Annotated in this window: 59 protein-coding genes and 1 pseudogene (2 of these 60 cut by a window edge); 18 read left to right on the top strand and 42 right to left on the bottom strand. The window is 38.2% G+C overall.

The genetic code is table 11. From position 1 onward, the window contains the following. The 6 genes from N784_RS05990 to N784_RS06015 form a co-directional block, all read right to left on the bottom strand. On the bottom strand, positions 1-288 hold the 5' end (the start) of the coding sequence (locus tag N784_RS05990) for a hydroxymethylglutaryl-CoA lyase (RefSeq protein WP_036833292.1). The gene continues 621 nt to the left of window position 1, outside the view; 288 of the gene's 909 nt are visible here — the first part of the coding sequence; it begins with the start codon at positions 286-288; its stop codon lies off the left edge, out of view. A gap of 9 nt (positions 289-297) precedes the next feature. Beyond that, on the bottom strand, positions 298-516 hold the full coding sequence (locus N784_RS05995) for an acetyl-CoA carboxylase biotin carboxyl carrier protein subunit (RefSeq protein ID WP_036833294.1): 219 nt from the start codon (positions 514-516) through the stop codon (positions 298-300). Next, entirely contained in the window at positions 513-1,865 is a 1,353-nt protein-coding gene (locus N784_RS06000) for an acetyl-CoA carboxylase biotin carboxylase subunit (protein WP_036833295.1), read from the bottom strand. Before N784_RS06000 ends, N784_RS05995 begins: the two co-directional genes overlap by 4 nt. A gap of 12 nt (positions 1,866-1,877) precedes the next feature. Then, positions 1,878-3,515, bottom strand: coding sequence for an AMP-binding protein (locus tag N784_RS06005; protein ID WP_036833297.1), 1,638 nt, complete (start codon positions 3,513-3,515; stop codon positions 1,878-1,880). Positions 3,516-3,538: 23 nt separating this feature from the next. After that, positions 3,539-4,681, bottom strand: coding sequence for an acyl-CoA dehydrogenase family protein (locus N784_RS06010; protein ID WP_036833299.1), 1,143 nt, complete (start codon positions 4,679-4,681; stop codon positions 3,539-3,541). 62 nt (positions 4,682-4,743) lie between these two features. Further along, positions 4,744-5,379, bottom strand: coding sequence for a TetR/AcrR family transcriptional regulator (locus tag N784_RS06015; RefSeq protein WP_036833301.1), 636 nt, complete (start codon positions 5,377-5,379; stop codon positions 4,744-4,746). A gap of 265 nt (positions 5,380-5,644) precedes the next feature. On the opposite strand from N784_RS06015, the gene N784_RS06020 reads away from it, so the two are divergent. Continuing rightward, positions 5,645-6,370: a 3-ketoacyl-ACP reductase gene (locus N784_RS06020; protein ID WP_036833302.1), complete on the top strand. Its 726-nt coding sequence runs from the start codon at positions 5,645-5,647 to the stop codon at positions 6,368-6,370. A 150-nt stretch (positions 6,371-6,520) separates the two neighbouring features. On the opposite strand, the gene N784_RS06025 is transcribed toward N784_RS06020, so the two are convergent. The 3 genes from N784_RS06025 to N784_RS06035 all read right to left on the bottom strand — a co-directional run bounded on the left by N784_RS06025 (position 6,521) and on the right by N784_RS06035 (position 9,888). Beyond that, positions 6,521-7,345 carry a phosphoenolpyruvate hydrolase family protein gene (locus N784_RS06025; RefSeq protein ID WP_408633506.1) on the bottom strand — a complete coding sequence of 275 codons (825 nt, stop codon included), beginning with the start codon at positions 7,343-7,345 and terminating at the stop codon, positions 6,521-6,523. Next, positions 7,335-8,573: a Tm-1-like ATP-binding domain-containing protein gene (locus N784_RS06030; protein ID WP_036833306.1), complete on the bottom strand. Its 1,239-nt coding sequence runs from the start codon at positions 8,571-8,573 to the stop codon at positions 7,335-7,337. Before N784_RS06030 ends, N784_RS06025 begins: the two co-directional genes overlap by 11 nt. 106 nt (positions 8,574-8,679) lie before the next feature. After that, positions 8,680-9,888, bottom strand: coding sequence for a phosphoenolpyruvate hydrolase family protein (locus tag N784_RS06035; RefSeq protein ID WP_036833307.1), 1,209 nt, complete (start codon positions 9,886-9,888; stop codon positions 8,680-8,682). A gap of 218 nt (positions 9,889-10,106) precedes the next feature. Here N784_RS06035 and N784_RS06040 point away from each other — a divergent pair, with 218 nt between their 5' ends. Next, positions 10,107-10,538: a Thoeris anti-defense Tad2 family protein gene (locus N784_RS06040; RefSeq protein WP_036833308.1), complete on the top strand. Its 432-nt coding sequence runs from the start codon at positions 10,107-10,109 to the stop codon at positions 10,536-10,538. 133 nt (positions 10,539-10,671) lie between these two features. Here N784_RS06040 and parC read toward each other — a convergent pair whose 3' ends face one another. The 5 genes from parC to N784_RS06065 all read right to left on the bottom strand — a co-directional run bounded on the left by parC (position 10,672) and on the right by N784_RS06065 (position 18,317). Then, complete coding sequence (gene parC, locus N784_RS06045) at positions 10,672-13,110, bottom strand: DNA topoisomerase IV subunit A (protein ID WP_036833309.1); 2,439 nt, start codon at positions 13,108-13,110, stop codon at positions 10,672-10,674. Positions 13,111-13,124: 14 nt separating this feature from the next. Beyond that, positions 13,125-15,077, bottom strand: a complete 1,953-nt coding sequence (gene parE / locus N784_RS06050; RefSeq protein ID WP_036833310.1) for a DNA topoisomerase IV subunit B — start codon at positions 15,075-15,077, stop codon at positions 13,125-13,127. 234 nt (positions 15,078-15,311) lie between these two features. Then, entirely contained in the window at positions 15,312-15,725 is a 414-nt protein-coding gene (locus tag N784_RS06055) for a CoA-binding protein (RefSeq protein WP_232305981.1), read from the bottom strand. 19 nt (positions 15,726-15,744) lie between these two features. Beyond that, on the bottom strand, positions 15,745-17,265 hold the full coding sequence (locus N784_RS06060) for an ABC transporter permease/substrate-binding protein (protein ID WP_036833313.1): 1,521 nt from the start codon (positions 17,263-17,265) through the stop codon (positions 15,745-15,747). Continuing rightward, positions 17,262-18,317 (bottom strand): ABC transporter ATP-binding protein, encoded by a 1,056-nt coding sequence (locus N784_RS06065; protein ID WP_036833314.1) that lies wholly within the window; start codon positions 18,315-18,317, stop codon positions 17,262-17,264. The genes N784_RS06060 and N784_RS06065 overlap by 4 nt, the downstream gene beginning before the upstream one ends. A gap of 250 nt (positions 18,318-18,567) precedes the next feature. Between N784_RS06065 and plsY the strand changes: the two genes are divergently transcribed. The 4 genes from plsY (at position 18,568) to N784_RS06085 (ending at position 21,107) form a co-directional block, all read left to right on the top strand. Next, entirely contained in the window at positions 18,568-19,149 is a 582-nt protein-coding gene (gene plsY / locus N784_RS06070) for a glycerol-3-phosphate 1-O-acyltransferase PlsY (protein ID WP_036833316.1), read from the top strand. 390 nt (positions 19,150-19,539) lie between these two features. Then, complete coding sequence (folE2, locus tag N784_RS06075; protein ID WP_036833318.1) at positions 19,540-20,466, top strand: GTP cyclohydrolase FolE2; 927 nt, start codon at positions 19,540-19,542, stop codon at positions 20,464-20,466. 8 nt (positions 20,467-20,474) lie between these two features. Beyond that, complete coding sequence (gene yidD, locus N784_RS06080; protein WP_036833320.1) at positions 20,475-20,708, top strand: membrane protein insertion efficiency factor YidD; 234 nt, start codon at positions 20,475-20,477, stop codon at positions 20,706-20,708. Between the two features lie 99 nt (positions 20,709-20,807). After that, positions 20,808-21,107 carry a HesB/YadR/YfhF family protein gene (locus tag N784_RS06085; RefSeq protein WP_036833411.1) on the top strand — a complete coding sequence of 100 codons (300 nt, stop codon included), beginning with the start codon at positions 20,808-20,810 and terminating at the stop codon, positions 21,105-21,107. 146 nt (positions 21,108-21,253) lie between these two features. Here the strand turns inward: N784_RS06085 and N784_RS06090 are convergent, their stop codons facing one another. The 8 genes from N784_RS06090 to acnA all read right to left on the bottom strand — a co-directional run bounded on the left by N784_RS06090 (position 21,254) and on the right by acnA (position 28,597). After that, a complete protein-coding gene (locus tag N784_RS06090; protein WP_036833323.1) occupies positions 21,254-21,556 on the bottom strand; it encodes a hypothetical protein in 303 nt (100 codons plus the stop codon). A 4-nt stretch (positions 21,557-21,560) separates the two neighbouring features. After that, positions 21,561-21,980 (bottom strand): acyl-CoA thioesterase, encoded by a 420-nt coding sequence (locus N784_RS06095; protein WP_036833325.1) that lies wholly within the window; start codon positions 21,978-21,980, stop codon positions 21,561-21,563. Continuing rightward, positions 21,977-24,271 (bottom strand): AAA family ATPase, encoded by a 2,295-nt coding sequence (locus N784_RS06100; RefSeq protein WP_156965188.1) that lies wholly within the window; start codon positions 24,269-24,271, stop codon positions 21,977-21,979. The genes N784_RS06095 and N784_RS06100 overlap by 4 nt, the downstream gene beginning before the upstream one ends. Positions 24,272-24,418: 147 nt before the next feature. Beyond that, positions 24,419-24,652, bottom strand: a complete 234-nt coding sequence (gene tlp / locus N784_RS06105) for a small acid-soluble spore protein Tlp (protein ID WP_036833412.1) — start codon at positions 24,650-24,652, stop codon at positions 24,419-24,421. 20 nt (positions 24,653-24,672) lie between these two features. Further along, a complete protein-coding gene (locus N784_RS06110; RefSeq protein ID WP_036833327.1) occupies positions 24,673-24,819 on the bottom strand; it encodes an acid-soluble spore protein N in 147 nt (48 codons plus the stop codon). A 95-nt stretch (positions 24,820-24,914) separates the two neighbouring features. Then, the gene (locus tag N784_RS16235) at positions 24,915-25,049 is read right to left on the bottom strand and encodes an FbpB family small basic protein (protein WP_156965189.1); all 135 of its coding nucleotides are present in this window, start codon (positions 25,047-25,049) and stop codon (positions 24,915-24,917) included. A gap of 65 nt (positions 25,050-25,114) precedes the next feature. Continuing rightward, complete coding sequence (locus N784_RS06115) at positions 25,115-25,684, bottom strand: TlpA disulfide reductase family protein (RefSeq protein ID WP_036833328.1); 570 nt, start codon at positions 25,682-25,684, stop codon at positions 25,115-25,117. A 198-nt stretch (positions 25,685-25,882) separates the two neighbouring features. Then, a complete protein-coding gene (acnA, locus tag N784_RS06120) occupies positions 25,883-28,597 on the bottom strand; it encodes an aconitate hydratase AcnA (protein ID WP_036833329.1) in 2,715 nt (904 codons plus the stop codon). A gap of 181 nt (positions 28,598-28,778) precedes the next feature. Between acnA and sspO the strand changes: the two genes are divergently transcribed. Then, positions 28,779-28,931, top strand: a complete 153-nt coding sequence (sspO, locus tag N784_RS06125; protein ID WP_036833330.1) for a small acid-soluble spore protein O — start codon at positions 28,779-28,781, stop codon at positions 28,929-28,931. Positions 28,932-28,969: 38 nt separating this feature from the next. Here sspO and N784_RS06130 read toward each other — a convergent pair whose 3' ends face one another. Further along, positions 28,970-29,233, bottom strand: coding sequence for a hypothetical protein (locus N784_RS06130; RefSeq protein WP_269745323.1), 264 nt, complete (start codon positions 29,231-29,233; stop codon positions 28,970-28,972). Positions 29,234-29,351: 118 nt separating this feature from the next. On the opposite strand from N784_RS06130, the gene N784_RS06135 reads away from it, so the two are divergent. Together N784_RS06135 and N784_RS06140 are read left to right on the top strand one after the other, a co-directional pair. Beyond that, positions 29,352-29,504, top strand: coding sequence for a small acid-soluble spore protein P (locus N784_RS06135; protein ID WP_036833332.1), 153 nt, complete (start codon positions 29,352-29,354; stop codon positions 29,502-29,504). 305 nt (positions 29,505-29,809) lie between these two features. Continuing rightward, positions 29,810-30,238, top strand: a complete 429-nt coding sequence (locus tag N784_RS06140) for a DUF2621 family protein (protein WP_036833333.1) — start codon at positions 29,810-29,812, stop codon at positions 30,236-30,238. 36 nt (positions 30,239-30,274) lie between these two features. Here the strand turns inward: N784_RS06140 and N784_RS06145 are convergent, their stop codons facing one another. The 8 genes and pseudogenes from N784_RS06145 to N784_RS06175 form a co-directional block, all read right to left on the bottom strand. Further along, entirely contained in the window at positions 30,275-30,748 is a 474-nt protein-coding gene (locus N784_RS06145) for a CcdC family protein (RefSeq protein ID WP_036833335.1), read from the bottom strand. Between the two features lie 30 nt (positions 30,749-30,778). Then, positions 30,779-31,135: pseudogene (locus N784_RS16240) on the bottom strand (response regulator). A 26-nt stretch (positions 31,136-31,161) separates the two neighbouring features. After that, on the bottom strand, positions 31,162-31,587 hold the full coding sequence (locus N784_RS06150; protein ID WP_036833337.1) for a Na(+)/H(+) antiporter subunit B: 426 nt from the start codon (positions 31,585-31,587) through the stop codon (positions 31,162-31,164). A 267-nt stretch (positions 31,588-31,854) separates the two neighbouring features. Beyond that, a complete protein-coding gene (locus N784_RS06155; RefSeq protein ID WP_036833339.1) occupies positions 31,855-32,076 on the bottom strand; it encodes a YneF family protein in 222 nt (73 codons plus the stop codon). A 71-nt stretch (positions 32,077-32,147) separates the two neighbouring features. After that, positions 32,148-32,585: a sporulation inhibitor of replication protein SirA gene (gene sirA / locus N784_RS06160; RefSeq protein ID WP_036833341.1), complete on the bottom strand. Its 438-nt coding sequence runs from the start codon at positions 32,583-32,585 to the stop codon at positions 32,148-32,150. Positions 32,586-32,748: 163 nt separating this feature from the next. After that, on the bottom strand, positions 32,749-34,743 hold the full coding sequence (gene tkt, locus N784_RS06165) for a transketolase (RefSeq protein WP_036833343.1): 1,995 nt from the start codon (positions 34,741-34,743) through the stop codon (positions 32,749-32,751). 250 nt (positions 34,744-34,993) lie between these two features. Beyond that, positions 34,994-35,227 carry a DUF896 domain-containing protein gene (locus N784_RS06170; protein WP_036833345.1) on the bottom strand — a complete coding sequence of 78 codons (234 nt, stop codon included), beginning with the start codon at positions 35,225-35,227 and terminating at the stop codon, positions 34,994-34,996. Positions 35,228-35,322: 95 nt separating this feature from the next. Beyond that, positions 35,323-35,982: a YneB family resolvase-like protein gene (locus N784_RS06175; protein ID WP_036833347.1), complete on the bottom strand. Its 660-nt coding sequence runs from the start codon at positions 35,980-35,982 to the stop codon at positions 35,323-35,325. 282 nt (positions 35,983-36,264) lie between these two features. On the opposite strand from N784_RS06175, the gene lexA reads away from it, so the two are divergent. Continuing rightward, on the top strand, positions 36,265-36,894 hold the full coding sequence (gene lexA, locus N784_RS06180) for a transcriptional repressor LexA (protein ID WP_036833349.1): 630 nt from the start codon (positions 36,265-36,267) through the stop codon (positions 36,892-36,894). Positions 36,895-37,014: 120 nt separating this feature from the next. On the opposite strand, the gene N784_RS06185 is transcribed toward lexA, so the two are convergent. Continuing rightward, entirely contained in the window at positions 37,015-38,787 is a 1,773-nt protein-coding gene (locus N784_RS06185; RefSeq protein ID WP_198134401.1) for a methyl-accepting chemotaxis protein, read from the bottom strand. 208 nt (positions 38,788-38,995) lie between these two features. Continuing rightward, positions 38,996-41,275 carry a YhgE/Pip domain-containing protein gene (locus tag N784_RS06190; protein ID WP_036833352.1) on the bottom strand — a complete coding sequence of 760 codons (2,280 nt, stop codon included), beginning with the start codon at positions 41,273-41,275 and terminating at the stop codon, positions 38,996-38,998. A gap of 370 nt (positions 41,276-41,645) precedes the next feature. Here N784_RS06190 and N784_RS06195 point away from each other — a divergent pair, with 370 nt between their 5' ends. Beyond that, positions 41,646-41,993, top strand: a complete 348-nt coding sequence (locus N784_RS06195) for a DUF4870 domain-containing protein (RefSeq protein ID WP_036833355.1) — start codon at positions 41,646-41,648, stop codon at positions 41,991-41,993. Positions 41,994-42,059: 66 nt separating this feature from the next. Here the strand turns inward: N784_RS06195 and N784_RS06200 are convergent, their stop codons facing one another. Next, a complete protein-coding gene (locus N784_RS06200) occupies positions 42,060-44,087 on the bottom strand; it encodes a LuxR C-terminal-related transcriptional regulator (protein ID WP_036833357.1) in 2,028 nt (675 codons plus the stop codon). A gap of 225 nt (positions 44,088-44,312) precedes the next feature. On the opposite strand from N784_RS06200, the gene N784_RS06205 reads away from it, so the two are divergent. From N784_RS06205 to N784_RS06215, 3 genes are all read left to right on the top strand, one after another. Beyond that, positions 44,313-45,662 (top strand): MATE family efflux transporter, encoded by a 1,350-nt coding sequence (locus N784_RS06205; RefSeq protein ID WP_036833358.1) that lies wholly within the window; start codon positions 44,313-44,315, stop codon positions 45,660-45,662. Between the two features lie 75 nt (positions 45,663-45,737). After that, the gene (locus N784_RS06210; protein ID WP_036833361.1) at positions 45,738-47,294 is read left to right on the top strand and encodes an ABC-F family ATP-binding cassette domain-containing protein; all 1,557 of its coding nucleotides are present in this window, start codon (positions 45,738-45,740) and stop codon (positions 47,292-47,294) included. A gap of 145 nt (positions 47,295-47,439) precedes the next feature. After that, positions 47,440-47,823 (top strand): SET domain-containing protein, encoded by a 384-nt coding sequence (locus tag N784_RS06215; RefSeq protein ID WP_036833363.1) that lies wholly within the window; start codon positions 47,440-47,442, stop codon positions 47,821-47,823. Positions 47,824-47,994: 171 nt separating this feature from the next. Here N784_RS06215 and dhaM read toward each other — a convergent pair whose 3' ends face one another. Genes dhaM through dhaK form a run of 3 tightly spaced genes read right to left on the bottom strand, consistent with a single transcriptional unit; the run spans position 47,995 to position 50,005 of the window. Beyond that, complete coding sequence (gene dhaM / locus N784_RS06220; protein WP_036833365.1) at positions 47,995-48,366, bottom strand: dihydroxyacetone kinase phosphoryl donor subunit DhaM; 372 nt, start codon at positions 48,364-48,366, stop codon at positions 47,995-47,997. Between the two features lie 22 nt (positions 48,367-48,388). Next, the gene (dhaL, locus tag N784_RS06225) at positions 48,389-49,003 is read right to left on the bottom strand and encodes a dihydroxyacetone kinase subunit DhaL (protein ID WP_036833367.1); all 615 of its coding nucleotides are present in this window, start codon (positions 49,001-49,003) and stop codon (positions 48,389-48,391) included. A gap of 15 nt (positions 49,004-49,018) precedes the next feature. Next, a complete protein-coding gene (dhaK, locus tag N784_RS06230) occupies positions 49,019-50,005 on the bottom strand; it encodes a dihydroxyacetone kinase subunit DhaK (RefSeq protein WP_036833368.1) in 987 nt (328 codons plus the stop codon). 249 nt (positions 50,006-50,254) lie between these two features. On the opposite strand from dhaK, the gene N784_RS06235 reads away from it, so the two are divergent. After that, positions 50,255-51,304 carry an NAD(P)/FAD-dependent oxidoreductase gene (locus N784_RS06235; protein WP_036833369.1) on the top strand — a complete coding sequence of 350 codons (1,050 nt, stop codon included), beginning with the start codon at positions 50,255-50,257 and terminating at the stop codon, positions 51,302-51,304. A gap of 114 nt (positions 51,305-51,418) precedes the next feature. Here N784_RS06235 and N784_RS06240 read toward each other — a convergent pair whose 3' ends face one another. Next, the gene (locus N784_RS06240; RefSeq protein WP_036833370.1) at positions 51,419-52,264 is read right to left on the bottom strand and encodes an ABC transporter ATP-binding protein; all 846 of its coding nucleotides are present in this window, start codon (positions 52,262-52,264) and stop codon (positions 51,419-51,421) included. 254 nt (positions 52,265-52,518) lie between these two features. On the opposite strand from N784_RS06240, the gene N784_RS06245 reads away from it, so the two are divergent. Beyond that, complete coding sequence (locus N784_RS06245; RefSeq protein ID WP_036833372.1) at positions 52,519-53,136, top strand: hypothetical protein; 618 nt, start codon at positions 52,519-52,521, stop codon at positions 53,134-53,136. Positions 53,137-53,161: 25 nt separating this feature from the next. Here N784_RS06245 and N784_RS06250 read toward each other — a convergent pair whose 3' ends face one another. Next, complete coding sequence (locus tag N784_RS06250; protein WP_084600158.1) at positions 53,162-53,356, bottom strand: hypothetical protein; 195 nt, start codon at positions 53,354-53,356, stop codon at positions 53,162-53,164. A 57-nt stretch (positions 53,357-53,413) separates the two neighbouring features. Between N784_RS06250 and N784_RS06255 the strand changes: the two genes are divergently transcribed. Further along, entirely contained in the window at positions 53,414-53,644 is a 231-nt protein-coding gene (locus tag N784_RS06255) for a hypothetical protein (protein WP_036833378.1), read from the top strand. A 10-nt stretch (positions 53,645-53,654) separates the two neighbouring features. Here N784_RS06255 and N784_RS06260 read toward each other — a convergent pair whose 3' ends face one another. The 3 genes from N784_RS06260 to N784_RS06270 are packed head-to-tail and all read right to left on the bottom strand — an operon-like array spanning position 53,655 to position 56,485. Then, positions 53,655-54,140 carry a DUF456 domain-containing protein gene (locus N784_RS06260; RefSeq protein WP_036833380.1) on the bottom strand — a complete coding sequence of 162 codons (486 nt, stop codon included), beginning with the start codon at positions 54,138-54,140 and terminating at the stop codon, positions 53,655-53,657. A 12-nt stretch (positions 54,141-54,152) separates the two neighbouring features. Then, positions 54,153-55,886: an aminodeoxychorismate synthase component I gene (gene pabB / locus N784_RS06265; protein ID WP_036833382.1), complete on the bottom strand. Its 1,734-nt coding sequence runs from the start codon at positions 55,884-55,886 to the stop codon at positions 54,153-54,155. Next, positions 55,883-56,485, bottom strand: coding sequence for an anthranilate synthase component II (locus N784_RS06270; RefSeq protein ID WP_052127157.1), 603 nt, complete (start codon positions 56,483-56,485; stop codon positions 55,883-55,885). Before N784_RS06270 ends, pabB begins: the two co-directional genes overlap by 4 nt. A gap of 197 nt (positions 56,486-56,682) precedes the next feature. On the opposite strand from N784_RS06270, the gene namA reads away from it, so the two are divergent. After that, on the top strand, positions 56,683-57,671 hold the 5' portion of the coding sequence (gene namA, locus N784_RS06275; protein WP_036833384.1) for an NADPH dehydrogenase NamA. 28 nt of this gene lie beyond the right edge of the window; 989 of the gene's 1,017 nt are visible here — the first part of the coding sequence; it begins with the start codon at positions 56,683-56,685; its stop codon lies beyond the right edge, outside the window.

The raw sequence follows: 57,671 nt of genomic DNA on the forward strand, positions 1-57,671 counted from the left end.
GTCCATATCCGCTTCTAATGCACGTTCTAACCCTTTTTGATTTGGTACTAACGCTGCATACGTTATACCAGGCTTGCGCTTAATTTGTTTAGCCACTTGCAGCGAGTCACTCAATTGCGGTATCCATTTCGGGTGCACAAAGGACGTAATTTCAATATACGTTAGCCCTGTTTCTGACAGATGGTTAATCCATTCGACTTTGTCATCTGTTGAAATCGTCGTAGACTCATTTTGTAACCCATCACGTGGACCTACCTCTTTCAATATCGCTTGTTGTGGTATGTGCACACTATCACCTCAAGATTCTTTAATAGTTGCTAACACGTCGCCTTCATTGACAAAATCACCTTCTTGCACTTTAATATCAACTACAGTGCCATCTTCATCTGTTTGTATCGGGATTTCCATTTTCATCGACTCTAGAATGACAAGGTCTTGTCCGTCTGTCACTTCATCGCCCTGTGCAACTACGATTTTCCACACACTACCTGCCATATTTGCTTTAACCTCAATCATTTTGCTTCCTCCTTCACGTAGTGAACGTCTATAAAACTAGTGTCCGTATTACCTGATTGGAATGCTTCAGTGTTTACGATTTGCTTTAGCATTGGAATATTCGTTTTGATGCCTTCTATTGAGTAATCTTGTAATGCCTGGCACATCACGTGAATTGCTTCGCTTCTTGTAGCAGCGCTTGTAATACATTTAGCAATCATAGGGTCATAAAATGGCGATACAAAGGAATGACCGTTTACTGCTAATTCATGACGGACACTCTCACCTTGTGGAAGGCTCAGCGCTGTAATTTGTCCTGGCGCAGGGTAAAAGGTATGCGGATCTTCTGCATAAATGCGCACTTCGATAGCGTGTCCGTCTATACAAATATCTTCCTGCTTATATCGAATCGCTTCTCCAGCTGCAATTCGAAGTTGCTCTTCCACGAGGTCCACACCAGTAATTTGTTCTGTGATTGGATGTTCTACTTGAAGTCTTGTGTTCATCTCCAGAAAATAAAATTGCTGCTGATCATCAACGAGAAATTCAACCGTACCTGCATTGTAATAACTAATCGCTTTCGCTGCTTTCATCGCCGCTTCTCCCATCTGTTGCCTTGTTGCTTCTGAAATAAACGGAGAAGGAGCTTCTTCAATTACTTTTTGATGCCTCCGTTGAATAGAGCATTCGCGTTCAAATAAATGTATGGTCGTTCCAAATTTGTCGGCTAGCACTTGCATTTCAACATGATGAGGACGGACAATCCTTTTCTCTAAAAACATCGTTCCATTTCCAAAAAACATTTGGGCACGCCTTGAATTACTTTCGAAAGCTTTCTTCAACTCTTCATCAGAATGAACGACTTGCATCCCAATACCGCCACCACCTGCTGCTGCTTTTAACATGACCGGATAACCGATAGAATGAGCAGCTTCTATGGCATCTTCAACTGTTGCTACAGCATCTTTTGTACCAGGAATAACGGGAACACCTGCTGCTTGCATCGTTTTCCGCGCTTGCACCTTATCCCCCATTTTCGCCATCGCCTCAGGGGAAGGTCCGATAAACGTAACGCCTTTTTGTTCCATCGTTTTGGCAAAGTCTCCATTTTCACTTAATAAGCCATAGCCCGGATGAACAGCATCAGCACCAGATTTCGCAACTATTTCTAACACCTTTTCTACATCAAGATAGCTTTCATGAACCTTTGCACCACCTAATGGATAACTTTCATCCGCTTCTTGTACAAATGGTTTATCTTCGTCTGGCTCCGCATAAATCGCAACCGTTTGAATGTTCATCTTCTTGCATGTGCGAATAATCCGAGAAGCGATTTCCCCTCTATTGGCAATAAGAACTTTCTGAAACATGTGATCCCTCCTTTATTGATAATGGATTAGTGCTTGTGCATTTTCCCTCAATTTAAATTTTTGAATTTTTCCACTTGCTGTCATTGGGTATTCATCAACAAATGCTACATGCCTTGGGATTTTGTGACGGGAAATTCGACCATTACAAAAATGGTGAATATCTTCCTTTGTTGCATGCGCACCATCTTTCAATATGATAAAGGCCATTAATTGCTCCCCATACTTCTCATCTGGAACCCCTACTACTTGAACGTCTAATATAGCTGGATGCTGATAAAGGAATTCCTCTACTTCACGTGGATAAATATTCTCTCCACCCCGAATGACCATATCTTTCATGCGTCCAGTTATTTCTACATAGCCTTGTTCATCCATAACTGCAATATCCCCTGTATGAAGCCAGCCCGCTTCATCAATGGCCATGTAAGTTGCTTCTTCATTTTTATAATAGCCCTCCATCACTAAATATCCTCGCGTACACAATTCTCCCGGTATACCAGCTTCTGCTTCTTCCCCTGTTGCAGGATCAATAATTTTCACCTCAACGTCTGGATGAGCTTTGCCAACACTACTTACACGTAATTTAATCGGATCATCCGTTTTCGTTTGAGTAATGACAGGCGAAGCTTCCGTTTGACCATAAGCAATCGTAATTTCTTCTGCTCCCATTTTTTCAATTACGCTTTTCATTACTTCCATAGGGCATGGCGAACCTGACATAATGCCAGTCCTTAAATGATTAATAGTAAACTCTTCAAAACGCGGGTGGTTTAGTTCAGCAATAAACATGGTTGGTACACCGTGTAGAGCGGTACAATTCTCTTGTTCTAATGCTCGCAAAACTTGCTCTGCATCAAATTGTTCCATTAACACCATTGTCGTTCCTTTGGATACAGCTGCTAATATTCCTAGCACACAACCGAAACAATGAAAGAACGGTACAGGGATACATAGACGGTCTTGTTTCGTAAGCTTCATGCAATCTGCCACTTTGTTACCGTTGTTTACAATATTATAGTGGGAAAGCATAACACCCTTTGGGAAACCTGTTGTACCAGATGTGTATTGCATGTTGATCACGTCTTGATAATGTAACATCGCTTTCCGTTGGTTCAAGGCATCATCAGGTACTTGTTCACTTAATTGCAATAACTCCTCCCACGTGTAAAGGCTTTCATCACTTTGATCACTTAACATAATGATATTGTTTAGGTTTGGTAAGTTAGGTGCGTGTAGTTCACCTTTAGTTGAGGTTTCTAGATGTGGACATATTTGCTTTAAAATGTTGAAATAAGAAGTCCCTTTATAGTGTTCTGCAAGGATTAACGTAGTGGAGTCGGATTGTTTTAGTAGATATTCTAATTCACTAGCTTGATAATTTGTATTAACGGTAACAAGCACGGCACCTATTTTGGCAGTAGCAAATTGACTAATAAGCCACTCTGGTTTATTGTCCGACCAAATCGCAACATGATCTCCTTTTTGTATACCTAGTGCTATCATGCCTTTGGCTGCTTCGTTGACTAGCTCGTTAAATTCATGATACGTCTTGCGCATTTGATGCTCTGGATAAACAAAAGCCTCATGATCAGGGTGGTTCTTCACTTTTTCCTCTAGTAGTTCTCCAACTGTCGATTGTAATAAAGACATCGTATTCCTCCCATGAAATTAAATTAACAACCTAGTTCTCTACTTATAACAAGGCGCTGTATTTCCGAGGTGCCTTCCCCAATTTCCAGTAATTTCGCATCACGTAAATAGCGCTCCACTTCATATTCTCTCATGTAGCCGTAACCACCATGAATTTGTATAGCTTCATTAGCTGAACGAGAAGCGGTTTCAGATGCATATAATTTCGCATAGGCTGACTCTTTTTTAAACGGTTTACCTTGATCCTTTAACCATGCTGCTTTCATTACCATCGTCCGGGCTAGTTCCACTTCCATCGCCATATCCGCTAGTTTAAATTGAATGGCTTGGAATTTACTGATTGGCTTTCCGAATTGTTTTCGTTCTTTCGCATAGGATAGTGCCTTATCTAAAGATGCTTGCGCAATTCCTACCGCTAGCGCCGCAATAGAAATTCGTCCACCATCTAGCGTATACAAAAACTGATTAAAGCCTTTGTCAGGATCACCTAAAATATTTTCTTTCGGAATGCGAACATCTTCTAACACAATCTCTGAAGTATTGGAGGCACGGACACCCATCTTATCGTAATTACTTTGAATCGTCATTCCCTTCGAACCTTGAGGGATGAGAAAAGCCGATATAATACTTTTTCCACGGTCATCTTTACCTGTAACAGCAGTAGCGGTAATCGTGCGAGCATATTGTGCATTTGTAATCCACGATTTCTCTCCATTAAGTACATATTCGTTCCCATCAAGTAACGCCTTCGTCTGTGTACCACCAGCATCAGAGCCAGCATTAGGTTCCGTTAAGCCAAATGATGCTAATGCTTCACCTTTCGCTAGTGGAACAAGGAATTCCTGCTTCTGTTTTTCTGTACCGAAATAATAAATCGGACTAGCTCCTAAGGAAACCGCAGCAGCGTAGCTTAATCCTGTCCCGCCACAAACGCGTCCTATCTCTTCTACAGCCAAAGCATATGTTACGGTATCTCCACCTACACCGCCATATTCCTCTGGAAAAGGTATACCGAGAATCCCCAATTCGCCCATTTGATCGAAGATATCTTTAGGGAACGTAGCGTTTTTATCTAACTCAACAGCACGCGGCGCAATCACTTCTTGGGCAAATTCCCGCACCATCTTTTTGGTCATTTCTTGTTCCTTCGTTAATAAAAAATCCATTTGCTCACTCCTTTTATATAGTGAACCGACCAACTAGTCGGTCGGTTGCAAACATATACGTGCTACCCATTATGATGCACTTCATTCTTTATCAAAAAAGACTTATTACAATCACATTTTTTTGCATCAGGAGTAAGTAAAGAATGAAGAATGAAATCAACAAATACAGAGGCAATGTCATCAATCGACTGCGCACCATCTTTGCGATACCATTTATATGTCCAGTTCACCATGCCTAAAATCGCCATACCTGCAATGTTAGGTGGTAATTCGGAGCGGAATTCTCCAGCTTGTTGGCCTTCCTCAACAACGTGAAAAATATTTCGTTTAAACTGATCCCTTTTCTTCTTAATTAGTTCTTCATATTCCGGCTTTAAGTACGTGCTTTCTTGATAAAAGACAGAGATATGTGCTTTGTAAATATCGAAAACTCGTACAAAAGAATATACGATGGCTTGAAGCTGCTTGGTAGGGGTATCATACTGTTTTTTCGCTTGATTGGCTTTCTTTAATACATATGTAATAAACGTATCGTGTATCACATACAACAGTTCATCTTTTGATTGAAAGTAATGATAGAATCCCCCTTTAGAAGCCCCGCAACGCTCCACAATTTGATTGACAGAAACACCGTGATAACCATGCTTTTCAAAAAGGTCTAAGGAAGATTCTATAATTCGTTCTTTTAATGTAGCCATCCGTCCACCTCTTCCTATTTAGGCATTGCTATTTTATTTTATCACATTTTTCTGAAAATAAAAATTATTTATAAGCAATTAAGGAATTACTTTAACTTAACAGCCAACGCATCAGATTCGTCTATGGTTTCACAATTGTCTCTCGTAATTAATGACAATCCGCTCTCGATTATTTGAATGCGTTCGCACAATCAAATACTTTGATTCACACATCATTAAGCTTTACACTTATGTAAGCTTAAGTTAACAGAAGGGATGAATACGTATGGCTCAAAACATACAAGGTAAAATTGCATATATAACAGGGGCAGGAAGTGGTATTGGACGTGCTACAGCAATACAATTAGCAAAAGAAGGCGTACATATCGGTTTAATGGCTCGTACCGAAAGCAAGTTATTACGTGTTGCAAATGAAGTAAAGCAATATGGCGTCAAGGTTCATATTGCACCTTGTGATATTGCCGAGATGGACCAGGTAGAAGAAGGAGTAGATTACCTTAGAAATGGATTAGGACCTGCTGATATTCTAATTAACAATGCTGCCATTGGCGGCCACGGTTCATTTCTTGAAATGGATCCAATCGATTGGAAACGGACATTTGAAGTCAATGTGTTTGGTACCTATCACGTAACGCGTGCCGTATTGCCTCATTTAATCGAAAAAAATAAAGGTGACATCATTACCATTTCATCTAGCAATGGATTAAAAGCAACCGCTGAGTCTACTGCCTATAGCGGATCTAAGTTCGCTATTCAAGGGATGACAGAGGCTCTAATGCAAGAAGTGCGTCGTAACAATATTCGCGTCTTTACTTTGAATCCAAGTTTAGTAGCTACGGAGCTTGCTTTTGGTGATAAATTAACAGAACATAATAACAAGGAAAAGTATATGCAACCTGAGGATTTGGCAGAATACATGGTTTCACAATTGAAACTGAATCAACGAATGTTTATTAAATCTTCCCTACAATGGGCAACTAATCCGTTTTAACTTAGCAAAAGATGCTCGGAAAGAAGTTGAAATACCGTTGAAAAATATGAATAATTAAAAGTGAAAAGCGCATGAAATCAAGGTTTGTAAACTTAATTTCATGCGCTTTTTTAATTTTTACTAGGTTATGTCCTAGCCTCTTTTCACCATTTATTGTTTAATCTGCTTAAATGCTTGGGACTGTTCTTTAATTCCTCTTTCAGCAGCAAATCGTTCAATGCTTGATGCACCGAAGAAACCAACAATGCCATCCACACGTTCAATAACGTAGGCTGCATCGTCTGGTTCTGCAATCGGTCCACCGTGGCAAATGACCATAATTTCTGGATTAACAGAGCGACCAGCATCAACGATTTTTTGAATGCGCTTCACACAATCATCTAATGTTAATGCTGTTTGCGCTCCAATGGTTCCTTTTGTCGTTAAGCCCATATGTGCTACAAGAATATCAGCACCGGCTTCTGCCATCTTCTTCGCTTGTTCTTCGTCAAATACATACGGCGTTGTAAGCATATCCAATTCATGAGCTTTCTTTATCATATCTACTTCTAAATCATAGCCCATACCTGTTTCCTCTAAATTGGCGCGGAAGTTTCCGTCTATTAACCCGACTGTTGGGAAGTTCTGCACGCCGTGAAAACCTTGTTCTTTAAGTTGTTTCAAGAATACATCCATTACTCGAAATGGATCCGTGCCACACACTCCAGCGAGTACTGGTGTATGTTGTACAACTGGGAGCACTTCTTTTCCCATTTCCATTACGATTTCGTTCGCATCCCCATAAGATAATAAACCAGCTAAAGAACCTCGACCTGCCATACGGTATCGACCTGAATTATAAATGATAAGCATATCTGCGCCGCCCGCTTCACTACTCTTCGCCGTTATACCTGTCCCTGCACCGACACCTAATAGGATGTTACCTTGTTCGACTTCCTCTTTAAAGCGTTTTAGAATGTCTTGTCTAGTTAGCATACCCATACGCTCCTTTTTTTTGTTGAATAAATTGATGTAATTTTACAGCGGAAGCTACCGCAAAGGATTCATCATTAATGTGAGCATCCATCTCGATTACCTCCGCTATATTCTCATCTAAATGATCTTTCAGCGTTGTAAATAACACTTTATCTTCTTCATCACCGTAAAATGCTTGTCCTTCTTCATCAAGCGCTGATACACCTAACAAAGGGAGCATTAGTGCGGTATATTTGTTCGCCATATTTATTTTCTCTGCTAATTTCTTAGCAATCATCTTATTCTCTTCGACATTCGTTCTCATAAGGGTAATGTTCGGGTTGTGTTTATAGAGATTGCGATGAGCAAATTGTGTCGGTACGGTTTCATATGGCCCAAAGTTAACCATATCTAATGCCCCAACAGAAATAACTTGCGGAATGTGATGCTTCGCTGCTGCTTCTAAACGATGTTCACCAGCTGCTAATACGCCCCCAACTAATTGGTCTGCCCATTCTGTTGTCGTTAAGTCAAGCACTCCATCGATAAATCCTGCTTCAATTAACTGTTCCATCGTTCTCCCACCAACACCTGTTGCATGAAAAATAAGCACTTCATAGCCGAGATTTTCTAATGATATTTTCGCTTTTTCCACACAAGGAGTTGTAACACCAAACATCGTTGCGGCTATTAACGGCTTTTTCTTTTCTTCTTTCTTATGTTCAAATGTTAACATGCCTGCCATTGAATGAACCGCATTTGAAAAAATCTTCTTTGATATAACGTTAAGACCTGCTACATCAACAATCGAAGGCATAAACATAATATCACTTGTACCGATATACGATTCTGTGTTACCAGATGCAACCGTTGATACCATCAGTTTTGGAACACCGATTGGTAAAGCTCTCATTCCTGCAGTAGCAATTGATGTCCCACCACTACCACCAAAGGATAAAATGCCATCAAACTTCCCTTGCTCATATAACGTAGGCAGAAGTGTTTCTAAGCCTTGCGCTAATACGGCCGTTGCTTTTCCGCGATCTTTTTTTGCTGCTAAATCCTTCATATTTTCCCCAACAGCAGCAGCAATTTCACTACTTGAAACATCTGGTTTAAACAAGGGATCGAATACACCAGTATGTATCACAAATGCACGAAATCCTAAAGACTCGATCATTTCTTTTACATATAGAAACTCTTCACCTTTTGAATCTAACGTCCCAGCTAACGCAATCGTTTTTGGCATTTCTATCACTCCTCATTAAGTCATTATTCCTTAAAGAAAAACAAGAAAACAAAATCCAATACCGCTAATTAAAATGATACCGTTTTCGAATCTTACCGTTAATATGCTATTGTTCTGTCATTTTGTGCTTATGTTTGTTTTTGTATTGGGTAGGTGATACCCCGAATCGTTTTTTGAACATTTTACTAAATTGAGCATAATTGGTGTATCCCACCATTTCTGCAATAGTAGCTAATGGCATTTCCACTTCTCTCATCATTTCTCCTGCTCGATTAAGCCGGAAATCTATTAAATATTCAGAAAAGGTAACACCCACTTCTTTCTTAAATAATGTGCTTAAATAAGACCTAGATAGATTTAAAGTTTTCGCCATCTCATTTAAAGTGATATCTATAGGGTAATTCTCAGCAATGTATTGTTTCACATAAGATATATAGTCATATTGAAATTTCAATCCTTCAATCGTTTGTTGCATGGATTGATTAAATTTCACATTGGATGTTTCTTTAAATGATTGGGTTACCTGAAGTAAGATTCGTTCTGCTGGAATACGTTCAAACGCGGAACCTCCAATATATCCATGAATATCAGTGCCATCATAAATAAATTGCAGATCAATAGGATTATTAACGGGACCTCCATAAATCATTTTTAACACTTCTGAATTATACTCTTTACACACATTATCTATAGCAATCACTGTACGCTTGGCAGTTTGTAAAGAATGAAGTCTCTTAGCACCGAGCATTCCTCCTGTAGTTAATCCGAGGTGAATACATATAATATCTGCACCTGCTTGCAACATTTGAATTGCTTCCTGTTCATTAAAGACGAATGCTACCGTTAGTAAGTCCATCTCACTTGCAATCTTTATTGCTTCTACTTCCTTTTCATAAGTAAAACCATTTTCCTCTAGTGCAATTCTGAACGCACCGTCTATTAACCCGACCGTAGGATAATTATTAATACCTGCAAAACCTTTTTCTTTAATTAATCGAATGTATTGTTCTAAATGGATGGTTGGATCTGTTGCCGCTATACCGAACAGTAATGGTTTATCCTGCATTAAAGGTAGCAACTCCTTACTTGCAAAATCCATTACGAAATCATTATTATTCGAAAAGGGCAAAAATGCCGCTAAAGAACTAACCCCCATCTGACGGTAACGCCCAGAACTTAATGCTAAAATGAAGTCTGCCCCGCCTTTGATAGCATACTTAGCTGTTAAGCCTGACCCAGAAGCAACTCCAACTAATTGACGCTGTAGCGATAGTTGCTTTTTGAGACTATTTATCATCTCTTCTTTTCGATCCATAACGTTCCTCCACTACTATATAATTGTGTCACCTGTCCTTAGTTTATATCTGAACAATATAGTTGTACATTCCAAATTAATAACAGAAAAATCTTTGTAGTTAAATATTTCTTTCTATTGTCACAAAAATTACATTTCTCACACGGTTCCAAAGGCATTAGAAACGTGGTAGTATTATCTACTGTTAGAACTCTAGAATAAAAAAGGTAGGTATAAATATGAATTTCATAGATGCTGCTACAGGAATAGAAGCAGGGAAAGCGTATAAACGAGCGGACTGGGAAGATAACCAGTATATAGTGAAAGATGTAAACAATCGTATTCGTTTATTTAATGGCCATCGTCCAACATTTTATGAAGCATCTGTACAAGACGTAACAGCTAATGATTGGGTAGAATGTAATAAAGCAGAATGGATTATCTTCTCTGTGTGGAACGATCATGAATTAATGAACAGTCAATCATATACAACGTATCAATTGTGCCCTAAAGAACCTCAAGCCGCTAGTTGCATTCAAATAGACGCGGAAGAACTGCACGTTTGGTCTTCCTATATAACATTGAACATCAATGCCGATTCAAAGTATTTGGATGAGATAGAAATAAATAAAATTCAAGAAATTTTGCAGCGTAAAAGCTTGATTTCTTAAATAGAAGCCGCTATTTTTAGCGGTTTTATTTTTTATTAATCATTCGGAGTTGCTACTAAGTATTAATAAGATTTATACATACTAAAAAAACCACCTGAAATTTCAGGTGGCACTCCTATCAAGTTTCTGTCGGTTATTCAAACACTTTCTCATATTTCGCTTCTTTCCATGCTTGTGTTACATCCCCTGTTTTATCCACATCCACTATAAACGAGCCATTACTATAACGATCACTAAGTTTGTTTTCAAATGGAATAACGTTTTGGATTTCGCCATTTGCTGTTTGTATCGACATAACTTCTCGTCCATAAACGATTTCCAATGCAACAATGCGATGCGGGCTTCGTTTCAACTCTCTTAGCATTACAACGCCTCGTTTTGCACGATTGGATAACTCAAATTCTTTTAGCTTCATCCGCTTAACCGCTCCTCTTTGCGTGAATAGCACGATAGAAGGATCATCGTCTGGATGAAATACCTTACCCTTCACAATAAATTCTTCCTCTTTTAATTGCATGGCTTTCACGCCAGCCGCGCGTTGACCAATCACTTTCACTTCTGATTCGTGGAACCAAAGTCCATAGCCTTTGTTCGATGCAAGGAAAATGTGGTGATTACCATCTGTGACATGCACATCGACTACTTCGTCATCGTCTTTCACGTTTATCGCAACGAGAGCTTTCGTATATCGTTGCGCTTGATAAAGAGATAAATTACTTCGCTTGATCATACCATTTTTCGTTATAAACAATACGTACGTTTCGTCATGAAAGTCCCGAACAGGCAACGCTTTAATAATATGCTCATCCTTCTCCATGGAAATAATATTGGCAATATGTTGACCAAGGTCTTTCCAACGGATGTCTGGTAACTCATGTACCGGCAAATACAAATAATTTCCTTTGTTCGTGAATAACAGCAATTTATCGGTCGTATTTATTTCAAACAATCCGAGAAGGTAATCACCGTCTTTTATAGCAAATCCTTCTCCATTCGACGCAGCATATGAACGTAAGCTCGTTCGCTTAATATAACCAGCTTTCGTAATGGATACTAATATTTCCTCACTAGGTACCATTACTTCTAGGTTAATTTGTAAATCTTCTACTTCCGCTTGAATGGACGTCATCCGAGCTGTATGGTACTTCTTCTTCATTGCTTTTAAATCTTGCTTTATGACGCGGAACAGTTTCTTTTCATCTGCTAAAATGGCTTCTAATTCCGTTATAAGCTTCGTTAATTTTTCTGCTTCTTCTTGTAATGAAGTAATATCGGTATTCGTTAATCGGTATAATTGTAAATTCACAATTGCCTCTGCTTGCGGTTCTGTAAAATCATAGGCTTCCATAATACGATTCTTGGCATCTTGCTTATCTTTAGAAGAACGAATAGTCGCAATGACTTGATCTAATATGGAAATGGCTTTCATTAACCCTTCTAAAATATGGGCACGATCCTTTGCTTTACGTAAATCATATTGGGATTGTCTAGTAACGACTTCTTTCTGGTGCTCAATATAAGCATCAAGAATAGAAGGTAGATTTAACAACCGAGGCGTTTTTTCATGGATAGCTACCATATTAAAATGGTAACTAATTTGTAAATCAGTATTTTTATACAAATAATGTAATATACCAGTACTGTCTGCTTCTTTCTTCAATTCCACGACAATTCGTAAACCAGTACGATCCGTTTCATCACGAACTTCCGCAATACCTTCTACTTTTTTATCAAGTCGAAGCTCATCCATTTTCTTTACAAGGTTCGCTTTATTTACCTCATAAGGAATCTCATCTATGACGATTTGCTCACGGTTCCCACGTATTGGTTCTATTCGGGCACGGCCTCTTAATACGACTTTCCCTTTCCCTGTTTCATATGCTTTCTTAATACCATCGACACCTTGAATGATACCACCAGTTGGGAAATCTGGACCTTTTAAAACAGTCATTAAATCGTCGACCGTAACATTTGGCCGGTCTATCTTCATCATGACCGCATCAATTACTTCACTTATGTTGTGAGGCGGAATTTCTGTTGCATATCCAGCCGAGATTCCTGTTGAGCCATTCACAAGCAAGTTTGGAAACTTAGCTGGTAAAACAACTGGTTCAGAAAGGGTATCGTCAAAGTTCGGAATAAAATCTACCGTTTCCTTCTCTATATCGCGTAACAATTCAGAAGCTATACTAGATAGTCGAGCCTCTGTATAACGCATCGCAGCTGGTGGATCCCCATCGACACTACCATTATTTCCATGCATTTCAACCAGCACGTTGCGTAATTTCCAGTGTTGACTTAAACGTACCATTGCTTCATACACAGAGGAGTCGCCATGCGGATGGTAGTTCCCGATTACAGTACCAACCGTTTTTGCGGATTTACGATACGGCTTATCATGTGTGTTCCGCTCCTGTTGCATGGCATATAGTATTCTACGTTGTACAGGTTTTAGCCCATCACGTGCATCAGGTAAGGCTCTATCCTGTATAATATATTTACTGTATCGTCCGAAACGATCGCCAATTACTTCTTCAAATGGCAAATCCATAAATTTCTCTGTTTGCGCCAAAACGTAATCCTCCTCTATGACTGCAATTTATCGTTTTCTAATATGTTCGACTGCTCTTCTAAACCAAATGCTACATGGGATTCGATCCATTTCCGACGTGGTTCTACCTTATCTCCCATTAGCGTCGTTACCCTGCGTTCGGCTTGAGCAAGGTCATCGATTGTAACTCGAATGAGCGTCCGTGTTTCAGGATTCATCGTCGTTTCCCACAGTTGGTCTGCGTTCATTTCCCCTAATCCTTTATATCGTTGAATCGTATATCCATTTTTCAACTCTTTCAAAACCACTTGAAGTTCTTCTTCTTCCCATGCATAGTGTACTTGTTCTTTCTTTCCCTTTCCTTTCGATATTTTATACAAAGGAGGCAAGGCAATGTACACTTTACCAGCGCGTATCAATTCTTGCATGTAACGGTAAAAGAATGTAAGCAACAATACTTGAATATGTGCACCGTCCGTATCCGCATCTGTCATAATGATTACTTTATCATATTGACAGTCTTCTAAAATGAAGTCAGCACCAACACCAGCACCAATTGTATGAATGATCGTACCAACTTCTTCATTTTTCATGATGTCTTGTAATTTCGCTTTTTCCGTATTAATTACTTTTCCTCGTAACGGTAAGACTGCTTGGAAGCGCCGGTCTCTACCTTGCTTCGCTGAACCACCTGCTGAATCTCCCTCTACTAAGTAAAGCTCGTTCTTTTGAGGGTTTTTCGATTGTGCGGGGGTTAGCTTACCACTAAGCATCGTATCTTTTCGTTTCCGTTTCTTCCCTGTTCGTGCATCTTCACGCGCTTTACGAGCCGCTTCACGTGCTTCTTTCGCTTTAATGGCTTTTCGAATTAGCATGGACGCCACATCAGGGTTTTCTTCTAGAAAGTAAGATAATTTTTCAGAAACAATGGAATCGACAATAGAACGAGCTTCCGATGTCCCTAATTTCCCTTTCGTTTGTCCTTCAAATTGCAGCTTCTCTTCAGGAATACGAACAGAAACGACTGCAGTAAACCCTTCACGTATATCTGTACCTTCTAAATTCTTATCTTTCTCCTTTAGTAATCCATTTTTACGAGCATAATCATTAAAACTACGTGTAATCGCGGAACGTGCACCAGATTCATGCGTGCCCCCATCTTTCGTCCGAACATTGTTTACGAAAGACAACATACTCTCGGAGTACCCATCGTTAAATTGAAAAGCAAAATCTGCATGAATATCTTCTTGCTCTCCTTCAAAGGAAACGACCGAATGTAAGGAATCTTTTTCCTCATTCAAATACTTAACAAACGATTCAAGTCCATCTGGATATTGATAGCTTTCTTGTTGATCACTACGTTTATCTAGTAATACAATTTCTAATCCTTTTAATAAAAAAGCCGCCTCACGAAGCCGCTCCGATAACGTTTCAAAGTGATACGTTGTCGTAGAGAACATCGTCGTATCTGGTTTAAAATGAATACATGTTCCACTTTTGCGCGTTGCTCCTTTATGTTCTAAAGAAGTTACCGGCTTACCTCCAGCTTCAAAACGCTGATAATACGTTTCACCTTCGCGATAAATCGTAACCTCTAACCATTCAGACAAAGCATTGACAACCGATGCTCCAACACCATGTAAACCACCGCTTGTTTTGTATCCTCCTTGCCCAAACTTACCACCTGCGTGAAGTACTGTTAAAATGACTTCCGGCGTTGGCTTTCCAAGACGATGCATCCCCGTTGGCATACCACGACCTTCATCACGAACAGAAATACTATCATCTTTATGAATCGTAACTGTAATCGTATCACCATATCCAGCTAACGCTTCATCTACCGCGTTATCGACTATTTCATAAACAAGGTGATGCAATCCCCGATGGTCTGTACTACCTATATACATACCAGGCCGTTTACGTACCGCCTCTAGCCCTTCTAATACTTGGATAGAATCATCATTATATTGTGTGTTCAATTTAGCCAATCTAACGTACTCCTTTCGTTACTCTCTCACTATATTAGAACAGATGTTCGTTTTTGTAAATAAGAGCTTACGAGCTGGGCGTATATTCCCGATCTCTTTTTTTCTTATTGTAGCTTGTTTCCTTCATTTAGCAAACTACCATTTTCAATCATTGTTATAATTTCACTTACTTGCAAGCCATTCAGTAGAAGTGAAAAATAGCAAAATCCCTGCATGAACAGGGATTTTGCTCCTTTACTTACCTATTGTAACAGAATGTGCTACTTTAATACATACATCCATAATAACGGTGACGCCATGTTCCCGCAAATAATCATTCGCCTCATCTGATTGTATACCTTGCTGCGCCCAAAAAACAGGCGCATTCGTTTGCACCGCTTCACGAGCTACATCCGGCAAATATTCCGAACGACGAAATACATTGATAATATCGACTGGCTCTTCCAATTCGGCTAATGAGGCAATCGCTCGTTCCCCTAAAGCTTCGTCAATCGTTGGATTTACCGGAATAATTTTATACCCTGCATCTTGCATCGCTTTGGAAACTTGATAAGAAGTTCGTTCTGGATTATTCGATAAGCCGACAACAGCGATTGTGCTCGCATTGGTCAAAATCTCTTTCAATTGTTCATTCGTTGGGTTTTGTATAGTCATTGAACACACTCCTTTATTCCATAATATCCTTTTCTTTTAAGTATTCTCTTGCTACAGAAATGGGCTCCTGTTCTTCAAAATCAACTTTATAGTTCATTTGCTGCATTTCTTCTTTTGTAATTTGCCCGCTTAGTTGATTTAAAATTGTTTCAAGTTCTGGATATTCCTCTATTGTTTCCTCTCTCATTACTGGAGCACCTTGATAAGGCGGGAACAAATGCTTCGGATCGTCTAACACCTTCAAATTGTACTTTACCATATATCCATCGGTTGCATAAGCGTCAATTAATTGAACATCTCCTGTTTGTATCGCTTGCTGACGAACACCAGGCTCCATCGTGTTCACATCTAACTGAAGGCCATATACTTCCTTCATCCCTTGATAACCGTCGTAACGATCATGAAATTCTAACGTAAAGCCTGCGATCAGTTTATCTTGTACAGACTTAACATCACTTATCGTTTCTAACCCATATGTATTAGCAACTTCTTGAGTGGTCGCAACAGCATACGTATTATTGTAATTCATAGGAGGTAGCATTACCATATCATATTGTTGTTGTAATCCAACTCTAGCTTGCTCATATACTTCTTCTGCTTGATTACTACTTGCTTCCGCCCCCAATAAAACGTTAATTGCTGTACCAGTAAACTCTGGATAAATATCAATATCCCCTTTTTTTAAGGCTTCAAACACAAAATCTGTTTTCCCTAGATTAGGTTCTGTATCCACCGTTAAATCTGTTTCTTCCTCAATTAGCAATTTATACATATTCATTAAAATAGCCGGTTCTGCACCTAATTTACCACCGACAACTAAATCTGCCTCTTGATCCTCGTTAATAAAGAACGGAACGGTTACGGTGAACAATGCAATGATTAACATCGCTTGTAAAGAACGAAATCCAGACTTTGCACTCGTTCGTTCGAATAACCGCAATATCCCATCTAATACAATTGCCATTATAGCTGCTGGAATAGCACCTAACAAAATAAGTGGAACATTCCCACCTTTATCTATACCTAACAATATGAGTTCACCTAATCCTCCTGCACCAATAAGAGCAGCAATTGTAGTTGTACCGACGATTAATACCATAGACGTACGAATACCGCCCATAATGACAGGCATCGCTAACGGCAATTCTACAGTAGACAAGCGTTTAAAAGAACTCATCCCCATTCCCGTTGCTGCTTCCTTTAGAGAAGAATCTACTTCTTTTATTCCGATGTAAGTATTGCGCAGAATCGGTAAAAGCGCATAAGCCACCAATGCGACAATAGCAGGCTTCGTTCCAATACCTAAAAACGGAATTAGAAAAGCTAATATCGCCAAACTCGGAATTGTTTGAAGAACAGCAGTTATCCCAATGATACTTTCTGCTAGTTTCGTAAACCGTGTTAACACTAGTCCTAATGGAACAGCAATGATGATGGCAATAAGTAATGCGACAACGGACAGTTGCAAATGCTCCCATATCGCTTGATACAGCATATCCTGTCTCTGTTGATACACTTCTATTAAGGAACTCATTGTTGAATCACCCCATTTTCTAGCGTCGTTTGCTGTTGTAAATAGTGCACAATATCCCGATAAGACAGCGTACCAATCAACTGATCACCATTAACAACTGGTAATATTTGCACATCATACCAATCAAAGACGCTAGTCGCATGTCGAAGATGCATATCATGTCGTAAAGTAGGATATTGTATATATTCTCCATTTAAAATAGCACCTTTGTAAAAGCCCTCCTCTTCCTGTACGAAATACAATCCTTCTTGTGGAAAAGGTGAATGATTGACTAATACGTGCTCAACAGAGACATCAACCATTACATCGACCGCTGTTTGCCACGGGGATTTACGTTCACCAACGAAGTTTTTCACAAACGCATTTTCAGGCTGTAATATAATTTCCTGAGGAGTAGAGATCTGAACAATTTCTCCCTCGTTCATTAAACAAACACGATCTCCTAACGCTAACGCTTCCTCTATATCATGAGTAACGAAGACAATCGTTTTCTTTATTTCTTTTTGTAAATGTTGAATATCTATTTGCAGTTGTTCCCGACTTATTGGATCCAAAGCGCTAAAAGGTTCATCCATCAATATAATGTCAGGGTCAGCAGCTAAAGCGCGAATTACGCCCACACGTTGTTGTTGCCCACCTGAAAGTTCACTAGGCTTACGTTTTCGATACGTTACAGGATCAAGCCCTACCATATTCATCAACTCGTCAATACGTGCTCGTATCTTTGATTTACTCCAACTCTTCATTTCTGGCACAATCGCAATATTTTCTTCAATTGTCATGTGTGGAAACAAAGCAATTTGTTGCAAAACATAGCCGATATTCCATCGTAGTTCATTCATTTTATACTTCGAAATATCCCTGTTCCGTATATAAATATGACCTTCTGTTGGTTCAATTAAACGATTAATCATTTTAAGTGTCGTCGTTTTCCCACAACCACTCGGTCCGATTAATGTAAGTAATTCCCCTTCTTCAACCGTAAAGGAAATATGTTTAACAGCTTTCGCACCATCTTTGTACGACTTACTTACATTCTTAAATTCAATCATACTTGTCCTCCCTATAATTACAAATCTTATGTCATATAATAAAGGAAATGATCAAGGAATGCATACATCTTGCATATTACATCAACCTACTTGAATCGTTTTTTTAGATTGCAGGATTATGATAAAGGAATAACGAAATATATGTACATAGACTAGACATTTCAATTGGAAATAAAAGAATAGTGTTCTTTATTGGCTCTCTTTTTGATAGAATCAAAATAGTAAAATGATTGCACAAAGGAGTTATCTTATGGACTATATTATTTATGGACTTATCGCTTATATTATTGGTTCTATTCCATTTGGGCTTATTGTTGGAAAGATTGGTTATCAAACAGACATTCGTGAACACGGAAGCGGGAACCTAGGTGGCACGAATACGTTTCGTGTATTAGGTATTAAGGCTGGATTGATTGTCACCATTGCAGATATTCTCAAAGGAACATTCGCTACTTTAATTCCATTCTTTATGAATAGTGAGGTTATGCTACTCATCATTGGTGTGTTTGCAGTTCTCGGGCATACGTATCCATTGTTCGCTAAGTTTAAAGGCGGAAAAGCGGTCGCAACATCTAGTGGCGTCATCTTAGCTGTTCAACCCATTTTGTTCCTTGTCATGCTTACGACATTTTTCATCATACTGTATGTAAGCAAATATGTATCCTTATCCTCCATGGTGACAGGAATTATTACAGTCATTGTTTCAATCGTACTTGGAAACGTGGGATTAATTATCGTATCCACTTCCTTGACAGCGTTTGTCATTTATCGTCATCGTGCAAACATAAAGCGAATACTAAATAAAACAGAACCTAAAATTAAATGGATGTAATAACGACCCACTTGTTATTCGATGCAAGTGGGTTTGTTATACTAGAAAACGGGGAAATGATGTATGATATTCATTGAATCCATTTTAAAATGCTAGCACCTTGTTGAAATCCTAACAAATCTAATAACCTCCTCATTCGCTCGTATCTTTGTTGTCTTATGACTCAAGTTTTCCCGATGACGTTGCGTTTCAATTAGGCGGCATAAGTGAATTTAATGGGATATTATTTAAAGTAAACAATTTGGAAATTAACTCAAGTATAAACAATGACTACACGTCACGCACTTTAAGCCTAGAAGCATTCTCATAAGTTCAAAAAATTGATTACGCTCCTTCTTTTCCTTTATACTTTGAGTAGCGTAATATTAGAGTTCGAAAGGAGTCATCGTTATGAATAAAACAAACCTTAATCCAATGAAACAATTACCTTCTAAAGAAGAACGTCATAAATTATTCGGGTCTGTAGAACCTGGTCCACGCACAAAGCCAGTAGAAAAGAATAAAATGGCTGATTTACAAAACTCGAAGAAAGATTTTCTGTTTGATATAGACGTCGTTGGTATATCGAACGTGAAGCATCCAATCCGCATTCATAGTTCACTAAAACCAGAAATCCAAACAACAATAGGTACATTCCGCTTCTCTTCTAGTATCAAGAAGGGCAGCAAAGGAACGAATATGAGCCGCTTTACAGAACAGCTAGATAAATACCACAATGAAGGATTCGCCATTGATTTATACACATTGAAGGCATTCACCAAAGAATTAGCGGAGCGACTCAAACAAGAGGATGCATATGTGGAAGTGACATTTCCTTGGTTCTTTGAACGAAAAGGTCCTTTCTCGCAATTAACTGGACTAAACCATGCTAATGCTACATTAAAAGTGAATTACGACATCCATACTGGTTACGATATCGAAGTGGCTTTGCAAGGAACGATTACGACACTTTGTCCTTGCTCCAAAGAAATTAGTGAGTATTCTGCTCATAATCAACGCGGACAAGTAACGATGTCCGTTAAATTAACAGATGACTTTAACGAGCAAGAAGTGGATTGGAAGGCGGCATTATTAGAAGCAGCTGAATCAAATGCAAGTGCCCGTATCCATCCTGTGTTAAAGCGCCCAGACGAAAAAGCGGTAACAGAACAAGCCTATGAGAACCCTCGCTTTGTTGAAGATATTGTACGATTAGTCGCCGCTGATCTATATGAAATGCCTTTTGTTCAATCATTCTATGTCGCATGTCGCAATGAAGAATCCATTCATTTGCATGACGCCATTGCTGAATTACACTATGACAAAACAAGTGAGTGACCCATAAAATGATTAAAAAAGCACTATTATCTGTTTTCCGCTTTTACCAAAAGGGGATTTCCCCCTTTACACCACCTTCCTGCCGGTTCTATCCTACATGTTCTCATTATGGCATTGAGGCAATAGAACGATTTGGGGCGTTGAAAGGTACGTATTTAACGGCGAAGCGCATTGTTAAGTGCCATCCTTTCCACCCCGGTGGATTTGATCCTGTACCAGAAACAAGAGAGAAGAATAAATAAGTAAGCTATTCCGTCAGTTCATCACCATTACATTTGGTGAAAGGGATATCATGTTATTAACATTATAAAAGGAAACTCAACATGTTTGGAGTGGAACGAATGAAATTAACTGTACAAGAAGAAGCAGCCAATTGGTATCAAGAGGAATTAGAATTATCACCAAATACGTCCATTCGATTTTTCGTTCGATATGGAGGAACTTGCGGCCTTCAACCTGGTTTTTCCTTAGCTATTCGCCCTGGGGAGCCACGTGATTCAATTGCTACCACAACGGTAAATGCTATTCATTTCTATATTGAAGAAGAAGATGAATGGTATTTTGACCAGCATAACGTGCACGTATATTGGGACGAAGGTTTACAAGAACCTGCTTTTCACTATTTTAAAGAAGATGAATAAGAAACAAGAGGCTGGGACATAACCTAGTGAAAATCAAAAAAGCGCATGAAATCAAATTTAAAAACCTTGATTTCATGCGCTTTCTATTTTGGGAAAATCAGAAATTTTATTGATCTCTTAACTTCTTTCCCAGCCTCTCGTTATATTCATTCCTGTAAATGAAAACGCTCAATTTGTTCATATTGCTTTTCGGCGAGTAAAATTTCTAATTGTTTGTTTCCGAATAAATCGAAATGAGGATAAGAACTATAATGAATCCATTCCTTTTTCAATCCATACTTCTTCCCCCAATTCATTAACAAATCAATGTTACCGCACCCTACTTTCGTAACTGTGTTATCATCTGGGAAGCGGTCATCTAACCAATAGTGAGTAAGGAATGCAATCTTCCCTACTTGTACTTCTTTTTTCCATTGATTCAATTCAAATCGCTTCACTCCAAAAGCCATCGTCTTACTCTCCTTTAGCTCGTTCGTAGGCTTCATGCCATTCTGGAAACACTTTACGAATAGAGACAGGCTTGAAATTTTCTTTTTTGACACAAACGTGTTTCGTATGACCTGTAACAGCTGTTTGACCATCAGGGGTTTGCACTTCATAGCCATACGTAACACGTAACCCATCATATGCTTCAAGCCATGTTTTTACGAGTGCTGTTTGGCCGTAACGTAAAGGTTGCTTAAACTGCATATCTGCATCAATTAATGGCGACATATAACCACTTAACTCCATTTCATGATATTGAAAACCTAGCTCCTCAATAAAATCTGTACGTCCAATTTCAAACCAAACGAGGTAATTAGCATGATACACTACTCCCATTTGATCGGTTTCCTGATATCTGACTTTCACTTTTGATTCACTTACCATCATATTTCCCTCTCCCTTACTGCTTTCCATGCATTTTCCACATCAACTTGTAGGAGTAGTAAGACGTCCTTACCTTCCAAATCATCTATGCGTAAAGCTTGGAATTGTACTGCTTCATCGACAAGATTTTTTACGAACCGTCCATTACCGTTTGTATGGAACTTCTCAAATTGTTGTTGTAAATAGGAAATCGCTTGTTCACTAAACGTATATTGATAAGATTCAGCAATCAATTTAACCATTTCTACTAATTCATCCGGAGTATAGTCAGGAAAATGGAAAAACTTTTTAAATCGAGAAGAAAGTCCTGGATTACTATTAATTAACTGACGCATTTCTTGTTTATAACCTGCTAAAATGACAACAAGATTTTCGTTATGTTTCGTCATCTCATCAACAAGCGTATCTACTGCTTCTTTGCCAAAATCGTTACTAGAGGATTGGAATAACGCATACGCTTCATCAATAAATAATACGCCGCCTAACGCTTCACGTATCTTCTTCTTCGTCTTCATTGCTGTTTGACCAACATACCCTGCAACAAGATCGCTGCGAGACGTTACCACAACATGACCACGCTTCAAAAGCCCACACTCTTTTAAGATATTTGCATAAATATGAGCAACTGTCGTTTTTCCTGTACCAGGATTTCCAGAAAATACAGCATGTAATTGAATCGGAATTGTAGGTAGCCCTTCTTGTTCACGTTGCTTTTGCATCCTGACGAAAGAGGATAATTTCTTCACTTCTTCTTTGACAGGTTGAAGGCCTATTAAACGATTCAATTGTTCAATTGGTGATTGCTGCTCTTCTCGTGCAGGTAAAAATCCAACAAAATCCTGTTCTTCTAAACGCATATAATCTAACCATGATTCATTTTCTTGCCCTGCATTTTGAGCCCCTTTTTGAAAGATAGCTTGCAGCACAATATTTTTTACTGTTCTTGCATTCCCGAACGTATCATCTACCTTTTGTTTATCAATCGCTGACTGTAATCGAGCAACTGCTTTCTCTGTTAAATAGTAATCATTATCTAACGCTGTTTGTTCGCCAATATATAATAATTCATCGATTTCATAATCTGGTAGCATGATTTGATTCTGCTCTGGAAAACGACTTCTTAACCCAGGATTACTCCATAGGAATTGTCTCATTTCTTCTGGATATCCAGCTAAAATAACGGCAAATTTATCCCCATATTCTTTGCTCGTCATAGCAGAAACGAGCGTATCAATCACTGCTTGTCCATAGTCGTTTCCTGTTTGTCCTTCGCGCTTTAGACTATACGCTTCATCAATAAATAAAACGCCGCCTATTGCTTGCTTTACGTAATTCATTGTATTTTCTTCTGATTGACCAACATAGGACCCAACTAAATGAGAGCGATTCACTTCAATGACTTCTTTTGTATCTAATAAGCCGAGTTCGTAATATATATTAGCGAGTAAGCGTGCTAGCGTCGTTTTACCTGTACCGGGGTTTCCGCTAATAATCATATGTAGTTCCGGCTCATCTCGCATATGAAATCCCATTTGTTTTCTTCTTTGTTGATATTTCAAGAAGTGGTAATAACGGTGCATATATGTTTTCACTTCATGTAATCCAACCATACTCTCAAGTTGGGATAAAGCATCCTGCTCTCGCTCGTTCGTCACCATTTTCGGCACAAACGCCTGCAAGTCTTCCTTTACGCGCTGCAAGTTGCGCAATAACTCGTTAATTGTAGGAATGGAAACGTGATTCACACCATTCATTTCATTCATTTGAAACGTTTCTAATTCGTTTAACAGCTGGTCTAGAATATCTTGGCCATTTATAAGTACTTTAGTTGATTCAGACGGGTTTGCACTCGGATACAAACTTAAATGACTGGACCATTCTTCTTCTAGTTTCTCCATTCTTTCGAGGATGACGTGTAATTTTTTTCTTTTCACAGATGTATGGTCTGTTTCATGTACCATTAAATTATGGAATTGTTCTTTCTCCATACGTTGTAAATGAGACAAAATAACGAGCCATTCCTCTAGCTGAAGGATAATCGGATTGTCGTTTTCGTATCGCTTTGCCTTGTCTACCCATTCTTTTGCTACATCGTCTTGATGAGACTCATGTTGGCGCATACGATAAAAAGCAATCAATGTATATAAACGACTAACGGTTACATCTTCTAAATCTTCTTTCTGGTGTTCAAAAGCATCCATTACCCGTAAAGCATCCATTTGTGATAGAGGCGGTGGTGTCTGTATATTGTTCCATTCATTTAATGCTTGGAGCTGTTCTTCATTTACTTTCATCGAATCCATCCTTATTCACTAGTTCAAACTCTATTTCATTCTATCATAGCATACGGGTGTTGTAAGGATTGACGACCGACATTTCCACACACATCAAAAAGACAAAATCAAAGCACCTAGTACTTGTGATTTTGTCTTTCCTTTTATTTATTCCGATTGACGTTCTTGAAATGCCGCTTCATCGCGTATTTCTTGCCGCATCGCTTCTAACGATTGTTCGCGCCGTTCATTTTTCGCCTGAATGTTAACCTTTTCTTCTTCGGAGGCAAAACGCATGGAATCGTGAGCTGCTTCCATATTATCAATTGTATTTTGCACCGCTTCTGTTAACTTGCTAACATTATCGCTACGATCATCAGGATTTGCTTGTTGTTGGTTCATTTTCACAGCTACACCCCCCTTTATTTTTTCCCTTTTGTTTGTATCACATCTGGCTGATCATTTTGCTTCATTTCCATTTGCTTTCCCTTATTCGAATGAGGTTGTCTTGGTTGCGTTCCAAGATGACTTGGTACAAATGGTTCAGGATGTTTCTTCGGATTACTCATTGTTTGAACGTATCTCCTTTCCTAGAAAAGAATACACCTTTATTATTTGTTTCCTTATGTAGAATATACAAAAAAACAGACACCTTGTTAACAGGTTATCTGCTTAATGTGTCATTCATTCTTTTTTCAATTTTCTTCTCAATTTGGTCCATTAATTTCTGATCAGCTATGATATGTTTACGATTAACAGCAATCAATTCTTCAAATGAAAGTTTCTTTTTTCTGCTCATGTAACGGATACTCCTTTTCATTATTTAGTCAAGTCATACCCATTGCTGTTAGAGAATATACACTCTTATTGTAATTTATCTTTCATTTCCACCATAAATTCATAACTCATAGCACCGAATTTCGCAGGCTGTTGGATGACCCCATCTGAACCGATAAAATATGTCGTAGGTAACGCTTGTGCGCGAAATATCGTGTTTGCATCCATCGAAACATCTAATGCAATTGGAAACGTATAACCGCCTTCTTCAACAAACTCCTTTACTATCGCCTCACTCTTTTCTGTACCTGTAGCATTCACAGCTAATATAGTAACATCATCACCAAATTCTTCATGAAATTGTTGCATTTCTGGCATTTCTTTTAAACAAGGCGCACACCAAGATGCCCAAAAATTCAAAAATACTTTCTCTCCCTTAAAGTCCGATAAACGGATCGTTTCCCCGTCTAATGTTTGTAATGATACATTTGGAGCAATATCACCTTTTTGTACTCCTTCTGGTGCATCTGCAGGTACGATAGCCGTTCCTTTAGAGGCAGAATCATCGGAAGCTGTATTCTTTCCTTCTAAAAAGGTGTACACTGTCATTCCTACTAACAGGAACAGTACGAGAGCTGCTACTATTCTTTTTGTCATATAAATTCCCTTCCTTTTCGCAAACCAAAACTAGACCCTTACTTATATGAAGTTTGGAAGTCGCTTCTCATGCTATACACAAATGATGATTATGTAAAGGTAAATACATCTTCGTAATAAAATCTCAGAATATTTAAGCGCAAATGGATTACTCTCTAAAAAAAGGAACTGCCCGAATGGACAGCCCCTTATGTTGTATTAATTGCTTTGTAGCTTATCGCGTAATACTTTTTGCAAAATGCCACCATGTCGATAATAATCGATTTCCACACCACTATCAAAACGGGCAATTACTTGGAATTCTGTCTTATTACCTGCTTCATCTATTGCAATTACATCAACTAAATCACGAGGTTTAACCGTTTCATCGATTTTAATATCAAATGTCTCCTTACCAGATAAACCTAATGAATCAGCACTATCGCCATCTTTAAATTGGAGCGGAAGTACGCCCATCATAACTAGATTGGAGCGGTGTATACGCTCAAAGCTTTCTGCAATAACTGTTTTAATGCCTAATAGGTTCGTACCTTTCGCAGCCCAGTCACGGGAGCTACCCATACCGTAATCATTTCCTGCAATAACTAGTAGCCCTGTACCTTGCTCCTGATATTTCATTGCCGCATCATAAATTGGCATCACTTCATCAGTTGGCCAGAAAGTCGTGTAACCACCTTCTGTACCTGGAGCAATTTTGTTACGGATACGAATATTTGCAAACGTACCTCTCATCATGACTTCATGGTTACCACGACGAGACCCATATGAGTTAAAGTGACGAGGAGATACACCTTTATCTTGCAAGTATTTACCTGCTGGCATATCTTTTGCAATGGCACCTGCTGGCGAAATGTGGTCTGTTGTTACAGAATCACCAAATTTCCCAATTACACGTAAGCCATCTAGATCCTTCACTTCGCTAGGGTCCTCCGATAAACCAACAAAGAATGGTGGGTTCTGAATATAGGTAGATTCATCATCCCAGTTGTATAATGGCTCATCTGTTGTTTGGATTTGATTCCACTTTTCATTTGAGTCAAAAACATCTTCATACTCTTTACGGAAAATTTCAGGATTAACGTGCTTGTCAACTTCTGCTTTAATCTCATCCATACTTGGCCAAATGTCATCGAAATGTACATCTTTTCCATCATGGTCTTTACCTAGAGATTCTTTACGTAAATCGATATCCACTGTACCTGCAAGTGCGTACGCAACTACTAATGGTGGAGATGCTAAGTAATTCGCCTTTACAAGTGGATGAATACGTCCTTCAAAGTTACGGTTGCCCGAAAGTACAGAGGAAACAGTTAAATCATTATCAGCGATAGCTTGTTCCACTTCAGGTGAAAGTGGACCAGAGTTACCAATACAAGTTGTACAGCCGTAACCTACTGTATTAAAGCCCAATTTCTCTAAGTAAGTCATTAAACCGGAATCTTCTAAGTAGCGCGTTACTACTTTTGAACCTGGTGCTAAAGACGTTTTAACATACTCAGGTACTTCTAACCCTTTTTCAACTGCTTTCTTCGCTAATAAGCCTGCACCTAGCATTACATATGGATTAGATGTATTGGTACAAGATGTAATAGCCGCAATTGCAACTGCACCTGTTTTCATTGTAGACGATTTACCACTTGGGTGCTGCACGCTTACTTTTTTGTCCTTTTCTTTCTCATCCAAACCAAATCCTTGATTTCCTTCAGGTGCTGTTAAAGCCTTATTAAAGGATTCTTTCATTTCTGTAAGAGGAATTAAGTCTTGTGGACGCTTAGGACCAGATAAATTCGGTTCTAACTCGTCTAGCTTAATCTCAACTAAATCGGTGAAAGTTGGATCCTCTTGATCAGGCGTATAAAATAAATCATTTTCTTTACAATATGCTTCTACTAACTGAATTTGCTCTTCTGAACGACCAGTTAGACGTAAGTATTCAAGTGATTCTTGATCAACCGGGAAAAAGCCACAAGTTGCGCCGTACTCAGGTGCCATATTAGAAATCGTCGCCCGATCTGCAAGTGGCATTTCTGTTAACCCAGGTCCGAAAAACTCAACAAATTTACCTACTACATTTTTCTCACGCAATTTCTGCGTTACTTTAAGAGCTAAATCTGTCGCAGTTGTTCCTTTCGGTAATGTACCAGTTAATTTCACACCAATTACTTCTGGTGCAGGGAAATAAGAAGGTTGTCCAAGCATTCCAGCCTCTGCTTCAATACCTCCAACACCCCAACCAAGTACCCCTAAACCGTTGATCATTGTCGTATGTGAATCTGTTCCTACTAACGTATCAGGATAAGCATCATATTCTCCCTTTTCATTTTCAATAGCATGAACAACGTTAGCTAAATATTCTAAGTTTACTTGGTGCACAATACCTGTTGCAGGTGGAACAGCTTGATAATTGTCAAAAGCTTTCTTCGCCCAATTTAAAAATTCATAGCGTTCTTTATTACGTTCAAATTCTAATTCCATATTGGCATCTAATGCTTTCGCTGTACCGTACTCATCAACCTGAACAGAGTGGTCAATAACTAAATCAACCGGTACTTCTGGATTGATTTTATCAGGGCTACCACCCATATCCACCATTGCTTTTCTTAAAGAAGCAAGATCAACAACTGCCGGTACTCCAGTGAAATCTTGTAGTATAACGCGGGAAGGTTTGAAAGGTACATCCACACTTTCTGCCTCTTTACTTCCCCATTTTGCTAATTTTTCGATATGTTCTTTCTGAATCACTTCTCCATCATGTTGACGTAGAACAGATTCAAGTAACACACGAATCGAATATGGAAGACGGGAAATCTTACCTAATCCTGCTTCCTCAAGCGTTTTCAATTTGTAATAGTTATACTTTTTGCCATTCAACTCAAATTGCTTGTGAGCTTGAAACGTATCCTTTACTGCCATAAACTTTTACCCCCTCAATCAAGTTTAAATTGAAAAGCTTTAATCGCTTCTCCTACCCCATTATTGAACTATCAGATTATTTGTAAGATAATCTGCCAACTAATATTTTATATGAAAACGATTTATAAGTAAAATAATTCGTTACATATATTCTCATAATAAGCAATAGGAGGTGATACAAGTGAGTAGTAAGCGGAAAGCAAATCATGCACGGGTTGGGATGAATGCCGCTAAAGCACAAGGGCAAGGAGCTGGTTATAATGAGGAAATTCCTCAGCAACCACTATCCCCAGAAGAAAGACAAAATAACAAAAAAAGAAAAAATAATCAATAAGAAAACCGGCTAGCTCACTCCCAGCTAGCCGGCTTTTCTTATTGGTCCATTTCATTTTGAATCGTCATTAAGTCTTGTTCGTATTGCTTAAGCTGATTATATTGATGTTCACTAGCAACTTCAAGCGCTTTATTTATTTGTACAAACGCTTCGTTCATCTCTTGCGTCAAATGGGCTAGTTCCTTTCCATACTCTGCTTTTCCAATTGTTTTAACGCGATTATCATTCGCATCTAAAGCTTGTTGAAACCCTTGCTGAGCAGCTTGAAACGCTTGCTGTTTATTTTTATGATAAGGCACCATTCCACACTCCTTTCCTTTGTTCCATTAGTATGCGTTAGGAAAAATAAAGCGATACGTGGATAATTTGATTCGAGTTTTCAAACAATACAATTAACGATCTAAAGGAGGTTGAATAACTGTGCCAAGTAAACCGAAAGGCCCTAAACAACAAGAGCGAAACCAACTACCAAAAAGTCCACAACAACCATACGGGGAGGCTTTAAGTGGTTCTCATAAAACCAAAAACCAAAACCACTCTAAACAAAAAAATCACGCCTCTCACGATATGTAACAAGCAAAATGGACGAAGCATATTCAATAATAAAACGGTCAGTGGGGCTAATTTTTATTCCCCTCTAACCGTTTTAATTAAATAACGCGCCTTGCATTATATAAAATGCACATCTTTTGTTATTTTTTCACAAAATGGTCATTATCATGAGTCGAACAAAGCATCTTGTATAGCCATATTGGATACACGACTTTACGTATTAAAACGAAATGTAGCACCTTTTTCTCTTCTAGGTTGAATAATAGACCTAATGTATTTTCTATGATATTCTATCAAGGAAAGATTGTTATAGAAAAGGTGATGGAATGAGTACCATTGTTTCCGTACTAATCGTTGGATGGACGTTCACCATGGTTATCTTATTAGCTATTGGTGGTTACTTTATGTTTCGTAAATTTCTAAAACGCTTACCTAAAGAAGATGGGAAGTCCATAATTGATTGGGAAGAACATTATATTAATAAAACATTACATATGTGGGGAGAAGATCAAAGAGGTTTCTTAGAAGAACTAGTAGAACCTGTACCAGAACTATTTCGTGACGTTGCCAAACAAAAGATAGCGGGACGAATTAGTCAGTTAGCACTGGAACGAAACAAATCTACTATCTCAGAGGACGTCATCATTGAAGGATACATTCTCGCTACACCAAAAAGAGATCATAAATTTCTTAAAAAGACCCTACACGATAAAAACATCGACATTCAACCATATTTACCTTTATTTGAAAAATAACCCTCCGCTTCTCCAAGCAGAGGGTTATTCATTACATTAATGATTCGAGTGTGCTAGTTGCTTTTCCAACCGTTTATATTGTAGAAGCATAGCAATACGCCAAGATAATATCATCCCGAAAGCAAGCAAAAAGAACATGCCGCTCGTTTCTCCTAACGAAATACCATTACCGATAATAAGTTTCAAAACGATACGTACAATTAATAGTCCAAACAAAATAAATACAAATGCTTTGGAGGGAATTAAATAAATATCTTGATCCTTTATTTCAAACTTAGAAGTCTTTATGAGAAATATGGAAAAAAATACACCCAATGTAAAAGCTTCCACAACTTGTAGCCATTCTACTCGAAACGGTTGAAATAAAAACATTAGCGCACCAGTACTCATAAATACTGGAGGCAGAATTATTTTCTTTACAGAAGCAGGTTTCTTTGCAGCACGCATACGAACGAAAATCATCGTAACCGCCATTAAAGCTGCTACAATCGTACTACCTACGACCAACATAAAATCAACTCTTTCTAGAATCCATTCCAGTTATGTAAGGGCACGCTCGACCGCATCTAATACACGATTTTCATCAAATGGTTTCATTATAAATTCTTTTGCCCCTATCTCAATTGCACTAAAGACTAACCTTTGTTGCCCGACTGATAAACACTGAATCACTTTCTCATCAAAGTGTTCAGTAAAATTTGTTTCCGCACATTTATCCCATCTAACTTTGGCATCGAAATGTCCATCGTTACGAAGTCAGGCTTTAACAAGCGATACATTTCCACAGCTTCGTAGCCATTTTTCGCTTCCCTCACTATGGTGTGTCTATCTTTTTGCAAAATGTTCGATAATGTCACACATAAACTTGGCGTCAGCTACGATTAACACGTTTGCCATTTCATTTTCTCCTCACTTGGTAACGACTATTGATCATTTGCAATAGTTAATATAATGGTCAATGTTACTCCAACAACCGTTAAATAAACCCCTAGATCAAATAACATCGCCGTAGCAAGCTCCACATCACCAAGGATCGGTATTTCAGAGAAATGACCGAACGTTTGGCTTAGAAAAGGAGCACCAAACAGAAAGGAACCAATTCCTGTTAACACAGCAATAAGCAAACCAACAGGAATAAGAAAACGGAAATTAATCGGGATTATCTTGCTAACAGACTCAAACCCGTAAGTCATGTACATGAGCACAATGGCAGCGGCAGTCATTAATCCTCCAATGAACCCACCACCAGGAGCATTGTGTCCAGCCAAAAACAAATAAACAGAAAATGCCAACAAAATGAAAGCAATTAGATTCGTTGTTGTGCGTAATATTAAGTCATTAGTTCTCATTGACAATTCTCCTTTTTTAACAGCATAACACTATCATAAAACAAATTAAATGATAATACCATATCAATTTAATTTGTTTCTTATGTAGTAACGTAACCTGAAATGTCATCAGAGGATAACTAATGTTTATTCATGACATCTCGATAGGAAGTACATAAAAAACCACCTTTCACTATGAAAAGTGGTTCTGTAATTAATGAACGATATGGAAATAAGAGATACAATAAAAATTAATCCAACTTTATTTAAACGCTATAATGGCAACCACTATTTTTGCTGTTGATTGTTCATTGCACGCATCATTTGGTTAATTTTCTTCTGGGATGGCTTTTGGCCCATTTGCATCATTAAAGTTCTTAGCATTTGTTCGTTAATTGGTGGGTTTTTCTTCAAATAATTCATCATGTACTTTCTGGCGATAAAGAATCCTAAGGCTGCGCCAGCTAGTAGGGCAATAAGAGCAATTAATATAACCCAAATAGTACTCATAGCACAATTTTCCTCCTTCAAGTTGTCTCTCACACATTATATTAGAACAATGGCAAGAATACAATAGCGTGCTAGAGAATTGCTCTATTTTTAATTGGGGCAATCCAACCATAATGACTATATGTTGTATCGATGATGAAAAATGCGGGATGAAAGGTCCTTAATGCGTGAAAAAGCATCTCTTCTGCTTGAAGTAAATTTTCCGCATATAATCGTATTTCCCGATCATCCTTCTGTGTTAATTGAACCACTTTCCCATTGTGGTGAATAAGGAAAGAGGCTTCATTCTCATCAAAGCACAACTCTACTGGTTGGCGTAGTTTTCTCGTTATAGATTGTATAAGTGTATCGATTGGTAACGCATTCGTTATTTCGTAAAATTGTTTATGATAAATTGAATGATGCTTATCGTCTCTCCATTCTTTCAAAAATTGAAACAAAATATTAGTTTTATAAAAGTAATGAACAGAGTATTCGTCCTTAATCCAATACATCACATATTCACGCATAGCCTGTCCCTCCTATGAGAGCCATTGTACACATGTAATGGTAAAAATGGTGTCACTTTTAGCAAGGGCTCGGCTACAAGTTTTGTCGAATCAAGAAGAATAATTAGCTATTCCGAAAAATAAAACGTCTAGCCCCATAAACAAGGCTAGACGTTGCACTTTATTATTTTAGTAAATCTTCTACTTTTGCTACAACATTTTCTACAGTGAATCCATATTGTTCCATCACTGTATTTCCTGGAGCTGAAGCACCAAATCCATCAATGCCTAGAACAGCACCTTCATCTCCTACATAACGTTCCCAGCCGAATGGAGTTGCCATTTCAATTGCTAAACGTTTTTTAACGTTACGTGGAAGAACTTGTTCTTTATACGCCTGATCTTGTTCGTTGAAACGATCCCATGACGGCATGCTAACAACACTAACGTCAATTCCTTTTTCACGTAGAGTTTCTTGTGCTCGTACTGCTAATTGCACTTCAGAGCCTGTTGCAAGTAATAATGCATCTGCTTGTTCTTTTTGCGCAGGGCTTATAGTATAGGCACCTTTTTTCACACCTTCATAGCTTGTACCTTCTAGTGTAGGTAGACCTTGGCGCGTTAGCACAAGTGCAGTTGGTTGGTTCTTACTTTCAAGCGCTAATCGCCATGCAGCATTCGTTTCGTTTCCATCAGCTGGACGCATTACGGATAAGTTCGGCATTGCACGTAGAGACGGTAAATGCTCAATAGGCTCATGTGTTGGTCCATCTTCTCCTACTGCAATAGAATCATGTGTAAATACATAGGTTACCGGTGTTTGCATAAGAGCAGATAGACGAACTGCTGGACGTAAATAGTCACTGAATACAAAGAATGTTCCTCCGTACACGTTTAAACCACCGTGTAGGGCCATACCGTTCATCGCACAAGCCATGGCAAATTCACGAACTCCAAACCAAATATTCCGACCTGAATAGTCTTTACGTGAGAAGTCTTCTTCCCCTTTTACAGCTGTTTTATTCGAACCAGCAAGGTCTGCACTTCCACCAAAAAAGCTTGGGACTGCTTTAGACAATGCGTTGATCATATCTCCAGAAGCAGCACGTGTTGCAGGCTTGTCTTCGCCAACTGTATACGTAGGAAGCTTTTCTTCCCAACCTTGAGGTAGTTCATTATTCATGGCTAACTCTAATTCTTCACCTAACTGTGGATACGCCTCTTTATATGAAGAAAACAATTTGTTCCATTGTTGTTCTTGTTCAGCACCACGCTTTTGTACTTTCTCTTCGAAATCTTGATAAACTTCATTCGGTACGCAGAATGCCTCGTGTTCCCAACTGTAATGTGATTTCGTAAGTTTCGTCTCATCTTCTCCTAGTGGTGCACCGTGAGAAGCTGATTTACCTGATTTATTCGGAGAACCGTAACCAATTACCGTTTTTACTTCAATTAATGTAGGTTGATCCCCATTTGCTTTCGCTTCAACTAGTGCTTCACGAATAGTAGAGATGTCTGTACCATCTTCTACACGGATTACTTGCCAGCCGTATGCTTTAAAGCGATCTTCAACTGACTCTGTAAAGGATCGATCTAAGTCCCCATCTAAAGAAATATCGTTAGAATCATAAAGTACGACTAATTTACCTAAGCCTAAATGACCTGCTAACGAAGCTGCCTCTTGAGAAACCCCTTCCATTAAATCCCCATCACCACAAATCGCATAAGTGTAATGATCGACTACCGGAAACTGTTCTTTATTATACTTAGCTGCAAGGTGTGCTTCTGCCATCGCCATTCCAACCGACATTGCAATTCCTTGGCCAAGAGGTCCAGTTGTCGCTTCCACACCATCTGTATGACCGTATTCAGGGTGTCCTGGAGTTTTAGAACCCCATTGACGGAAGGATTTTAAATCGTCCATCGTAACGTTATACCCGGATAAATGTAATAAGCTATATAACAACATAGAACCATGACCAGCTGAAAGCACGAATCGGTCGCGGTTAAACCACTTCGAATGTTTCGGATTATGATTCATGACGTCCGCCCATAAAGTATACGCCATAGGTGCTGCTCCCATTGGCATACCTGGGTGACCTGAGTTCGCTTTTTCAATCGCATCAATAGATAATGTGCGAATTGCGTTAATGGATTGTTGTTCTATTGTTTGTACCATGATTAAATACTCCTTTCATCCTTCACAAGTGTGAACTATGTAACACTTTAATCCTATAATGAAATCGCGTTAGTGACAAGCACTCTTCATAAATAAATATGAAATTCCTTTGTCAGCTATTTTTTTAAGTTACATCATTTATACGACATAACCTGCTTTCTTCTTCTTACTATTTCCTACTAAAGGTAAAATCATGCTCCACAAAAAACCTGCTACAACAATTGTCGTAACAGGTCGGACTGTACTCCCTTTAATGCTTCTGATTGCGCGCCTTCGCTTGCTTTAGTTTCTCTGGAGTAACGTCATTTCCTTCAGGGTCGACAACGGTAACAGATTGTAGTTGGTTCTTAAAGGATTGACGTACATTCTTTAAATATTCTTGACGTAACTGCTGCTGCTCCTCTTTTTCTTTTGAGGTTAATCCTTCTGATTTCGATTTATTTGCTAACGTATTAATACGAGCTAATTTTTCTTGAGAAAGCATAAACGTTATTCCCCTTTTCAACAATATAAAACGTATAACATTCACTTTGGAAAGAGCAAGTTCTTCGATAAACCTTATCTTTCTTCTTGAACATATTACCGTTTATCTTCTTGCATTTCAAGTGATTGATATTGTTGATAACGACGATGTACGGTGGCTTTTGAAACATCATACCCCATCCCGCGCATCGTGGCAGCTATTTCATGAAATGTTAAACCATTTTGACGCAATCGAACAACTTCTTCAACTGGAAACTCTTTCTTTTCTCGTCCCCTTGCTAAATGTTGATTTGATAAATTATTAAGTGGATTATAACCATTGTCTACTGCACGTTTCATGCCTCGCTTAATCTTTAGATTATGAATCTTTCGTTGATACTCTTCTACAATTCCAACAATTTGCAATACCATAGAATCAGATTCGGATAATTGTAATGCCCCATTATGCGTCATACTATACACAGGAATATGGAGCTTGTTTAACTGATGAAATAAAGCAATCTTGGTATTGCCTCTCCCCAATCTTGTTTCATCCTGAATGAGAAGCACATCTGCCTCTTCGTTTGTGAAAAAATGTAACATTTGAAAAATCCCATCTCGTTCTACATCGTAGCCGCTCGCTTGCTCTTCGATGACTTGGACCACTTCAAATTCATTTTCTTCTGCTAATTGCGTCAGTTCTATTCGTTGCCTTTTCAAAGATGACACTTGAGCTTCTTTTTCTGTACTAACACGACAATAAATAATTGCTTTCATACGTTCTCCTATCTTTCTAAAACTAGATTACCATTAACTTGTTACTAAAGCATAATACATAAATGATAAGCTCGCTATGAATAATAATAAATAAATGATATCAAGTTTCGACATATTTTCAAACATATGATTCCCTCCGCATAAGAACTTTTGTTCGGTTATATTTTTTATTATATACGAACATTCGTTCTTGTCAACGTTTTTTACGAACGAATGTTTGTATCCCTTAACAAGACGTGATATAATACTTGTAACAAATCATATGTTCGAGGTGTATGAATCATGACAAAACTATCAAAAAGGCAGGAAGCCATACTAGATTTCATTAAAGAACGCGTGCTTGATAAAGGGTATCCGCCATCCGTTCGAGAAATAGGAGAAGCTGTTGGGCTTGCATCTAGTTCTACCGTGCATGGACATTTAGCGCGTTTAGAGAAGAAAGGATTCATTCGTCGTGATCCTACGAAGCCACGTGCAATAGAAATACTAGATTTAGAGGCTGAAGCGACAAGTCATATTCCCAAAAGTGAGGCAACATATGCTCCTGTAATTGGGAAGGTAACAGCTGGAATACCGATTACTGCCATTGAGAATATTGAAGAATATGTACCATTACCTGATACGTTAGCTACTGCTGATGACGAAGTGTTTGTCCTTGTTGTTCAAGGGGAGAGCATGATTGAAGCCGGAATATTGGACGGTGATATGGTAATCGTTCGTAAACAGCAAACCGCACAAAACGGCGACATTGTTGTAGCAATGACAGAAGAGGAAGAAGCGACTGTTAAGCGATTTTTCAAAGAAAAAAATCACATACGTTTGCAACCAGAAAATGCAACAATGGATCCGATTCTAGTACAAAACATTATGATATTAGGTCAAGTTATAGGACTATATCGAAATATACATTAATCATGAAGGCTAGACATGAAAAAGAGCAACACGACATACGTCGTAGTTGCTCCTTTTTACATAAAACAATAAGGAGAAAACAGACACTCATTTATCAAGATTCCGTTTTCTCCTACCACTTTACATTTGAAACTTTCCGACTTGCTTTTTCAACTTCTCAGCCACATTTGCTAATTCAACACAATTGTTCGTTACTTCTTCCATGGAAATACTAGATTGTTGGGACGATGCCGCAACTTCTTGTACTCCTGCAGCTGCTTCCTCAGATGTGGAGGCGATATCTTGAATAGAATCATTCATATTCTTGCTGTTTTCCGTTACAGTTTGTATATGACTAGAAATCCCCTGAATGTGATCGACAACATTCGATACGGATTCATTGATTTTCTCGAATGTCTGCTTCGTCTGTTCCATTTGCTTCGTACCTTCATCTACTTCCACATAGCCAGATGTTAACGTGGTTACTACTACTTCCGTTTCAGATTGTATGCTGTTCACTATTTCCGTAATATCGCTTAATGAAGTTGATACTTGTTCCGCTAGTTTTCGCACTTCATCCGCTACGACCGCAAACCCTTTGCCGTGTTCACCAGCACGAGCTGCTTCAATAGCTGCATTTAACGATAACAGATTCGTTTGTTCTGATATATCTTTAATAACTAGAACGATTTTAGATATTTCTTGTGCTTGATGTTCTAATCCCTTTACTTTTTCTACTGACTGTTTCACCATGTCATCAATCGATTTCATTTGCTCAACGGAATGCTCAAGCTTATGCTGTCCATCTTGCGTCATCGAAAGCACTTGTGTCGACTTCTCCGCTACTGCATTGCTACCGTCACGTGCTTCATACATACGTTCAACGTAATCGCTCATTAATGCGGATAAATGAGTAACAGTTGTCGCTTGTTTTTCTGTTCCTACTGCCAACTCCTCCATCGTAGTAGCAATTTGTGCACTTCCCTCTTTCACTTCATTCGCCGCCTGGGAAAGTTCTTCACTTTGTTGGTCTAATTGGCTTGAAGAAGCGTATACATTTGTAATGATTCCCTTTAAATTATCGACCATTGTATTAATGGCTTCACTTAAATCATTGAATTCATCATTTGTATCCATCACTAATGGGCTTGAAGGCAATTCTTGTTTCGCTACTTGATTGACATGTTCTCTCATTCTCGTAACACGGCGAGATATACGGTTACTAAAAATATAAGCAATGATACTTGAGATAATTAACAATAAAGCAAGAATGCCAAATTGAATGTACATATCACGCTTTAAAACTTCCATCATTTCTGATTCTTTCTCCGTTACCATAGCATCTATATCATCAATATAATTACCTGTACTAACTATATAGCCCCATGGTTCAAATAATTGTGAATACGTTCTTTTCGGTACAAGTCCTTCCGCGTTCGGTTTTTCAAACATGAAATTAGTGTAGCCATTATTCTTCTGCTCCGTTGCAGCTGCAATAATTTCTTTAAATATATAAGTACCTTCTGGATCTTGAATGTCCATACGATTCGTTCCTTCCGCTTCAGCTAACATCGGATGCGCGATTAAATTCCCATCAACATCATCTATCCAGAAGTATCCCGATTCATCGTATTCTAGCGACTTTATTAAACGAGCAGCATAAGCTTTTGCTTCCTTCTCTGTTTGTGATCCACTTTGTTGTTGGTCATGAGCATAATGCAATAACGAAACAGCTGTCTCGACCTCGTTTTTTATTTTCGTATCATAATTCGCCATTAACGTCTCTCTATATTCATTGATTTCTTGTTTGTGATTCATGAGTTCATTAGACATATCATAAGCCCCTAGACCTATTAATGATATGAATAATACGATTCCAAATGTAAGAAGCATCTTACTCTTGACTGATTTCATGACCAACATCCTTTCTGTGAATAAAATATACAATACAAAAACAAAAAACAACCATGTTATACCACTTATGTATGACCATTTAATTATTATATCGGTTTTTCTTTCCTGATTTTCATTCTTTTCTTCAATTGACACAAAAATGTAAAGAAATCCACCATTACACATAAAAAAACTTCCCCTTAATCAATTTAAGGAGAAGTTTATATCATTAATGAAATAGTCCTGTTTCTTGCGACTTTTCTTTTAATTGTTTGGTGCGTTTTTTCAATAAAGCTTTTAAGAAAGAACCTATTATCAAAAAGACGAAACTAAATAATAGTAAGAACTCCACGTCTCTAAGAACACGTGTCCATACAATACCACCTAAAGCTTCTCTCATTAAATCAATAGCATAAGAGAATGGTAAAAATGGATGTAAGTTCTGGAAAAAAGGTGGCAATAAGTCGACTGGATAAGTACCGCCTGAACCTGCAATTTGCAATACAAGAAGTACAATAGCCATTGCTTTACCAGTATCTCCAAAGACAGAAACAAGAGTATATACAATCGTCATAAAAATCGTGCTAATAAACATTCCGAATAAAACAAATAAGACTGGTGAAGAAACATCAACCTTTAATATAAAGATATCTCCGAGCGTGACAATAAGTGTTTGTAGAATACCAATGCTCATAAACGTAAGTAATTTACCGAAATACTCTTGCCTACTCGTGTATTGCTCTTCATTCACTACTTTAGTCGAAAGAACCGATATGAGTAACAGTGCACCAACCCAGATGGACAATACGGTATAAAATGGTGTCATTCCTGTTCCATAATTTGCAATAGGAAACTTAGAATGAGACTCTAGCGTAACTGGTTCTTCAAAGAAACTTTGTTCGGCTTCTGGGTTGTTCTGTAATAACTCGATAATTTCATTTATATCCGTCTCACCTTGAAATTCACGAATGTTGTCCGCTAAATGATTCACTTTATCGTTCACATAAGGATATTCATTTAACATAAAATCAACGATTTCTTGACCTTCTGCTAAATTTGTTTCTGAACTAGATAGGATTTTTTCTAGTTTAGGAATCATCGACTGAATGTCTTGTAAAATCACTTTTCCATCTGTTAGAGTATTTTTCGCATCTTCCATCGTGGCTAATACAGTAGGCTCAATATTTTCATTATACTCTTTTAGAAAAGCATCAATTTCTTGAGCAGTTTCACCAGATTTCTTCTCATAATCAGCTATTGCTTGGTCTACTTCTTTTTGTTTATCAGAAAGGAACGTGCCTATTTCCTCTGTGTCTGTTTGAATCGTTTGTAAAGCTTCTTTCATAGTGCCTAAATTGCTTAAAGCTTGATCAATTTCATTCAATAGTAAATCATTCGGGATAGATAATTGTGTCACTTCGTTTGGTAAATCGTTGTCTTGATTCGTTTCCTTTTCTTCATCTTTCTGTGATTCTTCGTTATTAGAATCTGAACCATTGTCTATTTGTTGTTCTTGATTCAATTGATCTTGAACATTTTTCAATACTGTTTCTATTGTTTCAATATTGCTAAGCGCCACATCTGTTTCTTGTAAGATTTGCTCCTGAAGTTTGTTGCCTTGATTCAAGTCTATGTCTATAGACTGCACTTGTTGTAAAAAGCTATTAACATCACTGGCAGTTTGCTGAGCTGTTTTTAAATCTTCTTGCACTTTTGGCGATAATTCATTCAATGTTTTTTCTGCTTCATTTAAATAACTAAGTGTGTCATCAATTGTATTAATACCATCATTTACGACCCGCTTCGCTTCAGGTACTGATGCTTGTGAGTCATCAATAATAGTTTGTGCTTCGTCCAAGTCTGCATCCACACTCGTAAGCATATCGTGTATTTTTGGAAGACTGTCTTCTAACTTAAACACATAGTTTTCAACTTGCTTAATGTCCGGTAAATCTTTTTCTAGTTCAAGGCCTATATCATTAAATAGTTGAAATATCGTACCATTTACTTCTGCTATAAATGTGTTTTTTATTTGATCGACAATAACACTTGCACCTTTTTCAGTTATTTTTGGTGCAATGGCGTTAGATTTTTCATTCACATAGTATTCAACTTGCGCTTTTTGAGGTTCATCTTTTACAACAGTAGCTAGTTTCTCCGAAAAGTCTTCTGGAATGACGATTACTGAAAAATAATCCCCATATTCTAATTTTTCCATTGCTTCTTCGCGATTTGTGAAATGCCATTCTAGGCTATCATTTTCTTTTAAAGTATCAACAAGATCATTCCCGACATGGATATCCGTATCACGTACTGTCGCCCCTGTATCTTCATTAACCAATGCAACCGGAAGCTGATCTGTTTGGCTGTATGGATCCCATGACGCTTCAATATTTAACCATGCATATAGAGATGGTAAAAAAATTAGTCCTCCTATGAGAACAGCTGCTACCCAGTTCGTACCAATACTTTTCCAATCTCTAATGAATATACTCAAAATATTTTTCATACTTTCGACTCCTACATTTAAAGAAATTGTTGCTCGATTTTATATTATACAACTTCTTTTAGCATTATGTCACGAACCGCGATTTGTAAAGGTTTACACCAGAATAATAAAAAAATGCACCGTATAGATGCATATATCGTGTTATCATTTTTTCATTTTTGTAATTTCAAATGTCGTTCGCTCCCCATTTAAATTACACCCGTTAATTGTTATTAATTCACAGTACCTTAAACATCCTATTTCATCATTAAAATGGTATTTAAGTTAAAATAGTCTGAATATTATACTGTAGTATAGTATCTCATTCTGCCACACCGTAGTATTGTATAAATAAGCCAACCATACAACAACAAAGAAAGGTGGGGGAAAGATGGAAACGGAACAGAAACCGATAAACGGACAAAAGGACATAGAGGAGCATAAAATCATGGCGATCTTAGCTTATGTTATATTCTTTATTCCGCTTCTCGTCGCAAAAGAATCGAGATTTGCCATGTATCACGCTAATCAAGGGCTACTACTGTTAATCGTTGCAATTGGCCTGAACACCATTGGTTCAATTATTCCTGTTATTGGGTGGTTAGTTATTATGCCTTTAGGTACGTTATTTGCATTTGTATTGTTTATTATCGGTATTATTAATGCCTCTAAAGGAGAAATGAAACCGCTCCCTGTAATCGGTAAATACACCATTATACAACTTCCTGATGTCAAATAGAAGGTAATTACATCATAGCGGAACAGGCTTTGTGAATTCATTAGTCTGTTCTTTTCTACTATTTACTTACGTCATTTCCATTACCCGCTTTACTAGTTGCGTGCGATTTTTAACTCCAAATTTCTTTAAAATATTACTGACGTGTTTTTTCACTGTTATTTCTGTAACGTGAAGTTCTTCCGCAATTTCTTTATTGCTATACTCTTCATGCACGTACATAAAAATTTCCTTCTCCCTTCTTGTTAATTGAAGACGATCAGCGACTCTGTGTAAATCATCTCTTTCAAAAATAAATGTTTCTGATAATTGCTTTAAATACGGAATAAGTTTGGTCCCGCTAACATCAAGCACATACGTTGGAGAAGGAGTGTCGTTCCCATAATCATAATGGGTAGCACCTTCAATTTGTATAAATCCAAACATTTGCATCAATTGTTTAAAGAAAGGAATGGGGGTTGAAATAACAATTTTTCCTCCCGATAGCAATAGTGGGAATAAACGATATAATAAAAAAGAACGAGTTTTAGCGTCTTCATAATCTAAACAATCGAGCATCCGAATAAACCAACCAGAATAAGCACTGTTTGGATTGCTATTCGGTTTTTCTGTTGCAGTCGATAATTGCCTGAAATATGCACGTGAAACTGGTTTGGTCTTAAGAATAGGAACTGTTTCGTCATTAATTGGTATTACGATTGAAATGCCAATCGTATCGCCTTGACGATTTTTTACTAAATGACACACGTTATAGCCTAGTTCCTTCACATAACTTGCATCAATCAGTTCATTTTCTCGTTCATTGTGCTTCGCTGATACATAGTATGGAATTGTTTTATCGTTGTCCCGATTGTAATAAAGTGCATTACTTGCAGCGTTTTCTGCACGTCTTTTTTGGAAATACGTCTCCACCTCATGAAAGTTATCTTCCTCTACTTGCTCTAGTGTTTGATCAAAGATGTGCGACTCTTGAAAAAAAACAGTTTGAATAACCTCCTCCCCAAGGTGATAAAAGTACTCTCCAACTTGCCATGCATACTCATCATTTATATCAATGTGATGTAAATAGTATAAAGCACATTGTTTATTGTAGGATTTATACCGCTGAGGATGTTTTTGCTTAATACTTATCCGTAATATCGAACGGATGAATTCTTGAACCGTCCAACCGGTTATTGTTTTTTTCACAAATGATAAAGAGAGAAGTTGGTGAAATTCTGTCGATGAAACGTCCTCTCCTAATACGTAACTTAATGAATATTGATCGAAATGCCTTAGAATTACGGCTGCTTCTAAAAGCCGATGTAACGCTTCTCCTTTCACTTCTCGCAGCAGTCGATCTATTAAATGGGAGATTGCTTGTACATTAACTGCAAACGAAGTCGATGACGCTTGTTCCTTATGCTCCTTAGAAAACAGCGCTAAGGCAAGTGGATGCCCTTTTGTGAAATGCCAATAGTCACTCTGCTTCTCTATCTCTGTAATGCCTCTTTTATTTAAAAAGAAACACGCTTGCTCGTAACCCCATTCTCGTAAATGTAAATTGATCAGACTATCGCTCCATGCTTGATTCGTAATCCATTCCCCGCGTAAAGGTTGTCGACCAGACAAGATGAGTAAAACATTCTCATCAAGATGTCTCAAAAAGAATTCCCTGAACCACCTATCCATATCACCCATCTCTTCGTAGGTATCAATAGCAACCACAACTTGACGGTTATTTGCGATTTGATTCAATACTTGCAAACAATCATAAAGCGTTCCATTCGTATTCGAGTGAGTGGGAGTTGAATTTGGATCGGCACAAAGCAAAACCATCATTTGCTCTACTAAAATAGAAGGTGAGTATAAGAAATCGGTGCTATTAAGGGAAAGAAAGACAACTCCTTCTTGTTGAGCAATACGGTGATATGCGCGCAGCAAAAACGTCTTTCCAATCCCACCCATTCCAACGATATTTATAATACGTTTTGACGCGCATTGTCGGTGAATAAATGAATGAAACAAAGCAACCTCTTCTTTTCGGCCTATTAAATGGTCCGCCTCGATAAATGAAAGATAATGATTCCAACTTCTTTCAAACGATCGATGACGCATCGCCTTCTCCTCCTAACATAATTTTGATTTCTCTTTAAAGCTAATTATACTTTAAACATATAATATTCCGAACACTTAATCATTACCTTATTCTCCTCCTATTTTGCTATTATTTATAATGAGAGACAATTGTACAAAATCACAAGAAAAAAACGCTTCAAGCATCACCAAGCTTTCGATTATCTTGTTCATACAATAACGTCAAATAAATCAGGAGGTTTCAAAATGTCTAATCTAGAACACAAATTAATGCAACAACCTGTACATAAAGTATTTCTCCAATATCTCATTCCTTCCTTAATCGGCATGATGCTAATGTCTGTGAATATTCTTATAGATGGAATCTTTGTTGGCAATGGGGTTGGTGAAGTGGCATTAGCTGCTGTAAATATTGCTGTTCCCGTATTTTCTATCATTATTTCCATTTCATTATGGATAGGTATTGGTGGCGGTGCTCTCTACTCTATGGCTTTAGGTGAAAATAAGCTCCACAAAGCGAGAAAGCTATTTACGCAAGCTATGGTGTTAGTCACTGTCATCATTTCGTTCATCAGTTTGATTGGGTTATGGAAAGTAGAATCATTAGCCCTCATACTAGGAGCTAATGAGGATACACTCACCTATGTCGTTGATTACTTACGTATATTAATCGGATTCGGGGTGTTCATGGGACTAGAAAATGCCTTAAGTATATTTGTGCGTAATGATGGCAACCCAACTCTAGCCATGGTGAGCCTAATCATTACTTCGCTATCCAATATCATTTTAAATTATTTATTTATTTTTCTATTGAATCTAGGTGTTACAGGAGCGGCCTTAGCAACAATCATCGCTTCTGTCATTGGATTTATCGTTCTACTTACCCATTTTATGAAACAGGAGCGCACATTAAATCTAGTATCTATTTCATTTGATTGGTATTCTTTTAAAAACATTTTCACCATTGGTTTTCCAAGCTTCTTAGCAGAAATAGGGGCACTCGTTTTCGTGATTGGTTATAACCTTCGTATGGTAAATATAGTAGGGACTGAAGGGGTAGCAGCTTTTTCTGTTGTGAATTATTTACACGCTTTTATGTTTCTCGCCTTCATTGGTATTGGTAGTACGATCCAACCGATGATTAGTTTTTATTACGGCGCTAATGAAAAAGCACGTATGAAAGAAACGCTAAAAATCTCAGAAAGAGCTGCACTGTTTTTAGGTGCACTATTTTTCATTGTAGGATTCATTTTTGCACCGACACTAGTATCCTTGTTTGGTATTGCCTCTTCAGACATCCAAGCAATGGCAGTAAAAGGTATTCGCTTATTTTTTCTAGGTTACATATATATGGGAATCAATTTCATTTATACGACCTACTTCCAATCAATCGGACAAGTACGGCCTTCTGTTATGATTATTCTTGTAAGGGGGTATGTATTACTATTTGTTGCTTTATGGCTATTACCTCAATGGTTAGGAATCGTTGGTATATGGATATCTTTACCTGTTGCGGAAGCTGTCGTCGCACTATGTTTATTCGTGTTTGTTAGGAAACGTGTCATTAAAGTAAAAACACCCATTACGAATTCCTAAATACGCCTGTATCTTTTCTATAATGGGGTTTATAATAGGTAAGGATTAACTTATAAAAGAAAAGGTGTTTTATAGATGAGTTTACTAACTGTAAGCAATTTAAGTCACGGTTTTGGTGACCGTGCAATATTCGACGATGTTTCCTTTCGTTTATTAAAAGGAGAGCACATCGGACTTATTGGAGCTAATGGTGAAGGGAAATCTAGCTTCATGAATATTATTACCGGTAAATTAGAGCCGGATTCTGGAAATATTAACTGGTCGAAACATGTACGTATTGGGTATTTAGACCAACATGCTCAACTGCAACAAGGAGTGTCCATGCGTGATGTATTGCGAACCGCATTTCAATATTTATTTGATATGGAACAAGAAATGAATGATTTGTTTGCCAAAATGGGAGAAGTGGATGCCGACGAGCTAGAACAGTTACTTGAAGAAACAGGGCGTTTACAAGATGCATTAACGAACAACGACTTTTACAAGATTGACGCTAAGGTAGAAGAGGTCGCTAATGGACTTGGACTAAATGATATCGGTTTAGATCGTGATGTTCACGATCTAAGTGGCGGACAACGAACGAAAGTGTTATTGGCTAAACTACTGTTAGAGAAACCAGATATTTTATTACTAGATGAGCCTACTAACTACTTAGATGTCGAACATATTGAATGGTTAAAACGGTACTTACAAGAGTACGACAATGCCTTTATATTAATCTCCCATGACATTCCATTCTTAAACAGTGTTGTCAACTTCATTTATCACATGGAGAACCAACAGCTTACTCGATATCCTGGAGACTACAATGAATTTCTTCGGGTATATGAAATGAAGAAGCAACAAAAAGAAGCGGCATATAAGAAACAACAAAAAGAAATTGCCAACTTAAAAGATTTTGTTGCACGGAATAAAGCCAATGCTGCAACGAGTAAAATGGCAATGTCCCGTCAAAAGAAGCTTGATAAGATGGATGTCATTGAGTTAGATGCGGAAAAACCGAAACCACAATTTCACTTCAAGCAAGCAAGGACTCCAGGTAAATATTTATTTGAAACGACGGACCTCGTCATTGGCTATGATGAGCCACTTTCTAGGCCACTTACATTATCAATGGAGCGAGGTCAGAAGCTCGCTTTGGCCGGAGCTAATGGGATCGGTAAAACGACACTATTACGAAGTATTTTAGGAGAAATCTCCCCCATTTCCGGCTCTGTTCAATTAGGAGAACACCTGCACATTGGTTACTTTGAACAAGAAATAAAAGTGGATAACAACAATACGTGCATCGAGGAAGTTTGGGAAGAATTTCGCCATTTCACACAATATGAAGTTCGCGGTGCTTTAGCCAAATGTGGACTTACAAGAAAGCATATTGAAAGCAAAGTACAAGTGTTAAGTGGCGGGGAAAAAGCCAAAGTACGACTTTGTAAACTAATAAACCGTGAAACAAACTTACTTGTACTTGATGAACCTACCAATCACCTTGATGTCGATGCAAAAAATGAACTAAAACGCGCCCTACAAGAATACAAAGGTAGTGTACTTCTCATTTCCCACGAACCTGATTTCTATCAGGATATCGTAACCGATGTTTGGAATTGTGAAGACTGGACGACAAAAGTATTTTAATAGCAATTAGACCTAGCATGACACCATTATAACGCTAGGCCTAACATACATATTCCAAGCAGTTAAAATTTAAAAAGTTGCATTATCCATCTTAACGTGTCAAACTAGCTAGGTCAGAGGAAATTATAGTAAAGTAGGGGAAATGATGATAGAAGTAAGAGCTTCCACAATTACCGGTGATGAATTGGATAAAGGTGTATTTGCAACCCGCAATATTGCAAAAGGGGAATTAATTCACGATGCACCAGTAATTGCCTATCCAAACGAAGAACATGAACATATTGAAAAAACTAGACTTGCTGATTATGCATTTGAATACGGCGAACATCATACGGCCTTTCTGTTAGGCTATGGCATGATGTTCAACCATTCCTATAAACCGAATGCAACGTATGAAATTAATTTCGCCAATCATTCATTCGACTTTTATGCTTACAGAGACATACAAGCAGGCGAAGAAATATTTATTAATTACAATGGTGAAGTGGATAACGAAGATCCGCTATGGTTTAACAAAGAAGAAGACTAAGTAAGAAAGCACCCTTTAGACGGGTGCTTTCTTGACGTTTATACACCTGTTTTATAGCCTGTACTCTATAAGTGTCACTAGAGGAGTCGATCGCTTTGTACGAAAACTATTATCCCTTTTCCAACATAAAAAAACTGTGAATGACGAATCACCCTCAGCTCTCCTATTTATCTAAAAAGCTTTTTCCACTGCTGCACATATCTCATTTAGTGATTTATCCATACTCGCTTCTACTGCTCCAACGTAAGCACCTTCAAGTATCGGAGCTTCGATTAATGTCACTTGATCAGTTTCTGCCATTTCGATTGCAATTTCTGCATTCATTTTTGCACTACCAATATCATAAAAGACTAATGTTCCCACTCCTTGATTTGCATTGGTAATAGCAGTTTGAATCTTCTCCATACTTGTACCAATTTCATTTTCATCTGTTCCACCAGCGGTTTCAATAGGAACATCTTTAACAACTTGGCGGATGATTTCTTTAATTCCTTCTACCACTTTAGCACTATGGGAAATAAGTACAATGCCAACTTTACTCATTAGCAAATCCTCCTTTTTATTTCTAATTCTTCAATGTTTCTGCTAACGCTTCAAAAATGTAGTACGTAGATGCTGCACCGGCGTCGATATGTCCAATTGATTTTTCTTTAAAATAGGCTCCACGACCTTTTGTTGCCATCATATCTTTCGTGTTGTCCATTGCTTGTTTGGCAACTTCTTTCAACACTTCTGACTGTATGGATGTCGCTTCTTTTACATGATATGCTACTGGCGACCACACATCAATCATCGTCTTTTCTTGTTCTGTCGCTTTTCCTCGTTGCTTAATTCCTTCAGTGGCAGCTTCTAATCCTTTTGCCAAAGTTGCTATATCAATAGTGGCTGCCCCTTTGGTGGCCATGGACATTTTCAAAAAAGCTGTTCCAAATAATGGACCAGATGCTCCGCCAACTTTAGACATTAGCGTCATAGCAACATCTTTTAACACATCGGAAACAACCGTATATTCTGCACCCTTTAACTTTTTCTCTACTTCTTGAAAGCCCCTTGCCATATTAATTCCGTGATCACCATCACCGATTGGTTGATCTAAACTCGTCAAATAGTCTTTATTTTGTTGTATTTTTTCGTTCGTTTTTTGAAACCATTGAATGGCATCTTGAACGTGCATTTCCATCTATAACTCTCCTTTCTATTGGCGGAATGCTTGTGCTTCTGATGGTGCATCTAATAATTGTTTTATTTCATCGTCTAGCTTTAGCAACGTAACAGAGCAACCAGCCATCTCAAGAGCTGTCATGTATTCTCCCACATACGTTTTATAGACAGTAATTCCTCTATCCGCTAATATGGCTTGTACTTTTTTGTTTATGATGTGTAATTCCATCTCAGGTGTCGATCCTAAGCCATTTACCATCACAGCAACTTCTCCAGAAAAATCATAATCCCCTAATACTTTTTCCGTAAGCTCAGTAGCGATAGCCTCAGCAGTTGCTATTGGCTTTCGTTCAATACCAGGCTCACCATGAATTCCGATACCTATTTCCATTTCATTCTCCTCTAAATGGAAGCTTGGTTTTCCGGAGGCTGGTACGGTACATGGTGTGAGCGCCATTCCCATAGAGCGAACATTTGCTACTACTTTCTCAGCCACCTGTTTTACTGCTTGTAAAGGAGCACCGCTTTCTGCCATCGCTCCAGCAATTTTATGTACGAAAATAGTTCCTGCAATACCTCTGCGTCCTGTTGTAAAAGAGCTGTCTTCTACAGCAACATCATCATTAACAATCACTTTTTCCACTTGAATACCTTCTGCTTCAGCAAGTTCAGCAGCCATTTCAAAGTTCAACACATCCCCTGTGTAATTCTTAATAACGAGAAAAACGCCGTTTCCAGTATCAACCGCTTTAATCGCTTCAAACACTTGATCAGGTGTTGGAGATGTAAACACTTCGCCAGCTACCGCGGCATCTAACATTCCCTTGCCAACATAACCAGCATGGGCTGGCTCATGGCCACTACCTCCACCACTCACAATCCCTACTTTATTTGGAATCGGAGCGTCTGTGCGAACAATTACAGTTGAATTATCTAATAACTTCAAGTGATTCGAAGTGGTTACTAACCCATTTAACATTTCATGTACGACGCTGTTTGGATCATTAATGATTTTTTTCATTGCGATACACCTCTTTTTAAAATTTTCACTATGAATTTATGTATACCCGATTAATCTAAGCGTTCAAACATTCAATTGGAACGCACCACTTTCATTATACTGTGATCATGCAAAACCAGCTGCTATTTTACATTAATTTTTTATTTTCGTTGATAATGATAATCAATTTCGGTTACAATGGTGTTAGACTTCATAAGTAATAACAATAAATAACATAGAGAAACGGAATTCAAAAGGAGTGCAAGTAAGATGAAGCATGAGTGCTTTGATGTTACGATAATCGGCGGAGGACCTGCAGGATTATTTTCCGCATTTTATAGTGGACTTCGGGAAATGAAGACGAAAATCATTGAATACCAACCAAAATTAGGCGGTAAAATTCACGTATATCCAGAAAAAATGATTTGGGATATAGGTGGACTACCTCCACTAACTGGGCAGCAGTTAATCCATCAACTTACCGAGCAAGCAATGACGTTTCAACCAAAAATCGTTTTGAACGAAAAAGTAGAATCGATTTCTAAATTGGAAAATGATTCTTTTGTATTAACAGGCTCTTCTGGTGAAAAGCACTATTCTAAAACGGTCATTGTAGCAGTAGGTGGCGGTATTTTAAATCCTCAGAAGCTAAATATAGAAGGTGCGGAACGATTTGAAATATCAAACCTACAATATACAATCAAATCGCTAGGTAGGTTTAAAGGCAAGACGGTTATCATTTCTGGAGGCGGCAATTCGGCCATTGACTGGGCAAATGAATTAGAACCAATTGCTAAACAGGTATATGTAACATACCGTAAAGATCAACTAAAAGGCCATGAAGCACAAGTGTCACAATTACTAAATAGTTCAGCCAAATGCTTTTTCCACACTTCTATTACGAAGCTAATTGCAAGTGAAGACCAAGATGTTATCGAGAAGGTAGAATTGACTAATTACAACACTGGTGAAACGTTCACATTAGCTATCGATGATGTAATTATCAATCATGGCTTTGACCGTGATAAATCGTTACTAGACAATAGTGACATTGAAGTTGATCGAGTGAGGGATTATTTTATTGATGGTAACAGCCTGAGTGAATCATCTGTCGAAGGACTATATGCTGCAGGTGATATACTAGCTCATGAAGGCAAACTCCATTTAATCGCAGGTGCTTTTCAAGACGCAGCAAACGCGGTAAATCGTGCAAAACAATATATTGATCCTGAAGCGAACGCAAGTGGAATGGTGTCCTCCCATAATGACATTTTCAAAAAGCGCAATAAACAATTCATCAAACAAATGATGAAGCTATAATATGCACAAAAAAGCAAGAAGTCGTTCATTCGCTTCCTGCTTTTTTTAATTTTATGGAGCACCTTTAAGCATAAGTACCTTCCATTTCGGCCCTTCATATACACTACAGATGCACTAAGAAGAAACACTCCTTACACCGTGAAGAGGAATAGCTTTTTGATCGTGCTTCGCTGCTCCTTTAAGTAAATTGTAAGTGATGCACATTGGTTTATTCGTTCTTGGGTCTTGACCAATAACGGCATCGATTTGAAACACTTTTGCTAGCACGTCATGCGTAATAACTTCTTCACAACTTCCTGATTTGATTAATTGCCCGTCCTTTAAGGCGATAATATGATTAGCAAAACGGGCCGCTTGGTTTAAATCATGAAGCACCATGACAATTGTCGTTCCTTGTTCTTTATTTAACTTCTCTAGTAATTCCAATACTTCAAGTTGATGAGCCATATCTAAATACGTAGTTGGTTCATCAAGGAAAATCATTTCAGTTTCTTGTGCTAATGCCATTGCAATCCATACGCGCTGGCGCTGTCCACCTGATAATGCATCGACTGGATGGTGGCGAAATGATTCTGTATGAGTAACCTCTAACGCCCAATTAATCATTTCTATATCTTTTTTTGTTAGACGTCCAAACCCTTTTTGGTAAGGAAACCGACCGTAGGACACCAATTCTCCTACTGTTAAACCAGGTGTACTTTCAGGTGTTTGCGGTAAAATGGCCATCTTTCTTGCCAAAGCTTTCGTATTTTCTTTAGCGATTAATTGCCCATCTAATACAATTGATCCTTCTTGATGCGGGATAATACGCGTCATTGCCTTAAGTAACGTTGATTTACCACAACCGTTGGAACCAATAATCGTCGTGACTTGTTTATCTGGTATTGTGATTGTTAAATCTTGTACAATTGGTCTTTCCCCATAACCGACTTGCAGTTGTTCTGTATATAAACGCTCCATCAAAATTCCTCCCACTTTCACAACGCTCTAATGATAACGATTCTCATTTTCGTTTCTACAGTAACTATAATTCCCTTGTTTTCTTTTGTCAAGGTCACATTACTTCTAAAACAATATAAGATGATGCAGATAGTGAACGTTGGTTTACTATGAACTGGAAATACATTATACTATACACAAAGTTGCGTTAAGGAAAGAAAAGTGAGTGAAGGTAATTTCTATTCGTTAAGTGAAATAAAGAGGGGAAAACCAATATGCTCAAACAATTACGCCAATCCATGCATTGGAGCAGTAAAATAAGTTTATTAACGTTTACGCTAGCTTTATTTTTTTCTACACTATCGACACTTTTTCGAGAAGGTTCGACACTTTTTCTTAGTTTACTAATCGTTTTCTTATTCATTCTTATTGGAGTTATCGCCGATACAGTAGGTTTAGCAGCGGCCACAGCGAAGGAACATCACTTTCATGCCATGGCTTCTAAAAAAGTTCGTGGCGCTAAAGAAGCCGCGTACATATCAAAAAATGCACCGCTTTTTTCAAGTTTCTTTAATGATGTTATCGGGGACATTGCAGGTATTGTTAGTGGTGCTGCATCAACAGCTGTTGTTTTCCAAATGACAGCTATCTTAAACACGTCTGAAGGTTCCATCTTATTTATTGTTATTACGGTTCTATTAACTAGCGTCATCGCTGCACTTACCGTTGGTGGGAAAGCATTATGTAAAACGATTGCTATCTATCAATCAACGAATATCGTATTGTATACAGGGAAATGTTTGTATATTTTGAAAGCGATAAAAAGCGTCATTTTTATACCGAATGTTCATAAGAAAGACAAATGGAAATCTCCTTCTATTAAAACGAAATAAAAGGTGAGACCGTTTAATGATTGTCTCACCTTAATTCCTTTTCCATCAATCGTTTCACCGTTTCCGTCGGCTTCCAGCAGTTGAACTTCCACTTTGGATTTGTTTCATACCCTAAACGGGAGCAGTAACGGCGAACACCTTGACTTGTCTTCTCTACTTTAAAATGAACACACGTAGCACAACAATGAAAATCTCTCATACTCGCTCCTTTCTCTTGCAACATATTGCATCCTTGTTCATAGACTATCATACAATAAATAATATGGAGGGAATAACTATGGAATACCCTCTTATTCCTTTAGGAAAGAATGAGAGCATCAAACGTTTTGTGTTTACTCCTTTCCCATTCGCTGGTGCTAGTGACTTTGTATTCGATTTATATGGAACATTTTATTATCCTCCATTTTATGCTGCAACGTTCCCTTTTTTGCCACCATTTTGCGGCCCTTTTCCTTATGGATTTCCCCCTTTTCCAGATAACAATACAGACCTCACCAACATGCGATGAGGTCTGTCCTTTACCATAGCCAAATACTTACGAAGAAGGAGATAATCATAATTGTTGTTAATAGAAACGCCGCTACTGTACCTGCCAAAAATCCTACAAGTGCACCAAAAGCAGATGTTGCCGCTTTATCAACCTTCTTCTTTTGCACCAACTCTGTAATGAAAACAAGAATAAACGGTAGCAAAATAATACCGAATGGCGGAAAAATAAATGACCCTAATATCACTCCAACAGCAGCCATTCGTTCTCCCCATTTTGTTCCTCCGAACCGTTTTACCGACTTACTATTAATAATGATATCACTTACGAGTAATACCGCTGTAAACACGACCATTGTTAGCCAAAACCACAATGTTAATTGACCTGAATCAATGAAAAAATGATACGTTAAAATACTAATCCAGAAAAACAATAATCCTGGTAACACTGGGAAAATCAAAGCAACGTAGCTTAAAATAAATCCAGCAATAACTATAATCCATAGTACAATATCCATACGATTCCCCTTTTACACTTCAATTTGTTCCATTCGAACCCAGCCTCTGACACTATTGATCATCCAAATCGATGTGGCGTTTGATAAATCATCAATTGTCAAAACCTGTTCCTCAATAGTACCTTCCTGCAACAGTTTTTTTCGGTAAATACCTGCAAGTAATCCGCTTGTAATTGGCGGCGTTAACCATTTTCCATCAATCTCTAGCACTACATTACCTATCGTAAATTCGGTTAACTCGTTTCGTTCATTCCATAACAGCACCGATAAAGCACGAGATGGTTTATTGGTTGTATGCTCGTCATATACGTTGCGATACGTCGTCTTATGATACAGAAAAGGATGACTACAATCAACTGGAAAGGATGCCAATGTGTATTTAGCCGGCTTTTCTACATGCGTGACTTCTTGGACGTCAATTTGTGTAGAACCATTTTTATTCATAAGCAAACGAACCTTCCACTTTCCTACGTTTTTCTGTTGTGAAACGTTTCGTAATTGTTGACGAATTTCTTCTTCTTGTAATGTAAAGTTAAAATAATAAGCGCTTTGCTCTAACCTTTCCATATGGAACTGCATCAACGGATATGCCCCTTCACTTAGCAACATACTTTCAAGCAAAGCAAATGTAGGACGTTCTTCTGTCAGTACTTTAGCCTTGGCATACATCTCTTCATATTCATCTTGAGTAGTAGAATCCCACGTAATACCTCCGCCTGTTCCATAAACCGCTTTATTTGTCGTATGGTCGATCCAAACCGTTCGAATAGGGACATTAAACACAGCGTCTCGTTCAGGAGTAATAAATCCAATTGCTCCACAGTATATGTCTCTAGACGATTGCTCCAATGCTGCAATATAGTTCATCGTACTCACTTTTGGGGCACCAGTGATCGAACCACAAGGAAACAACGCTTCAAATATTGACGTAAATGAAATATTCGCATCAATTTGACCAACTATAGTGGAAGTCATTTGGTGAACCGTTGGATAACGTTCTATATCGAATAGGCTAGAAACATGAACGGAACCTGGCTTCGCAATCCTACCTACGTCATTACGTAATAAATCAACAATCATCACGTTTTCCGCTCGATCCTTTTCTGATTGATACAATTTACTAGCTAATTGCTCGTCTTCTTCAACGTACCGCCCTCTTTTGATTGTCCCTTTCATCGGCTTTGTTCGTAACATGTCCTTCTCTTTATGGAAAAAAAGCTCAGGAGAAGCGGACAAAATAGAGAAATCCTCTAATTGCAAAAACGCACTATAAGAAGCATCTTGATTACGGGCTAATCGTTTATAAAAACTAAAAGAATCCCCCTCGAATGTCGATTGCAATCGAGTCGTGTAGTTTACTTGATAAGTATGCCCTTCTTCGATTGCTTTTTTTATAGACTTTATCCCTATTTGATAAGCAGCATAATCCTCTTCACTCGTCCAATCCGTTAATCGAAACGGCTTTTCCTGTTGGGTACGCATCGATTTCATTGGAGCTTCAAAAACTCCAAACCAAACTAGTGGTAAAGACGATTGATGATGAACACGTAAAGCACTATCAAAGGCTGGTGCTGCTTCATAGGAAACATAGCCGGCTATGTAATACCCCTCATCAATCCATTGTTCAATTTGCTGAAATACTTTTCGTACTTCAGAAATGCTACGAGCAACGAATGTATGTACAGGATGCTGAAATTGCCAAACACGATTGTGAAAATCAAACTGTAACCATGGCTTTCGTTTCATTGTTTCACACCCTTCGTTGCTTCGTCTAATCCTACTACCGAACGAAAATAATTGTTTAACATGTGATACCCTTCCGTAGTTAAAATAGCTTCAGGATGAAACTGCATGCCTTCAATCGAATAGCAATGATGACGAATTCCCATGATGACGCCATCTGCTGTTCTACTTGTAACTTGCAAACAAGAAGGCAGTGTGGATTCCTCTGCTATCAATGAGTGATAGCGCGTCACGTCAGTCGGATTGTTTACACCTTCATATGGCAATAATCCATCGTGATATAACGAATCAACCTTGCCGTGAATGGGTTGTTTTCCTTTCATAATCGTCCCACCGAAATACTCTACAATCAATTGATGACCTAAACAAATACCTAAAATAGGGACATGCTGATGAAAGTAACGCAACACCTCTTTACTAACTCCTGTTTCCTCTGGCGTACCAGGACCAGGTGAGAGCACAATAGCTTGTGGATTTAGCTGCTTTATTTCAGCTACCGTTGTTTGATCGCATTTTAATACTTGCACATCCCCTGTGATTTGTTGAATGTACTGCACTAAATTATATGTAAAAGAATCATAATGATCGATTAATACTATCATAATTTCACCCATTTATTTTTTTATATTTATATTATATCTTGAACATATGAATTAGCCAAAAAAGAAAATACTTGAAGGACATATTTCCATAATTCAAACTCCTTGCAGTATATGACAAGCAAGATACATGCTACCATGGCAAAGTTATGAGAAAATAGTAGTCAAGTCAACTACTTTAATGGAAGGGATGTTGTAAGATGGAACTAGGATTATTTTCCCCAATAACGTTTGGCAGCGTAACTTTAAAAAATCGTGTCGTTATGTCTCCAATGTGTATGTATTCTTCTGATCAAGAGGATGGCCACGTAGCGCCTTTTCACTTTACCCATTATGAAAGTCGAGCAGCTGGAGGGGCTGGGCTTATTATGACAGAAGCAACAGCTGTATTGCCAGAGGGGCGCATTTCTTCGAAAGACCTTGGCATTTGGTCAGATGAACATATTATTGGCTTGCAAAAAATAAATGAAGGCATCCATCGCTACGGCGCACGAAGCTCCATTCAATTAGCTCATGCTGGAAGAAAAGCAATGGTGGACGGTGACATTTTTGCTCCAAGCGCCATACCGTATAAAGAAGGAATGAAAAAACCTCAAGAAATGACACAAGAGAAGATGAATCAAACCATCGAAGCGTTTGCCGAAGCGGCACGACGAGCCAAAGAAGCAAACTTTGACATAGTGGAATTACATGGTGCACACGGGTACTTAATTAGTGAATTTCTATCTCCTTTAACCAATAAACGATCGGATCAATACGGTGGCACTGTAGCAGAACGTTTCCGATTTCTACGAGAAATCATTCAGGCGGTTCAAACTACATGGGACGGTCCTCTATTCGTCCGCATTTCGGTAAATGAGTATGATACCAATGGCAATACCATAAACGATTTTATTTATTTTGCAAACGAAATGAAGAGGCTTGGCGTTGACTTAATTGATTGTAGCAGTGGTGGCGTTGTTTCTGCTCGACCACATGTTTTTCCTGGATACCAAATTCCGTATGCAGAGCAATTGCGAAAGGAAGTCGACATCGCTACAGGAGCTGTTGGCATGATTACTACTGGCATACAAGCAGAAGAAATTGTGCAAAACAAGCGAGCCGATCTCGTCTTTATCGGTCGCGCGATGTTACGTAATCCATATTGGGCAAAACAAGCAGCTGATGAATTAGGAGTTACCATTACCGC

Source organism: Pontibacillus litoralis JSM 072002, assembly GCF_000775615.1.
Lineage (GTDB): Bacteria > Bacillota > Bacilli > Bacillales > BH030062 > Pontibacillus > Pontibacillus litoralis.

Bases quoted from the DNA above. Each gene is read 5' to 3' on its own strand.
- N784_RS05995 (WP_036833294.1), bottom strand. From the start codon at position 516: ATGATTGAGGTTAAAGCAAATATGGCAGGTAGTGTGTGGAAAATCGTA.
- N784_RS06000 (WP_036833295.1), bottom strand. From the start codon at position 1,865: ATGTTTCAGAAAGTTCTTATTGCCAATAGAGGGGAAATCGCTTCTCGG.
- N784_RS06005 (WP_036833297.1), bottom strand. From the start codon at position 3,515: ATGTCTTTATTACAATCGACAGTTGGAGAACTACTAGAGGAAAAAGTG.
- N784_RS06010 (WP_036833299.1), bottom strand. From the start codon at position 4,681: ATGGATTTTTTATTAACGAAGGAACAAGAAATGACCAAAAAGATGGTG.
- N784_RS06015 (WP_036833301.1), bottom strand. From the start codon at position 5,379: ATGGCTACATTAAAAGAACGAATTATAGAATCTTCCTTAGACCTTTTT.
- N784_RS06020 (WP_036833302.1), top strand. From the start codon at position 5,645: ATGGCTCAAAACATACAAGGTAAAATTGCATATATAACAGGGGCAGGA.
- N784_RS06025 (WP_408633506.1), bottom strand. From the start codon at position 7,345: ATGCTAACTAGACAAGACATTCTAAAACGCTTTAAAGAGGAAGTCGAA.
- N784_RS06030 (WP_036833306.1), bottom strand. From the start codon at position 8,573: ATGCCAAAAACGATTGCGTTAGCTGGGACGTTAGATTCAAAAGGTGAA.
- N784_RS06035 (WP_036833307.1), bottom strand. From the start codon at position 9,888: ATGGATCGAAAAGAAGAGATGATAAATAGTCTCAAAAAGCAACTATCG.
- N784_RS06040 (WP_036833308.1), top strand. From the start codon at position 10,107: ATGAATTTCATAGATGCTGCTACAGGAATAGAAGCAGGGAAAGCGTAT.
- N784_RS06060 (WP_036833313.1), bottom strand. From the start codon at position 17,265: ATGAGTTCCTTAATAGAAGTGTATCAACAGAGACAGGATATGCTGTAT.
- N784_RS06065 (WP_036833314.1), bottom strand. From the start codon at position 18,317: ATGATTGAATTTAAGAATGTAAGTAAGTCGTACAAAGATGGTGCGAAA.
- plsY (WP_036833316.1), top strand. From the start codon at position 18,568: ATGGACTATATTATTTATGGACTTATCGCTTATATTATTGGTTCTATT.
- folE2 (WP_036833318.1), top strand. From the start codon at position 19,540: ATGAATAAAACAAACCTTAATCCAATGAAACAATTACCTTCTAAAGAA.
- yidD (WP_036833320.1), top strand. From the start codon at position 20,475: ATGATTAAAAAAGCACTATTATCTGTTTTCCGCTTTTACCAAAAGGGG.
- N784_RS06085 (WP_036833411.1), top strand. From the start codon at position 20,808: ATGAAATTAACTGTACAAGAAGAAGCAGCCAATTGGTATCAAGAGGAA.
- N784_RS06090 (WP_036833323.1), bottom strand. From the start codon at position 21,556: ATGGCTTTTGGAGTGAAGCGATTTGAATTGAATCAATGGAAAAAAGAA.
- N784_RS06095 (WP_036833325.1), bottom strand. From the start codon at position 21,980: ATGATGGTAAGTGAATCAAAAGTGAAAGTCAGATATCAGGAAACCGAT.
- N784_RS06100 (WP_156965188.1), bottom strand. From the start codon at position 24,271: ATGAAAGTAAATGAAGAACAGCTCCAAGCATTAAATGAATGGAACAAT.
- tlp (WP_036833412.1), bottom strand. From the start codon at position 24,652: ATGAACCAACAACAAGCAAATCCTGATGATCGTAGCGATAATGTTAGC.
- N784_RS06110 (WP_036833327.1), bottom strand. From the start codon at position 24,819: ATGAGTAATCCGAAGAAACATCCTGAACCATTTGTACCAAGTCATCTT.
- N784_RS16235 (WP_156965189.1), bottom strand. From the start codon at position 25,049: ATGAGCAGAAAAAAGAAACTTTCATTTGAAGAATTGATTGCTGTTAAT.
- N784_RS06115 (WP_036833328.1), bottom strand. From the start codon at position 25,684: ATGACAAAAAGAATAGTAGCAGCTCTCGTACTGTTCCTGTTAGTAGGA.
- acnA (WP_036833329.1), bottom strand. From the start codon at position 28,597: ATGGCAGTAAAGGATACGTTTCAAGCTCACAAGCAATTTGAGTTGAAT.
- N784_RS06130 (WP_269745323.1), bottom strand. From the start codon at position 29,233: ATGGTGCCTTATCATAAAAATAAACAGCAAGCGTTTCAAGCTGCTCAG.
- N784_RS06140 (WP_036833333.1), top strand. From the start codon at position 29,810: ATGAGTACCATTGTTTCCGTACTAATCGTTGGATGGACGTTCACCATG.
- N784_RS06145 (WP_036833335.1), bottom strand. From the start codon at position 30,748: ATGTTGGTCGTAGGTAGTACGATTGTAGCAGCTTTAATGGCGGTTACG.
- N784_RS06150 (WP_036833337.1), bottom strand. From the start codon at position 31,587: ATGAGAACTAATGACTTAATATTACGCACAACAACGAATCTAATTGCT.
- N784_RS06155 (WP_036833339.1), bottom strand. From the start codon at position 32,076: ATGAGTACTATTTGGGTTATATTAATTGCTCTTATTGCCCTACTAGCT.
- sirA (WP_036833341.1), bottom strand. From the start codon at position 32,585: ATGCGTGAATATGTGATGTATTGGATTAAGGACGAATACTCTGTTCAT.
- tkt (WP_036833343.1), bottom strand. From the start codon at position 34,743: ATGGTACAAACAATAGAACAACAATCCATTAACGCAATTCGCACATTA.
- N784_RS06170 (WP_036833345.1), bottom strand. From the start codon at position 35,227: ATGCTTTCTCAAGAAAAATTAGCTCGTATTAATACGTTAGCAAATAAA.
- N784_RS06175 (WP_036833347.1), bottom strand. From the start codon at position 35,982: ATGAAAGCAATTATTTATTGTCGTGTTAGTACAGAAAAAGAAGCTCAA.
- lexA (WP_036833349.1), top strand. From the start codon at position 36,265: ATGACAAAACTATCAAAAAGGCAGGAAGCCATACTAGATTTCATTAAA.
- N784_RS06185 (WP_198134401.1), bottom strand. From the start codon at position 38,787: ATGAAATCAGTCAAGAGTAAGATGCTTCTTACATTTGGAATCGTATTA.
- N784_RS06190 (WP_036833352.1), bottom strand. From the start codon at position 41,275: ATGAAAAATATTTTGAGTATATTCATTAGAGATTGGAAAAGTATTGGT.
- N784_RS06195 (WP_036833355.1), top strand. From the start codon at position 41,646: ATGGAAACGGAACAGAAACCGATAAACGGACAAAAGGACATAGAGGAG.
- N784_RS06200 (WP_036833357.1), bottom strand. From the start codon at position 44,087: ATGCGTCATCGATCGTTTGAAAGAAGTTGGAATCATTATCTTTCATTT.
- N784_RS06205 (WP_036833358.1), top strand. From the start codon at position 44,313: ATGTCTAATCTAGAACACAAATTAATGCAACAACCTGTACATAAAGTA.
- N784_RS06210 (WP_036833361.1), top strand. From the start codon at position 45,738: ATGAGTTTACTAACTGTAAGCAATTTAAGTCACGGTTTTGGTGACCGT.
- N784_RS06215 (WP_036833363.1), top strand. From the start codon at position 47,440: ATGATAGAAGTAAGAGCTTCCACAATTACCGGTGATGAATTGGATAAA.
- dhaM (WP_036833365.1), bottom strand. From the start codon at position 48,366: ATGAGTAAAGTTGGCATTGTACTTATTTCCCATAGTGCTAAAGTGGTA.
- dhaL (WP_036833367.1), bottom strand. From the start codon at position 49,003: ATGGAAATGCACGTTCAAGATGCCATTCAATGGTTTCAAAAAACGAAC.
- dhaK (WP_036833368.1), bottom strand. From the start codon at position 50,005: ATGAAAAAAATCATTAATGATCCAAACAGCGTCGTACATGAAATGTTA.
- N784_RS06235 (WP_036833369.1), top strand. From the start codon at position 50,255: ATGAAGCATGAGTGCTTTGATGTTACGATAATCGGCGGAGGACCTGCA.
- N784_RS06240 (WP_036833370.1), bottom strand. From the start codon at position 52,264: ATGGAGCGTTTATATACAGAACAACTGCAAGTCGGTTATGGGGAAAGA.
- N784_RS06245 (WP_036833372.1), top strand. From the start codon at position 52,519: ATGCTCAAACAATTACGCCAATCCATGCATTGGAGCAGTAAAATAAGT.
- N784_RS06255 (WP_036833378.1), top strand. From the start codon at position 53,414: ATGGAATACCCTCTTATTCCTTTAGGAAAGAATGAGAGCATCAAACGT.
- N784_RS06260 (WP_036833380.1), bottom strand. From the start codon at position 54,140: ATGGATATTGTACTATGGATTATAGTTATTGCTGGATTTATTTTAAGC.
- pabB (WP_036833382.1), bottom strand. From the start codon at position 55,886: ATGAAACGAAAGCCATGGTTACAGTTTGATTTTCACAATCGTGTTTGG.
- N784_RS06270 (WP_052127157.1), bottom strand. From the start codon at position 56,485: ATGATAGTATTAATCGATCATTATGATTCTTTTACATATAATTTAGTG.